52 protein-coding genes, 3 tRNA genes, 2 other RNA genes and 6 pseudogenes (1 of these 63 running past the window's edge) are annotated in these 57,671 nt (G+C 33.1%); 35 read left to right on the forward strand and 28 right to left on the reverse strand.

The genetic code is table 11. The features are described from left to right. Positions 1–193: 193 nt before the first annotated feature. The 3 genes from AAE962_RS02435 to AAE962_RS02445 all read right to left on the reverse strand — a co-directional run bounded on the left by AAE962_RS02435 (position 194) and on the right by AAE962_RS02445 (position 3,954). The gene (locus tag AAE962_RS02435) at positions 194–1,381 is read right to left on the reverse strand and encodes a phosphoglycerate kinase (protein ID WP_343289571.1); all 1,188 of its coding nucleotides are present in this window, start codon (positions 1,379–1,381) and stop codon (positions 194–196) included. A gap of 88 nt (positions 1,382–1,469) precedes the next feature. Then, positions 1,470–2,747, reverse strand: coding sequence for a serine hydroxymethyltransferase (gene glyA, locus AAE962_RS02440; protein WP_343289434.1), 1,278 nt, complete (start codon positions 2,745–2,747; stop codon positions 1,470–1,472). Next, positions 2,719–3,954 (reverse strand): MFS transporter, encoded by a 1,236-nt coding sequence (locus AAE962_RS02445; protein WP_343289435.1) that lies wholly within the window; start codon positions 3,952–3,954, stop codon positions 2,719–2,721. Before AAE962_RS02445 ends, glyA begins: the two co-directional genes overlap by 29 nt. A gap of 386 nt (positions 3,955–4,340) precedes the next feature. Here AAE962_RS02445 and AAE962_RS02450 point away from each other — a divergent pair, with 386 nt between their 5' ends. Then, a complete protein-coding gene (locus AAE962_RS02450) occupies positions 4,341–4,853 on the forward strand; it encodes a hypothetical protein (RefSeq protein WP_343289436.1) in 513 nt (170 codons plus the stop codon). 16 nt (positions 4,854–4,869) lie between these two features. Here AAE962_RS02450 and AAE962_RS02455 read toward each other — a convergent pair whose 3' ends face one another. The 3 genes from AAE962_RS02455 to hemE all read right to left on the reverse strand — a co-directional run bounded on the left by AAE962_RS02455 (position 4,870) and on the right by hemE (position 7,868). Then, a complete protein-coding gene (locus tag AAE962_RS02455; protein ID WP_343289437.1) occupies positions 4,870–5,187 on the reverse strand; it encodes a multidrug efflux SMR transporter in 318 nt (105 codons plus the stop codon). Between the two features lie 48 nt (positions 5,188–5,235). Then, positions 5,236–6,429: a pyridoxal phosphate-dependent aminotransferase gene (locus AAE962_RS02460; protein WP_343289438.1), complete on the reverse strand. Its 1,194-nt coding sequence runs from the start codon at positions 6,427–6,429 to the stop codon at positions 5,236–5,238. 422 nt (positions 6,430–6,851) lie between these two features. Further along, on the reverse strand, positions 6,852–7,868 hold the full coding sequence (gene hemE, locus AAE962_RS02465) for a uroporphyrinogen decarboxylase (RefSeq protein ID WP_343289439.1): 1,017 nt from the start codon (positions 7,866–7,868) through the stop codon (positions 6,852–6,854). 402 nt (positions 7,869–8,270) lie between these two features. On the opposite strand from hemE, the gene AAE962_RS02470 reads away from it, so the two are divergent. Then, positions 8,271–9,089 (forward strand): transporter associated domain-containing protein, encoded by an 819-nt coding sequence (locus AAE962_RS02470; protein WP_343289440.1) that lies wholly within the window; start codon positions 8,271–8,273, stop codon positions 9,087–9,089. 328 nt (positions 9,090–9,417) lie between these two features. Here AAE962_RS02470 and AAE962_RS02475 read toward each other — a convergent pair whose 3' ends face one another. Further along, the gene (locus AAE962_RS02475) at positions 9,418–9,798 is read right to left on the reverse strand and encodes a histidine phosphotransferase family protein (protein WP_343289572.1); all 381 of its coding nucleotides are present in this window, start codon (positions 9,796–9,798) and stop codon (positions 9,418–9,420) included. Then, a pseudogene (locus AAE962_RS02480) lies at positions 9,772–10,044 on the reverse strand (hypothetical protein); the annotation flags it as partial. The gene AAE962_RS02475 and the pseudogene AAE962_RS02480, both read right to left, overlap by 27 nt. 137 nt (positions 10,045–10,181) lie before the next feature. Here AAE962_RS02480 and purM point away from each other — a divergent pair. After that, positions 10,182–11,219, forward strand: a complete 1,038-nt coding sequence (gene purM / locus AAE962_RS02485) for a phosphoribosylformylglycinamidine cyclo-ligase (protein WP_343289441.1) — start codon at positions 10,182–10,184, stop codon at positions 11,217–11,219. A gap of 11 nt (positions 11,220–11,230) precedes the next feature. Here purM and purC read toward each other — a convergent pair whose 3' ends face one another. Beyond that, positions 11,231–11,938, reverse strand: coding sequence for a phosphoribosylaminoimidazolesuccinocarboxamide synthase (purC, locus tag AAE962_RS02490; RefSeq protein ID WP_343289442.1), 708 nt, complete (start codon positions 11,936–11,938; stop codon positions 11,231–11,233). Positions 11,939–12,012: 74 nt separating this feature from the next. Between purC and trmD the strand changes: the two genes are divergently transcribed. The 5 genes from trmD to AAE962_RS02515 all read left to right on the forward strand — a co-directional run bounded on the left by trmD (position 12,013) and on the right by AAE962_RS02515 (position 16,769). After that, a complete protein-coding gene (gene trmD, locus AAE962_RS02495; protein WP_343289443.1) occupies positions 12,013–12,711 on the forward strand; it encodes a tRNA (guanosine(37)-N1)-methyltransferase TrmD in 699 nt (232 codons plus the stop codon). Next, complete coding sequence (gene rplS / locus AAE962_RS02500) at positions 12,708–13,085, forward strand: 50S ribosomal protein L19 (RefSeq protein WP_343289444.1); 378 nt, start codon at positions 12,708–12,710, stop codon at positions 13,083–13,085. Before trmD ends, rplS begins: the two co-directional genes overlap by 4 nt. Positions 13,086–13,338: 253 nt before the next feature. Then, positions 13,339–14,592, forward strand: a complete 1,254-nt coding sequence (locus tag AAE962_RS02505) for a PstA family ABC transporter permease (RefSeq protein WP_343289445.1) — start codon at positions 13,339–13,341, stop codon at positions 14,590–14,592. Beyond that, positions 14,589–15,386, forward strand: coding sequence for a phosphoribosylformylglycinamidine synthase subunit PurQ (locus tag AAE962_RS02510; RefSeq protein ID WP_343289446.1), 798 nt, complete (start codon positions 14,589–14,591; stop codon positions 15,384–15,386). The genes AAE962_RS02505 and AAE962_RS02510 overlap by 4 nt, the downstream gene beginning before the upstream one ends. 285 nt (positions 15,387–15,671) lie before the next feature. Further along, complete coding sequence (locus AAE962_RS02515; protein WP_343289447.1) at positions 15,672–16,769, forward strand: ankyrin repeat domain-containing protein; 1,098 nt, start codon at positions 15,672–15,674, stop codon at positions 16,767–16,769. 142 nt (positions 16,770–16,911) lie between these two features. Here AAE962_RS02515 and pdxH read toward each other — a convergent pair whose 3' ends face one another. Genes pdxH through AAE962_RS02530 form a run of 3 tightly spaced genes read right to left on the reverse strand, consistent with a single transcriptional unit; the run spans position 16,912 to position 18,436 of the window. Next, complete coding sequence (gene pdxH / locus AAE962_RS02520) at positions 16,912–17,505, reverse strand: pyridoxamine 5'-phosphate oxidase (RefSeq protein WP_343289448.1); 594 nt, start codon at positions 17,503–17,505, stop codon at positions 16,912–16,914. A 15-nt stretch (positions 17,506–17,520) separates the two neighbouring features. Continuing rightward, entirely contained in the window at positions 17,521–18,336 is an 816-nt protein-coding gene (gene mutM / locus AAE962_RS02525) for a bifunctional DNA-formamidopyrimidine glycosylase/DNA-(apurinic or apyrimidinic site) lyase (protein WP_343289449.1), read from the reverse strand. Continuing rightward, positions 18,302–18,436: a hypothetical protein gene (locus AAE962_RS02530; protein WP_255324779.1), complete on the reverse strand. Its 135-nt coding sequence runs from the start codon at positions 18,434–18,436 to the stop codon at positions 18,302–18,304. Before AAE962_RS02530 ends, mutM begins: the two co-directional genes overlap by 35 nt. Positions 18,437–18,464: 28 nt before the next feature. Here AAE962_RS02530 and AAE962_RS02535 point away from each other — a divergent pair. Together AAE962_RS02535 and AAE962_RS02540 are read left to right on the forward strand one after the other, a co-directional pair. Then, positions 18,465–18,537, forward strand: a tRNA-Thr gene (locus AAE962_RS02535). 66 nt (positions 18,538–18,603) lie between these two features. Beyond that, complete coding sequence (locus tag AAE962_RS02540; protein WP_241653867.1) at positions 18,604–18,768, forward strand: hypothetical protein; 165 nt, start codon at positions 18,604–18,606, stop codon at positions 18,766–18,768. A gap of 608 nt (positions 18,769–19,376) precedes the next feature. Here the strand turns inward: AAE962_RS02540 and AAE962_RS02545 are convergent. Together AAE962_RS02545 and AAE962_RS02550 are read right to left on the reverse strand one after the other, a co-directional pair. Then, positions 19,377–20,894, reverse strand: a complete 1,518-nt coding sequence (locus AAE962_RS02545; protein ID WP_343289450.1) for an acyl-CoA carboxylase subunit beta — start codon at positions 20,892–20,894, stop codon at positions 19,377–19,379. Positions 20,895–21,083: 189 nt separating this feature from the next. After that, positions 21,084–21,968: a hypothetical protein gene (locus AAE962_RS02550; RefSeq protein WP_343289451.1), complete on the reverse strand. Its 885-nt coding sequence runs from the start codon at positions 21,966–21,968 to the stop codon at positions 21,084–21,086. Positions 21,969–22,243: 275 nt separating this feature from the next. Here AAE962_RS02550 and der point away from each other — a divergent pair, with 275 nt between their 5' ends. The 4 genes from der (at position 22,244) to lpdA (ending at position 27,368) form a co-directional block, all read left to right on the forward strand. Then, entirely contained in the window at positions 22,244–23,569 is a 1,326-nt protein-coding gene (gene der / locus AAE962_RS02555) for a ribosome biogenesis GTPase Der (protein ID WP_343289452.1), read from the forward strand. A gap of 129 nt (positions 23,570–23,698) precedes the next feature. Next, positions 23,699–24,700 (forward strand): hypothetical protein, encoded by a 1,002-nt coding sequence (locus tag AAE962_RS02560; protein WP_343289453.1) that lies wholly within the window; start codon positions 23,699–23,701, stop codon positions 24,698–24,700. 125 nt (positions 24,701–24,825) lie between these two features. Further along, a complete protein-coding gene (locus AAE962_RS02565; RefSeq protein ID WP_343289454.1) occupies positions 24,826–25,305 on the forward strand; it encodes a disulfide bond formation protein B in 480 nt (159 codons plus the stop codon). Positions 25,306–25,982: 677 nt separating this feature from the next. Next, positions 25,983–27,368, forward strand: a complete 1,386-nt coding sequence (gene lpdA / locus AAE962_RS02570) for a dihydrolipoyl dehydrogenase (protein WP_343289455.1) — start codon at positions 25,983–25,985, stop codon at positions 27,366–27,368. Position 27,369: 1 nt separating this feature from the next. On the opposite strand, the pseudogene AAE962_RS02575 reads toward lpdA, so the two are convergent. Further along, positions 27,370–27,740, reverse strand: a pseudogene (locus AAE962_RS02575) (hypothetical protein). Positions 27,741–27,813: 73 nt separating this feature from the next. Between AAE962_RS02575 and AAE962_RS02580 the strand changes: the two are divergent. Beyond that, positions 27,814–28,836 carry a UDP-N-acetylglucosamine--N-acetylmuramyl-(pentapeptide) pyrophosphoryl-undecaprenol N-acetylglucosamine transferase gene (locus tag AAE962_RS02580; protein WP_343289456.1) on the forward strand — a complete coding sequence of 341 codons (1,023 nt, stop codon included), beginning with the start codon at positions 27,814–27,816 and terminating at the stop codon, positions 28,834–28,836. Here AAE962_RS02580 and gshB read toward each other — a convergent pair. Beyond that, complete coding sequence (gshB, locus tag AAE962_RS02585; protein ID WP_343289457.1) at positions 28,821–29,747, reverse strand: glutathione synthase; 927 nt, start codon at positions 29,745–29,747, stop codon at positions 28,821–28,823. The two genes, AAE962_RS02580 and gshB, sit on opposite strands and share 16 nt — an antisense overlap. 63 nt (positions 29,748–29,810) lie before the next feature. Here gshB and bcp point away from each other — a divergent pair, with 63 nt between their 5' ends. Beyond that, a complete protein-coding gene (gene bcp / locus AAE962_RS02590) occupies positions 29,811–30,278 on the forward strand; it encodes a thioredoxin-dependent thiol peroxidase (RefSeq protein WP_343289458.1) in 468 nt (155 codons plus the stop codon). Between the two features lie 8 nt (positions 30,279–30,286). Further along, positions 30,287–31,366, forward strand: a complete 1,080-nt coding sequence (gene recF / locus AAE962_RS02595; RefSeq protein WP_343289459.1) for a DNA replication/repair protein RecF — start codon at positions 30,287–30,289, stop codon at positions 31,364–31,366. A gap of 15 nt (positions 31,367–31,381) precedes the next feature. Here recF and AAE962_RS02600 read toward each other — a convergent pair whose 3' ends face one another. From AAE962_RS02600 to AAE962_RS02610, 3 genes are all read right to left on the reverse strand, one after another. Further along, positions 31,382–32,542, reverse strand: a complete 1,161-nt coding sequence (locus tag AAE962_RS02600) for an aspartate kinase (RefSeq protein WP_343289460.1) — start codon at positions 32,540–32,542, stop codon at positions 31,382–31,384. Positions 32,543–32,631: 89 nt separating this feature from the next. Then, positions 32,632–34,350, reverse strand: coding sequence for a monovalent cation:proton antiporter-2 (CPA2) family protein (locus AAE962_RS02605; protein ID WP_343289461.1), 1,719 nt, complete (start codon positions 34,348–34,350; stop codon positions 32,632–32,634). A gap of 5 nt (positions 34,351–34,355) precedes the next feature. Continuing rightward, positions 34,356–34,928 carry a thioredoxin family protein gene (locus AAE962_RS02610; protein ID WP_343289462.1) on the reverse strand — a complete coding sequence of 191 codons (573 nt, stop codon included), beginning with the start codon at positions 34,926–34,928 and terminating at the stop codon, positions 34,356–34,358. A gap of 102 nt (positions 34,929–35,030) precedes the next feature. On the opposite strand from AAE962_RS02610, the gene tmk reads away from it, so the two are divergent. Together tmk and AAE962_RS02620 are read left to right on the forward strand one after the other, a co-directional pair. Further along, the gene (gene tmk, locus AAE962_RS02615) at positions 35,031–35,624 is read left to right on the forward strand and encodes a dTMP kinase (RefSeq protein WP_343289463.1); all 594 of its coding nucleotides are present in this window, start codon (positions 35,031–35,033) and stop codon (positions 35,622–35,624) included. 511 nt (positions 35,625–36,135) lie between these two features. After that, positions 36,136–36,882 carry a transposase gene (locus AAE962_RS02620; protein WP_343288737.1) on the forward strand — a complete coding sequence of 249 codons (747 nt, stop codon included), beginning with the start codon at positions 36,136–36,138 and terminating at the stop codon, positions 36,880–36,882. A gap of 944 nt (positions 36,883–37,826) precedes the next feature. Here the strand turns inward: AAE962_RS02620 and AAE962_RS02625 are convergent. Beyond that, positions 37,827–37,903 (reverse strand) — tRNA-Met (locus AAE962_RS02625). A gap of 73 nt (positions 37,904–37,976) precedes the next feature. On the opposite strand from AAE962_RS02625, the gene AAE962_RS02630 reads away from it, so the two are divergent. The 3 genes from AAE962_RS02630 to AAE962_RS02640 are packed head-to-tail and all read left to right on the forward strand — an operon-like array spanning position 37,977 to position 42,802. After that, positions 37,977–40,007: a ComEC/Rec2 family competence protein gene (locus AAE962_RS02630; RefSeq protein WP_343289464.1), complete on the forward strand. Its 2,031-nt coding sequence runs from the start codon at positions 37,977–37,979 to the stop codon at positions 40,005–40,007. Between the two features lie 41 nt (positions 40,008–40,048). Continuing rightward, the gene (locus AAE962_RS02635; RefSeq protein WP_343289465.1) at positions 40,049–41,857 is read left to right on the forward strand and encodes a hypothetical protein; all 1,809 of its coding nucleotides are present in this window, start codon (positions 40,049–40,051) and stop codon (positions 41,855–41,857) included. Positions 41,858–41,890: 33 nt separating this feature from the next. Further along, entirely contained in the window at positions 41,891–42,802 is a 912-nt protein-coding gene (locus tag AAE962_RS02640; protein ID WP_264336505.1) for an RluA family pseudouridine synthase, read from the forward strand. 6 nt (positions 42,803–42,808) lie between these two features. On the opposite strand, the gene AAE962_RS02645 is transcribed toward AAE962_RS02640, so the two are convergent. Continuing rightward, positions 42,809–43,156 carry a diacylglycerol kinase gene (locus tag AAE962_RS02645; RefSeq protein WP_343289466.1) on the reverse strand — a complete coding sequence of 116 codons (348 nt, stop codon included), beginning with the start codon at positions 43,154–43,156 and terminating at the stop codon, positions 42,809–42,811. Positions 43,157–43,426: 270 nt separating this feature from the next. After that, positions 43,427–44,619: pseudogene (locus tag AAE962_RS02650) on the reverse strand (IS4 family transposase). Positions 44,620–44,845: 226 nt separating this feature from the next. On the opposite strand from AAE962_RS02650, the pseudogene AAE962_RS02655 reads away from it, so the two are divergent. Next, positions 44,846–45,143 (forward strand): annotated as a pseudogene (locus AAE962_RS02655) (IS982 family transposase); the annotation flags it as partial. A gap of 161 nt (positions 45,144–45,304) precedes the next feature. Here the strand turns inward: AAE962_RS02655 and tldD are convergent. Next, positions 45,305–46,723 (reverse strand): annotated as a pseudogene (tldD, locus tag AAE962_RS02660) (metalloprotease TldD). A gap of 62 nt (positions 46,724–46,785) precedes the next feature. Here tldD and AAE962_RS02665 point away from each other — a divergent pair. The 3 genes from AAE962_RS02665 (at position 46,786) to AAE962_RS02675 (ending at position 48,143) form a co-directional block, all read left to right on the forward strand. Beyond that, positions 46,786–46,870, forward strand: a tRNA-Leu gene (locus AAE962_RS02665). A 61-nt stretch (positions 46,871–46,931) separates the two neighbouring features. Beyond that, positions 46,932–47,405 (forward strand): hypothetical protein, encoded by a 474-nt coding sequence (locus AAE962_RS02670; protein ID WP_343289467.1) that lies wholly within the window; start codon positions 46,932–46,934, stop codon positions 47,403–47,405. A 351-nt stretch (positions 47,406–47,756) separates the two neighbouring features. Further along, on the forward strand, positions 47,757–48,143 hold the full coding sequence (locus AAE962_RS02675; protein ID WP_343289468.1) for a hypothetical protein: 387 nt from the start codon (positions 47,757–47,759) through the stop codon (positions 48,141–48,143). Positions 48,144–48,148: 5 nt separating this feature from the next. Here the strand turns inward: AAE962_RS02675 and AAE962_RS02680 are convergent, their stop codons facing one another. Next, positions 48,149–49,459: a folylpolyglutamate synthase/dihydrofolate synthase family protein gene (locus AAE962_RS02680; RefSeq protein ID WP_343289469.1), complete on the reverse strand. Its 1,311-nt coding sequence runs from the start codon at positions 49,457–49,459 to the stop codon at positions 48,149–48,151. Beyond that, positions 49,456–50,040, reverse strand: coding sequence for an ABC transporter substrate-binding protein (locus AAE962_RS02685; protein ID WP_343289470.1), 585 nt, complete (start codon positions 50,038–50,040; stop codon positions 49,456–49,458). The genes AAE962_RS02680 and AAE962_RS02685 overlap by 4 nt, the downstream gene beginning before the upstream one ends. Before the next feature lie 117 nt (positions 50,041–50,157). On the opposite strand from AAE962_RS02685, the gene ssrS reads away from it, so the two are divergent. The 3 genes from ssrS to AAE962_RS02700 all read left to right on the forward strand — a co-directional run bounded on the left by ssrS (position 50,158) and on the right by AAE962_RS02700 (position 51,544). Beyond that, positions 50,158–50,319: non-coding RNA, 6S RNA (gene ssrS, locus AAE962_RS02690), on the forward strand. Positions 50,320–50,336: 17 nt separating this feature from the next. Then, the gene (locus AAE962_RS02695) at positions 50,337–50,798 is read left to right on the forward strand and encodes a type II toxin-antitoxin system RatA family toxin (protein WP_343289471.1); all 462 of its coding nucleotides are present in this window, start codon (positions 50,337–50,339) and stop codon (positions 50,796–50,798) included. A 53-nt stretch (positions 50,799–50,851) separates the two neighbouring features. Next, complete coding sequence (locus AAE962_RS02700) at positions 50,852–51,544, forward strand: thioredoxin domain-containing protein (protein WP_343289472.1); 693 nt, start codon at positions 50,852–50,854, stop codon at positions 51,542–51,544. A gap of 28 nt (positions 51,545–51,572) precedes the next feature. Here the strand turns inward: AAE962_RS02700 and AAE962_RS02705 are convergent, their stop codons facing one another. Then, positions 51,573–51,851 (reverse strand): DUF2671 domain-containing protein, encoded by a 279-nt coding sequence (locus AAE962_RS02705; RefSeq protein ID WP_007302334.1) that lies wholly within the window; start codon positions 51,849–51,851, stop codon positions 51,573–51,575. A 252-nt stretch (positions 51,852–52,103) separates the two neighbouring features. Between AAE962_RS02705 and AAE962_RS02710 the strand changes: the two genes are divergently transcribed. After that, positions 52,104–52,781, forward strand: coding sequence for an O-methyltransferase (locus tag AAE962_RS02710; protein ID WP_343289473.1), 678 nt, complete (start codon positions 52,104–52,106; stop codon positions 52,779–52,781). On the opposite strand, the gene AAE962_RS02715 is transcribed toward AAE962_RS02710, so the two are convergent. Together AAE962_RS02715 and AAE962_RS06730 are read right to left on the reverse strand one after the other, a co-directional pair. Beyond that, positions 52,753–53,406, reverse strand: coding sequence for a glutathione S-transferase family protein (locus AAE962_RS02715; RefSeq protein WP_006013494.1), 654 nt, complete (start codon positions 53,404–53,406; stop codon positions 52,753–52,755). The genes AAE962_RS02710 and AAE962_RS02715 overlap by 29 nt on opposite strands. 203 nt (positions 53,407–53,609) lie before the next feature. After that, positions 53,610–53,723: pseudogene (locus AAE962_RS06730) on the reverse strand (WPE palindromic element domain-containing protein); the annotation flags it as partial. Between the two features lie 118 nt (positions 53,724–53,841). Here AAE962_RS06730 and ffs point away from each other — a divergent pair. From ffs to AAE962_RS02745, 5 genes are all read left to right on the forward strand, one after another. Continuing rightward, an RNA gene (ffs, locus tag AAE962_RS02725) (signal recognition particle sRNA small type) lies at positions 53,842–53,940 on the forward strand. Between the two features lie 16 nt (positions 53,941–53,956). Then, positions 53,957–55,540, forward strand: a complete 1,584-nt coding sequence (gene dnaX / locus AAE962_RS02730; protein ID WP_343289474.1) for a DNA polymerase III subunit gamma/tau — start codon at positions 53,957–53,959, stop codon at positions 55,538–55,540. Between the two features lie 21 nt (positions 55,541–55,561). Then, positions 55,562–55,876, forward strand: coding sequence for a YbaB/EbfC family nucleoid-associated protein (locus tag AAE962_RS02735; RefSeq protein ID WP_343289573.1), 315 nt, complete (start codon positions 55,562–55,564; stop codon positions 55,874–55,876). Between the two features lie 335 nt (positions 55,877–56,211). Continuing rightward, on the forward strand, positions 56,212–56,886 hold the full coding sequence (locus tag AAE962_RS02740) for an acyloxyacyl hydrolase (RefSeq protein ID WP_343289475.1): 675 nt from the start codon (positions 56,212–56,214) through the stop codon (positions 56,884–56,886). A gap of 282 nt (positions 56,887–57,168) precedes the next feature. Continuing rightward, positions 57,169–57,671, forward strand: partial view of an RNA polymerase factor sigma-32 gene (locus tag AAE962_RS02745; protein ID WP_343289476.1) — the 5' portion only. 391 nt of this gene lie beyond the right edge of the window; the window shows 503 of its 894 coding nt (coding positions 1–503); it begins with the start codon at positions 57,169–57,171; its stop codon lies off the right edge, out of view.

Consider the following 57,671-nt stretch of genomic DNA (forward strand, 5'->3'; position numbering starts at 1 on the left):
GTCTGGATCTGAAGAATCTGTTTTGAAAAACGGCTCAAAACTAATTCGTTAATTTGTACCATCAAGATAGTGCTCCTTAATGTAAAAAACAAATCCTATTACTGGTATTATCAAGCACAAGATTAACTTAGCTATTTTCTACATAATCATATTCATAAAGAAGCTAGGGTATAAGCAACAACTTAAAAAAGTTTTAATCTAATGTTGATCGCAGTCCTGGCATCTCATCATCACTTAGCCAACTTAAAAACGCTCCACCACCAGTTGAAATATATGTAAAATCTTTATCGGCAAGACCTGCAGCATTTACTGCAGATAGGCTATCTCCTCCCCCTATTACACTGGTTAATTTTCCTTCGTGTGTCAAATCACTTACTACTCTCATCACCTCTACTGTACCATTTGCAAAAGCTGAATGTTCAAAAACACCAATAGGTCCGTTCCACAGCAGAGTTTTACTGCTTGCTATTATACCGCTTATTGTGCTTAAAGTTTGAGGTCCGATATCTAAAATTATATCACCGTCCAAAATGGATTCTGTTTTTCTTAAAACGCCAGTGCTATAATCAGAATTTACTGCAACCAAAACGTCTTCTGGCACAACTATTTTGCAATTGTTTTTATTTGCCGTCTCAACAATATCGTGCATAAGATCATCAACGCCATTTTGAAAAAAAGACTTGCCTATATTAACTTTATTAAATAACAAAAAATTATTAGCAATTGCGCCGCCCAGAATAAGGTAATCAACCTTTTCTGCTAGCTTTATAAGCATTTTTATTTTAGTTGATATTTTAGCTCCACCAACTATCGCAGTAATAGATTTAGCGTCAAACGATATAGCTTGCTCAAGATACTTTATCTCATCTTGCAAGCAAAATCCTGCATAAGAAGGTAAAAGTTCCGTAATGCGTGAAATAGAAGCGTGAGCTCTGTGAGAGCAAGAAAACGCATCATTTATATATATATCTGCTAGAGATGCTAATTGTTTAGCAAAATTTGAATCATTCTGCTCTTCTTCTTTATAAAACCTCAGATTCTCTAGTAATATTATATCTCCTCCATCCATCGCATTTATTGCTCTTTGTACTCTCTCACCAATACAATCATCAATAAATTTCACTTCTTTTCTTAGAAGCCGCGATAAAGTTTCAACTACGTTTTTTAGTGATAGGTTACTGTCTTTTGCTTTTGGACGCCCAAAATGTGAGATAATAATAACTTTTGCACCTGCATTTGCTAAATATTGAATGGTAGGTAGAGCTCTCAAAATACGAGTGGTATCACAAATTCTTTCATTTTTTATAGGAACATTGAAGTCGACCCTGAGTAGAACATTTTTATTGTGAAAATCACAACTCTCTATGCTAGGTACATTTATCATAAAATTAAAGAGCTATAAAGTTACTATATAATAGTTTAACCCAAAGCAAAGTATACAAATGAAGATATCTTAAATGCCAAATAAATTAATAAATAGGAAAATTACTACAAATACTTTCAACTTTATTTTTTACTGCTCTTTCAATATAAGGGCTATTTCCATCAATTAATCCCTGAATTACTTCATTTATTAGATTAGCTAATTCTCTAAAATCTTCTTTCTCAAGTCCTCGAGTTGTCTCAGAAGCAGTACCAAAACGGAGCCCTGAGGTAATGGTCGGTTTTTCTGTGTCAAATGGCAAAGAATTTTTATTACAGGTAATTCCAGATCTTTCAAGGCTATTCACAACGTCTTTTCCAGTCAATTTCCGTGATCTTAAATCAACTAGCACTATATGAGAGTCAGTGCCGCCAGTTATAATGTCAAGTCCATGTTCTTGCAGCGCTTGAGCTAACACTTTTGCATTCTCCACAACTTTTTTACTATAAATTTTAAACTCCGGCTCTAATGCTTCCTTAAATGCAACAGCTTTTGCAGCTATCACATGCATAAGGGGCCCACCTTGCAACCCTGGAAAAACCGCAGACCTAATTTTTTTATGTAATGCTTCATCATTTGTCATTACCACTCCGCCACGAGGACCTCGTAGAGTCTTGTGAGTTGTTGAAGTTATAACATGCGCATATTTGGCAGGTGATGGGTAACAACCTGCAGCAATAAGCCCTGAATAGTGAGCAATATCTGCAAGCAGATATGCACCAACTTTATTCGCAATTTCACGAAAGCGCTCGAAATCTATTTCTCTTGGATAAGCAGAAGCACCAGCAATGATTAGCTTCGGTTTATGCTCCAGCGCTAGCCTTTCCAACTCATCCATATCAATCAGGTAAGTGTCTCTATTAACTGTATACTGAATCGACTTAAACCACTTACCAGAAAGGTTTGGTGCTGCACCATGAGTTAAATGTCCACCACAATTCAGTGACAATCCAAGTATTGTATCACCCGGAGCAAGTAGTGAAGCAAACACTGCTTGATTTGCCTGAGAACCAGAATGGGGTTGAACATTTGCAAATTTAACACCAAACAGCTTACAAAGCCTTTCTATAGCCAGATTTTCAACTTCATCTACATACTCACAGCCACAGTAATATCTTTTACCAGGATAACCTTCTGCATATTTATTAGTCAGAAAAGAACCCTGTGCTTCCATCACTGCTTTACTTGCAAAATTCTCCGATGCAATCAATTGCAAATGCGATCTTTGACGCTGCAGTTCCTTCTCTATAGAGAGATAAACTTCATTATCAAAAGACTTCAGACTACTTTTAGAGTCACAAATCCTTTCTGAAACACTTGTCATAAGAACTTTTCTTTAACCACATAAATCCAAAAACAGCTAAAAGCAAACATACAGGAATAATTGATATTGCTTTTACTAGTAACTCAGTACCATACACAGGATTTCCTTGTACTACCATTCCATTCCAACATAAATCTATTATTTTTGCAATTCCTGTATGAAAAAAATAGCCAAAAACCATAACTATCATGTTTGATATGGCTGTGGCTAATCCTACCAAGTTACTGTTCACATAACTTATTGCTTTGTAAATAGTAATTACCTGATACCCAGACGCAAAGCCGATAACAAGAAGTGCAGGTAGTGCAATATATAAACCACCAGCTTGCGTGAAAAGTAAGAGGAAGCTAGCAATCATAGCAAAAGAACACGCAATAATTACTTCATAATGTTTGTATGGATATTTCTCGAGCAAGTAAGCTAAAAAGAATGATCCAGTTCCCATACCTATAAACATAAGGGAAGAAAGCGAAGATGCCAGATCCCCGGTCATTTGATATGATTCACATAAGAACGCTTTTGCCCAACCATCAGCAAAACCTTCTAATGGTCCAACCATTAAGCCACCAAAAAAGCTGATTAGAATGATATGTTTGTTGAAAAGCACAGTTTTTAAATCTTGAAATATATTGTCACTTGTACTTTCCTCTGAACTACTGCTTGGTGTTATTAAAAGCAACAGCAGAGCAAGCAAACAACCAAACGCTGAGAAAGTGTATATAACATAATTCCAACCAAACTTATTGAGCAAGAAGTCTAGAGGTAATCCACCATAAATAGCTCCTAGTAACCCTATTACTATAGACAAGCTAGCCATTCTTGCTGATTTTTCTTGTGAAAAATACATACTTGCAACTTTGAAGAGCCCAATTGCTGAAGCAGATGATCCAATTCCGACAATAACTCTACCAAGTATTGAGTAATACCACTCATCAAAGCATATTAGTGGTAATGTCCCAGCAAACGTTAAGACAATACACACAGGCAAAACAAACTTTAGCCCAAATCTATCAAGGGCAAGACCAACAGGTATGTGAGCAAGCGTATAGCCTATATAATATAGCCCACCAAATTGACCAACATCTGTAATACTTATGTTAAATTTCGTTATTAATTCAGGAGCGATTATATTTGGAATTACACGCAATATATACTGGTATGCATAAAATAGTGATGCTAGCAACCATATGAAAAAGTTTCTCTGCAATGCTAATATTAGCTAAAAACAGGATTATATGTATTTTATCAGCAAGGAGCAATACTTTTGTAGATAGCTACTCTAATCCGAGTATCTTTCTAAAAGAGACCTTTTAGCATATCTATAACTGGTTCATGGATAAGGTATATGAAAAAAATTATACCACAGATGATAAGGATTTTTATAATTTTACCCTTGTTCATCTTAAGCTTTATTTTTTTTACTATAAGTTTTAGTTTTGTTACAAAATTCATTTTACTTACGCTTTTATTTCGTGATAACAATTATATTTTAAATAATATAATTTTCAATGAAATTCAGTATCAGAAACGCTGCAGTTAACTAAATATTAACCTTTTCGTGTGTAAAATATAATATAAAAGCAAGGTGAGTGAATGAATATAAACACAGCAGACAACACACTACAAAACTACACAACAAAATACATTGAACAAACATTTACCGCACACACAGGAAATAGATACGACAAGTTGTATAGGGAACTCTTAAGCAGCGTAGAAGAAATAATAAATCTTACTATAAACGAAGCAAAACAATATGATAAAAGCCTAGAAGAATTACATAACGATTCAAGATTTCACGATAAGAAATTCATTAAAGCTGTTGCTAAACACCAGGTATTAGAATTTCTGAATACTCATCCAAAGAAGAAAGAGATCGTTGCAGAATTTAACGATGAACATCACATCAACGAAAGCGATTCAAAAGTTTTAGAGGAAGGAAAAGATTTAGTGAATAAAATAAATGATATTAACTTAATCCAACAAAATGAGAAAAATGAAACATTGAACATTAGAAAGGTACTTGCTAAATCAATAGGAATACCCTATTCAAGAACCGAAAAATCCAAAGCAACTTTAGTAGAAAGTCCTGAAATGGTAAAATAGACGTACTTAATTTTTTTTAATTGGAAAATACTTTTAATCCTATGATACCCAGCACTACCAAAGCAAGGGAAAATAAACGCCCAAAATTTACTGGGTCATTAAAAAACATTATTCCTATTATCGCTGCACCTATAGAACCTATACCAGTCCAAACTGCATAAGATGTACCAAGGGGAATAGACTTCATTGCTAACGATAGACAGTAAAGACTCACAGAACCGCTAACTAAAATAATTATTACAGGTATAACACGAGTAAAGCCATTGCTATATTTCAGTGCTGTGGTCCATATTATTTCAACCAAACCAGCTAATAGCAAATACACCCAAGCCATAAATTAACTTCATCTTATTGAAATATTATACATAAGAATGTCAAAAAGTTAACTTAGCATTTCACATGCTTTAGTAATACTATCACATCCAATTTTTAATTGTTCCTGAGAGGTTGCATAAGAAATTCTGATAAAATTTTTCAGACCAAATGCAATTCCTGGAACAACAGCAACTAAATGATCTTCTAATAAATATTCGGCGAAATCAAGATCACTATTTATTACTTTACCACTTTTCGTGCTTTTACCCAATAAACCTTCACAGGAGACAAACAAATAGAATGCACCTTGTGGAATAGATGATGACAAGCCTGAAGCAGAATTTATCTTTTCCACCATAAAATCTCTACGACTCTTAAAAATCCTTGTTCTTTCTTTCAAAAAACTATGGTCACCGTTTAATGCTTCAACTGCTGCTGCTTGTGCTATCGAATTTGGATTAGAAGTACTTTGAGACTGCAGTGTAGAAATAGCTTTTACTATATCACTCCTACCTGCAATATAGCCTATTCTCCAGCCCGTCATTGCATAGGCTTTTGATACTCCATTGACCACAAAAACTCTATTATAAAGTTTTGGCTCAACCTGAGCAATGGTAAAAAACTTTTCGTCGTACACTATGTGCTCATAAATATCATCTGTAACAACATTCACATGTGGATGTTTAAGCAATACTTGCGCTATGCTTTTCAATTCATCATATGTATAGACAATTCCTGCTGGATTATTTGGTGAGTTGAGAATTAACCACTTAGTTTTCTCAGTTATATTGCTTTCCAGTAACTCCGGTGTCAGCTTAAAGTTTTGTTTGCACTCTACAACAACTGGCAGTCCGCCAAAAAGATTTACCATATCAACATACGAAACCCAATAAGGAGCTGGTATTATAGCCTCATCTCCATGGTTAATTGTTGTCATAAATAAGTTGAATAACACCTGCTTAGCGCCTGTACCAACACAGATTTGATTAAGCGTGTACTCGAGGTTATTATCCTTTCTTAACTTATTGATTATTGCTTCTTTCAATTCACGCGTTCCATCAACAGCGGTATATTTAGTTTTGCCTTCATTTATCGATTGAATAGCTGTCTTTTTTATATGATCTGGAGTGTCAAAATCCGGCTCTCCCGCAGCTAAAACGCAAATTTTCTTTCCTTCGCTTTTTAGTCTGTTTGCCTTATCGGTCACAGCAATTGTAGGCGACGGTTTTATCAGAGACATCCTCTTTGCAAGGTCTGACATAATCTCACTAAAGTTAAATAAAAATGATAAACTATACACAACAAAAAAGCTAGAAGTTTTATTATTTTACATAAAGGTTGGTATTTTTGTATTCTTAAATATAGATATTAAAAAGCTTAATAAATTGAAAAAGGCAAATAAAACCCTGTATAGCGAGTTTTAATAATGTAAATTGGCACTGTAATAATGTGCTAACGCTTAAAATAAGAGCGATTTGGCTGAATGTAGAAAAAATAAAAAAGACATGAGGCCGCTATAATTTTTTGTAATTTGCCAATAAATATTTGAGTTTTTTTTACTGAATTTTGTCGTTGATCCCAAAAACAAGGATGAATACTCTTATCGTTATAGTAAGGAAGAGAATGAGGTTTGTCAAGTAAGGTTTTCATTCCACCCTAATAAAGGCTTTTCATACAAGAGTTTTAGTAGTTTCTTACTAGGTCAACTAATTCAGCAATATTTTCAACCGGAGTATCAGGAAGCACTCCATGTCCAAGATTAAATATAAAAGGTAACCCTCTAAAACAATCTATTATACGCTTTGCTTCTTCAATTGCTTCTGACTTATTGTAGGCCAAAAGACTAGGATTAAGGTTACCCTGTAGAGGAATTTTTAGATTTGCTTTTGCCCATTCTATTGGAACATTATAATCTATACTTACTGCAGATACGCCTGTTTGTTCGCAGTAAGCCTTATAAAAACTTCCAGCAGACCTTGGGAATCCTATTATTGGAAAATTGGGAAATCTACTCCTTATTGCTGAAACAATTTCCTTTGTTGGCTTGATGACGTATCTTTCAAACAGTTCTCCCTGCAATATACCAGCATTGCTGTCGAATAACTGAATGACATCTGCTCCAAACTCTATCTGTTTGATTAGATAAATAATTGTCGCTTCTGTTATTTTTTTAATTACTTCTTCTAGTTCTAGGGAACAGAAATGTAATACTTTAGAAAAAGTTTTACTACTACCACCCTCTATGATGTAGGAAGCTACCGTCCACGGACCTCCAGCAAAGCCTATAAGGGACTTTTCCTCTGATAATTGTCTTCTTACTTTCCTGATGGCATTTAAGATTGGAAAGGTTTTAGTTTCAAATTCTTGTGAATTTTTTAACTCCTCAGAGCTTTTCACAGGTTTTATTATTGGACCCACACCGCGAACAAAATTCACATCACAACCTAAAACGTCAGCTATTATTAAAATGTCTGAAAAAATTATGGCTGCGTCCATATCAAATCTTTTTATTGGCTGTAGCGTCAGCTCTACCACTAAATCTATGCTATAGCATATCTCCATGAAATTAATCGTTTTTTCTACGGCTTTGCGATACTCAGGAAGAGATCTACCAGCCTGGCGCATTAACCAAATAGGTACTTTTTCATTTGGTTTATTCTGCTTAATAATTCTTACTATCTCTGTTTTGTTGCTTTCCAATCTATTTTATCTACTTCTTTCTATACTAAAGTATAGTAGTAACAATAGTTATATCAATAAATTGTTATTAACTTAAAATTCAGTAAAAATTAGTGTTACTTAACTTGTGGATAAATATGTTAATAACTTCTATATACTATTGATTTTGCCTTATAATTTATGTGTATAAGTAAGATATTTATAATGTTAGTAATTTTCTTTTACGGAAAATACTTTACTATCATGTATTGTTACACAATTATGTATATGTCGTTGAGAAAGTTGTTGATCAATTGTTAGTATTTTATATTAACAAATAATTCACAAATTAATTTGACATTATTCACATGCTTATTAAACATTTAATAACAGTTTTCTTGATAGATCTGATCTAAAGACATTTTCACCATTAAATGGAATAAATTGAATAATAAGAGAACCTTATTAGAAAAAATATTATACATAACTTTTCTCTTCCTCTTCAATAAAACTTCTTTGTTAAAAAAGTGTGCGACTGAGGCATTAATGGGTGATCTGTCAGATCTTGACATACTTAATAGTCTATTAAAATTCCGTGATTGTAGTATCATGGATATAATGACTCCACGTAAGGAAATATGCTCAGTAGACATTAAATCAAGTAAGGATGAGTTAATAAAGAAGGTGAAAAACACTTGCTACACTAAAATACCAACTTATATAAATGACTTTGACAACGTAACAGGCTTTTTTTACGTAAAAGATGTTATTTTCAATAGGAATAAAAATTTTAACCTGGAAGATATTAAACAAAATATACTGTTTGTTCCAGCTTCGATGAAAACAACAGATCTTTTTGTTATGATGAAATCTTCTAAATTATATTTATCTATTGTGTTGGATGAACATGGTGGAACTGATGGTTTAATTTCAATGACTGATCTTATAGAAGAATTAATACCAAACATTGATAACGGGAATGAGGTAAATTCAGAATACACCATTACTGAATTATCTCAAAGTAAGTTTGAAATGTCGGCAAGGACCCTTATAAAGGATATAGAAGAAAGTCTAAAAATAGAGTTGCGTGACTATGAAGAAGATTACGCCACACTTAGTGGTTTGATTCTTTCAATTGCTGGTAAAATACCTTCTGTGGGTGAAGTCATAAGTTATAAAAATGGTATAAAATTTATCATCAAGGATGCAAATGAACGATATATTAACAAAATAATACTAGACTTAAGTGATTACAAAAATTAAATTTAATTTTTTTGGTAATAAGGTACTTTATCTTGGAAGTGAGAGATTGCAGTAGCCAGATGTGCAACTTAAATACGCGCTTAAGAGATTTCTTAATATGCAAAAATTTGTAGTTCTATACATTACTGTTTGATAATTAAAGGTAGGAATAGTTTTATTGGTACAAAGTTATAAAAATTAGTTGTTTAAGTATTTTTAGCAATCTGTAACTTTCAAAAAGAAATTAACTACAGATTTTATGTCTAGGTTACTACACAAAATTTTTCCTTTCCTTATCCAAGATTCAAATTTATAGTATCGAGTACTTTTCATGAAATATGAAGCCATCTCAAGTTATAGTTAAGCCTATATTCAGTGAATTACTTTCACAAGTGCAATTGATTTTAGTGTTATACTGTTCTAACAGTAAAGAAGTCATATAGATAATAATGTCTTTTGTATCCAAAGGAATATCATTTTTTTTTGTTAACTTGCTCACTAATGATGTGCTTATTGATCTATGTTCATTTTCTACTTTTATAGTTAGTAGTGTTTTATCTTCTGTTTTAGCCAGCAAAATAGACACTAATTCAATTTGTGCTACTGCACTGACTATAGTTATCACCATATTGGAGATTATCTTATTTATTCTTTCAATTAAGTCTTCTGTAGGGCATTCACTTACTCTCCACTGAAGCTTTACTTTTTTTTTTAATAAATAATTTTCTATATTGGATTTAGTCTTAACAAAGCTGCAATTATCTGATGAATGAGAATACGCTTGCTTCATAACTTTATATTTATATATTAAATCATCGGAGCTTTCTTTAAGTAATGACAATGCTTCGTTTTGCATATTAGGGTTGTTTTCTTCAAGCTCTTCCAATCCACCCAATATTCCTTGCATAGAACTAGCAAAATCATGAAGAATTCGTCCTGATAGGCATTCTGTTATTAACATTATGTTTTTATTCATTGGATAAAAGTATAAATGATTTAATTTAACCCTATATTGGTAGGCACGTAGTAGTCAATTTAAGAGAAAGTTTCGTTGCGCTTTTTGTGTCAAAGCATTAATGTAGTATTAATAATTATAAGATTTATGAAGGCGTTATGAATACTTATGCTAAATCTGGAATAGACCTTAAACTATATAATGAACTAATAAAAAAAGTTAAACCTATTATTGAAAAGACTAAAGGAGAAGAAGTAATTAGTGAAGTAGGATCATTTTCCGCATTGTTTGACTTTTCTTCGCTGAGTAAGAAATACGACCATCCAGTACTTGTTTCCTCAACTGATGGAGTGGGCACAAAACTATTAATAGCTCAAGAGGTGAATAAGCATGATACTATAGGTATAGACTTAGTTGCAATGTGTGTAAATGACTTACTTGCACAAGGAGCAACACCTTTATTTTTTCTTGATTACTTTGCAACAGGCGTTTTAAACAAAAACGTTTTATTGTATGTAATCCATGGCATTGCAGAAGGGTGCAAGGAATCTAAAATAGCATTAGTTGGTGGAGAAACTGCAGAAATGCCTGGAATGTATGGTAACAATCACTATGACCTTGCAGGGTTTGTGGTTGGTGTTGTTGATCGAAAGCAAATTCTTCCAAATTGTAGTATAATGAAAGCAGGTGACTGTGTAGTTGGTTTAGAATCAAATGGAATTCACTCAAATGGATTTTCTTTGGTGCGCCATATTTTTGAAAGCTTAGGTATAAATTATAATGATATATCTCCATGGAATAATAAATCTTGGGGTGAAATATTACTTAAGCCAACAAAGATATATGTTGATTCTTTGTTGCCTATTATGCCAAAGGTAAAAGGCATTGCGCATATAACAGGTGGCGGGTTAATAGACAATATTACAAGAATTCTCTCAGGAAATTTATTTGTAGACATAAATATTAATTCTTGGAAATGGCCAGATATATTTTTATGGATGAAAGAAGAAGGAAAAATAGAAAAGAGAGAAATGTTAAAAACATTTAATTGCGGCATAGGTATAGTACTGATTGTAGATCCCGATAATATGAAGGATGTGGAAAGGCATTTCCAAAAGCGTGGAGAAAAAATTGAGATTATTGGAAAACTTGATGAGGCATGTAACCCTCCACTTGATAGAGTAGTATTTAGTTAGTCTAACTTTACTTATAGTCTTTTTGCAACTTCTGAGTATGCTTCCTTTAAGTTTCCTAGATTTAAACGGAAAACATCTTTGTCTAGTTTTTTATGCGTATTTTTATCCCATAGCCTACAATTATCAGGGCTGATTTCATCGGCTAAAATGATTTTAGTGCTGTTGTTTATCAATTTGCCAAATTCTAACTTGAGATCAACTAAATATATATTTGCATTTGAAAATAGGTCGACTAAGATTTTGTTGATCTTTAAAGTTGTAGTTTTAACTTCTTCCATTTCTTTATTGGATAACCAACCAAAATATAGTATGTGATTTTCATTCACCATTGGGTCAGCTAGGTCATCATTTTTGTAAAAAAACTCGATTATAGGAGATGTAAGTGCCTCACCTTCTTTGATATTAAAACGTTTGCAAAAGCTGCCAGCTGCAATGTTTCTAACCACTATCTCAAGAGGGATTATCTTGAGTTTTTTGACTAGCTGTTCTCTTTCGTTTAGAGTGTTTATAAAGTGCGTGCTAATTCCTGCTTCTTCAAGCTTTTCCATGATAAAAGCACTAACATGATTATTAATTATTCCTTTGCCCTCAATAATTTCATATTTTTCCTTGTTGAACGCTGTAACATCATCTTTAAAGTACTGTATAACAGTTGATGAGTCTTCAGTTTCAATAATGACTTTGGCTTTACCTTCGTATATCGTTTTATTCAGTGACATATTTAATTTAACTATGTATCATATCAATTTACTGTTCTTAGAGTATAGCCCCAAATAACTTAAAATAAACCTTAATGGCGTTCAATGTTACAATATTAACCATATTTCCAGAAATGTTCCCCGGATTTTTGAACTATTCTCTTGCTGGAAGAGCGTTGAAAAAAAAAATATGGAATCTTGAAATAGTAAATATTCGTTCTTTTGCTAAAGATAAACATTCAACTATAGATGATGTTCCATATGGAGGTGGAGCAGGGATGGTTATGCGCCCAGATGTGATTGGTAATGCAGTTGATAATGTGCTTTCTGCTCATAAAAATACTAGATTTATTTATATTACTCCATCTGGTACAAAATTTAATCAGAGCATTGCAAAGGAGCTAACAGAAATTCCTCATGTAACAATATTGTGTGGTCGATTTGAAGGTGTTGACCAAAGAGTAATTGATGTGTATACTCCTTATGAGTTAAGTATTGGAGATTATATACTTTCGGGAGGTGAGCCAGCTGCAATGGTGGTTCTTGATGCATGTATTAGGCTTCTTCCAGGTGTAGTAAATAATTTCGATAGCGTTGCTGAAGAAAGTTTTAGTTATAGTGGTGGTATGCTTGAATATCCTCAATATACTAGGCCTGAGCAGTGGGGTAGGTACAAAGTTCCTAAGGTTCTGTTGTCTGGCAATCACAGAAAAATAAGTGATTGGAGAAGGGAACAGTCATATGTTAGAACAAAGGAACGTCGACCTGAATTGTTGAATGGAGATGATAAATGACAAACTTACTTGAAAAATTTAACGAACAACAAATACAAAGGTTAGCCAAAGAGATGACAGCTTTTTGTCCTGGAGATGATTTAAAGGTCACTTTTAAGGTAGTTGATAGTATGGGTGAGCGTACACAGATATTTGAGGGCGTATGTATATCAAAAAGAAATCGTGGATTACACTCTTCTTTTTCAGTTAGAAAGGTAAGTCATGGAGAAAGTATAGTATCACAATTTTTTGTTTACTCTCCTGCATTAATTTCAGTACAAGTGATGAGAAAGGGAAAGGTCCGTAGAGCAAAATTATATTATCTGTGCAAGCTATTTGGGAAAGCTGCAAGGATCAAAGAACGTACTACTTATGTTAAAAAAAAATCTAAGTAGATACAATAGGGAGTGATGTCAATTGTATCATCTCAAAACTCTCTCTTATTATCCCAGTGTGTGTCGCACAACTGTACTTTGCCTCCTGCTGTGGTGTCATCCCAATGTTTGACACTGGGATCCAGATTCTCCTTTTGGTTTGTGCTTTCATGGAAAATATAAAAATTATTTGCAGGCAAAGCCTGTTAGATCTCAGTGTCAAGCACTGGAAAAAGGGGAAAGTCTTTTCAAATTCTCATGTAAAGAAAAGTAAATGGGTATAATAAAGAAAAACTTCCTTAAGTTACTTCAATCTAAGCGCGTACATGCTCGTGTAAAAAGAAAAAATAAAAAGAACAGCATTTTATGCTTTTGCTCTTTTACAGCACTGATTGTCTCAATTGGGTGTCCTATATGTATATTACTAAGTATATTAGTTAACTCTTACAGTGCTTTAACAGTAACGAAAATTTTATTGCCAGTTGAAATAAATGCTGATCTTATTTTAACTAATAATCCTGGTGATTTACGATATAAGTCCATTAGACTACTCAATAACTCTTTACATAAAGTGTTTGAAGGAATTGACTTTAAAGACAGTGACGAAATTTTAAGTCGTAACTCTTACAAGGAGCTAGAGAGGTTTTTTCTTAAGAGAGTAAAAAATAGTGGTGAATATGAGATTTGGTTTACCGCATCGAGTGTGATCAATTCACTATATAAAAATAAATGTTTGAATGATCATTATGCTAAATTACTTGATTGGTTAAAAGAGAAGGGAAGAGTAAGAAAATTTTTTAATAAGTCTCTGTTTCTTAAGTCTGATTCTCGTGAACCTGAGAATGCAGGGATTTTAGGGGCATTTATCGGTTCATTAATGACAATTATAGTATGCTTAGCGTTGGCATTGCCAATAGGAATTATGTCAGGTATCTGTCTTTATGAATTTATGCCTAGAAATAGGCTAATAACCAGTATTGTAGAAATTAGCATGAATAACCTTGCTGCAGTGCCTTCGATAATATTTGGTGTGGTAGGACTGACTCTCTACTTAGGCATATTTGGGTTACCCCGTTCTTCACCGTTTGTTGGCGGGATGACTCTTTCATTTATGATGCTGCCTAATATTATTATTGCAACAAAAAATGCCTTTACAAACGTTCCTATTGCAATAAAAGATGCAGCGTTTGCGCTAGGTGCACCTCACATCAAGGTGATATTGGATCACTCTTTACCGATTGCGTTACCACGTATAATACATGGTGCTGTGCTTGCAATTGCAAGGATTTTAGGCGAATCTTCCCCTTTACTTATGATAGGCATGGTAGCATTTATTGCTGATACACCTACATCTTTCTTCGATCCAGCAACTGTTCTACCTGTACAAATATATATATGGTCAAGTAGTCCTGAAATTGCATTCATTGAACTTGCTGCCATTGCAATTATAGCTTTGTTGTTAATGCTATTTGCTTTGAATTTAATAGCAAATTTTGTAAAAAGAAAGTTTGAGTTTTTTGATTCATGAAAGTTATTGTTTTATCCGGTTATGGCTTAAATTGTGAAAAAGAAACTGCATTTGCATTTATGGAATGCAGTAAAAAACTTGATATCAGAAATGTAGAAGTAAAAATCGTTCACATTAATGAAGTTATAAGTAATCCAGATGAACTAAAATCAAGTAATATACTTGCAATTCCAGGAGGTTTTTCTTACGGTGATGACACTGGTGCTGGCAATGCATTTGCTTTGCGTATAAAAAACAACTTGTTAGACGAATTTCAAAATTTCTTATCTCAGGATAAGCTTATTATAGGGATATGTAATGGTTGCCAGATATTAGTAAAATTAGTTCCAGAATTCTCTAATCTAGCTTTAACCTCTAATGATATAGGTAATTACCAATGTTGTTGGATTAGAGTGAGAGTTAATACGCAGAGTAGTTCTGTTTGGCTACGGGGCCTGAGTGAGCTATATCTTCCTGTTGCTCATGGAGAAGGAAGGTTTTTTATGGATCAAGATATTTTAAATCAATTGATTGAAAATAATTCCGTTGCACTGCGTTACGTTGATGAAAATGGTGACTATGCAAATTTACAATTTCCTTACAATCCAAACGGGTCTATATACGACCTGGCAGCTTTGTCAGACAAAAGTGGTAGAGTTTTAGCTTTGATGCCTCACCCAGAGAGAGGAATATTTTTTACTCAGCAGGACAACTGGCCTCTTGAAAAAGAAAAATGTAAACGTTCAGGAGTGGCTATGCCAAAATATGGTGATGGAATGCTCATATTTGAGAATGCACTAAAATATTTTGCGTAAGTATTACAATACGTTACATACAACAAGTTTTTAAGCCATAAAAAGTTACTTGATCAGGATGACAATAAATCCTTTTAAATTATTAAAACTCACTACCAAGGGGTTCTTTTGCCTTTTTTCTACTTAGTAAACTTCTCAATGTTTATAGCTAAAAAATATTTGATTCAGAATTTTTAATAAGTTGATAAGTATAGTTAGCGTGAAGAAAATTCAACAAATAGATATTCTTGCTTGAGTATTCCGCATTCTGATATAGTATACTTTTGTATATAATAGAGGGTAAATATGTTCAGTATAGGTCAATGGCTTTTAGATGAGAATATTACATTACATACATCTGCTTTTCGTGGTGAAATAAGCAAAATTAATTCATTACTTGATGTAGAAGTTGATATCAATATCAAGGATAGGGCTGGATTTACAGCCTTACATAAAGCTGCTTATTCAGGGCAGTTAGCCGTAGTAGAGTTACTAATCAGCAGAGAAGCTGATGTTCATGCAAGAACTATTGAAGGCAGTACACCTTTACACTCTGCTATTATGAGTGAAAACAAAACTACAGTAAAAGCTATAGTAGAGGAGTTGATTAAAGCAGGAGCTGATCCTGATATAAAAGACTATACTGATGGTAAAACACCTTTACATATTGCTGCTCAAAATGGACTTGTAGAAGTTGTAAAGGTGTTACTTGATACTCAAAAAATTGAGATTGATGCTAAAGACAATACATTTGGTAACATAGCTCTGCAAGCAGCCGCTCAAAATGGACACACTGAAATAGTTGAATTATTAATTAGCACGAAAAAAGTTGATGTTAATACAACAGACAAAGAGAATTTCACACCCTTGTATTCAGCTGCTCAGAATCGACATAAAGCAGTAGTTAAATTGCTTCTTAGTAATGGTGCTAAAGTCAATGGCTGTAGTACTGATAGGGATCCCTTGAGTGTAGCTGTTAACAATGGCCATAAAGAGATAGTTGAGTTATTACTTAGTGCAGAAGGAGTAGATGTCAACATTGGCAATAGGTTTGGTAATACACCTTTACATGTAGCAGCTATAAAAAGTCATGAAGAAATAGCAAGATTACTGCTGGAAAACGGTGCTGATGCTAATATTAAAAACCATTCAGGAGATACTCCTTTACAATCAGCTGCTAAGAGCAATAAAAATAGTGGCTGGTATAATGATAGCCCAAATCTACAAGCATTCCAGACATTCCTTGGGTTAACTGATCCGAATGCATTACGTTCATTTCGGCAATTTCTTGGACAAAGAAGAGTTATGGAGCTTTTGGTAAAACGTATTAAAGATACCAGACCTAGTTCATCAGTAGATGAAATTTACTTATCGAAAATTAATATCTCTGCACCTAGTAAGTAATCTGAAAATCTGCACAGTGGAGCGCATCAGGTTAAGAAAAATTTGATGAGGAAAAAAGAAGTAGTTTATTAAAGAGAGTTTATAATGAAAAGACAAGTTCCTTAACTTTACGATAAAATGCTGAAAGCGCATATCTTTAAAATTAAGGATATAGCTGCTCTATTTTCCAATTGCTTTTCTCAACAAAAGTATATCTAAATCTAGTGTGTCTCCTATATTCGCTTTCTTGCCAAAATTCAATTATCTTTGGGATTACACAAAATCCCACCCAAAAGTCAGGACGAGAAACTTGTGTATTGTGAAATTCTTTCTCTTTCAATTCTATAGCCTGCTCAAAATCTTGCCAATTTTTCAGAACTCTTGATTGTTTTGAGCACCACGCGCTAATTTGACTATTACGTGCTCGAGAAGAGAAATATTCGTCAGCCTTTTTGCCGCTTAGAAGCCTAACTTCTCCTTCAATTCGTACTTGTCTAGAAAATTCTGTCCAATGAAATACGAGTGCAGCTTTGGGGTTCTCAGTCAATTCTTTTCCTTTTCTACTGTTTACGTTAGTAAAGAACACAAAACCTTCTTTACTATATTCCTTTAGTAATACCACTCTTGCAGATGGAATGCAGTCTTTGCTACACGTTGCTAGTGTCATTGCAGTTGACTCTTTACACGGAAAATTAAGTACTTCTTGATACCACTTTGAAAACAAATCAAAAGGATCTTTTTCAGGTAAGAGTGTCATATGCAAAAATAAAATTTAATTCTGACATGCATTGCAAAAATAAGTGCTACGACCATTCTGTCGTATAAGTGTTATGATATTGTTGCAGATTCTGCAAGGTTTTTGCACTTTACCATATACGTAAAAGTTATTTTGAAAGTATCCAGCAGATCCAGATGGTTGTGCATAATCTTTCAGTGTTGAACCACCAGCAGCAATTGCATCACTCAGAGTATTTTTTATTTCGATAGCAAGTTTTTCGCACTCTATATATGTTAAATCTTGTGCTAGCCTAAGTGGTGATATGCGAGCTCTAAATAAGCTCTCAGAAGCATATATGTTACCTACGCCAACTATTAGCTTATTATTCATTAATACTGATTTGATATTTGCTTTTCTGCTCTTTAGCAACTTCTGTAAATAATTTCCGTTAAATTCATCTGTGAGGAGTTCTATTCCTAGGTTATTAAAAAAATTTAGTTCTTGCTCTCTGTTTAAAACAATCACTAATCCAAACCTTCTTGGGTCATTAAAGATTAGTGAAGTGTTGTCAGAAAATAAGAATATCACATGATCATGTTTGTTCTGTGCTTGATTGTCTTCAGCATATACAAGCTTTCCGCTCATGCCAAGGTGTATGATTACAGCCATACTAGCATCTATATTCGAGATTATATATTTACCTCTACGCTTGATATCATTTATAACTTTGCCCTTTAGCAAATCATCAATATTCTTTGTTATTGGTACACGCAAATTACAATTATTAACTGTCACATTGCTTATTTTCTTATTTTTGATTTTATCAAATAAGAAGTTAGAGATTACTTCCACTTCTGGGAGTTCTGGCATCTTGTCTACTCTGTTGCTGTTTTTTTCTTTTTAGAATATTTTGCTTTAAAGCTTTTGCCAATCTTTTTCTCTCTTCTTCTTTTTCCTTATTTTTTTTCATGTTATTCATTATCATAATACGTGAACTTGCCGTTGTAGCTCAGGTGGTAGAGTACGTCATTGGTAATGACGAGGTCCCAAGTTCGAATCTTGGTAACGGCACACTGAATTATATTCATGTTATTGTAGACGTAAAGTAATTAATAAGGTTTAAGGTAGGAGCAATAAATGGTAGAAAATGTAGTTATAGATTTATCGCACTGGAAGCAGGATATAGATTTTAAGTTAGCGAAAGAAGATGGGATATTAGTCTTAAAAGACAGGAAAAACAACTTATTGGATAAGTATAGCCCTTCCCATAATACAAAGACAACTTTTGTATATCTTTGTTAGTAGTTAGTATCTTATTTATATACTCTCACTTGAAGTCTTTTTCACAATTACTGATGAGTATCTTTACTTAAAATCAACTACAAAGTTAAAAGAACAAGGTTATAGAGGTTTTCTATATTCTTATCAATAGCGCTGTTACCACAGTAATAACACTAATAATAACTATAAGTTTCTTTGAATGATAGTTGAATTTTGATTGAAATTTTGAGGCTATAAAAACCGCAGGTACCAGTTGGTTTTTATTAGCTAAAGTAAAGGTCAAGTATCTGGAATTCTGAACATAAAATCCCCCTGTGAAAAAAAAGATTAGAAAAAAATGCAGTGCACATACGACAGAAATTAAGTATGTGTGTATGCACCCACATACGCTGAAGAGGATACGCTACATTTTTTTATGAGTTTAATAAAAAAGTCTGCAGACAAAGATAAATTTTTGAGCTCTAAAAGTATCTCTAATTGTCATTATAATCATACTTAAAATATGCGGAAGTAATTTTTAGCTAAAATAAGAATACATTGTAGAAAAAAGAACCCAAAAGTTAGCGTTATTGGTAATCCAACTTGTTGTAACGGCACTGTAGACCTTACAATAAAGACTGAGAGGAAAGTTACAAAGGAAGATTATCATGCTTCTTCCATATTCTTTCTACTTTCTTGTTTTTAAGTAGTTCTAGTGCTTTGTGAAGGTGATACCTTGTTTTACTTGGCACTATTATATCATCAATATATCCATGCGATGCAGCAAAAAATGGATTAGCAAATTTCTCTTTATATTCTTTGATTAACGTTTGCTGGTCTTTTTCATGCCTAAATATAATTTCAACTGCACTTTCAGGGCCCATTACAGCTATCTCAGCGGTTGGCCAAGCATAATTTATATCACCTTTTAAATGTTTTGAGTTCATAACAATATATGCACCACCATACGCTTTTCTAGTGATAAGGCTAATTTTCGGCACGGTCGATTCAGCGTAAGCGTAAAGCAGTTTCGCTCCGTGTTGTATTATATTATTGTATTCTTGATTTGTACCTGGCAGGAAACCTGGAACATCAATAAGTGTGATGATGGGAATGTTAAATGCGTCACAAAATCTTACAAACCTCGCAGCTTTTCTTGAAGAGTCAATATCTAAGCATCCTGCAAGGTGCATAGGTTGATTTGCAACAACACCAATAGTATTTCCTACAATTCTGCCAAAGCCAATTATGATGTTACGAGCAAAATCGGGTTTTAGTTCAAAAAATTTCCTTTCATCACACACCTTTTCAATAAGTTCATATATATCATAAGGAGTGTTAGGATTGGTAGGGACTAGAGTGTTCAAAGATTCATCAACATCATCAATTAAGTCACAGATTGTTACAGGTTTTGTCAACTCTTGATTGTTTGCTGGCAAAAAGGTAAGGAATTCACGGATTTTCAGCAGCATTTCAACATCGTTATTGAACGCAAAATCTGCTACTCCTGTTTTGCTTGTATGAATTTTTGCTCCACCGAGATCTTCGTGGCTTACGTTCTCGTATGTAACTTTTTTCACTACATCTGGTCCGGTTATAAACATGTATGAGCTATTTTTTACCATGAAAGTAAAGTCAGTTAGCGCTGGAGAGTAAACTGCACCGCCAGCACACGGGCCCATGATTAGAGAGATTTGTGGTATAACGCCTGATGCATTTACATTCCTTTGAAAAATTTCTCCATAACCAGCAAGGGAATTTACTCCTTCTTGAATTCTGGCTCCACCAGAATCGTTTAGTCCGATAATTGGAACCCTGGCATTAATTGCCATATCCATAATTTTGCATATTTTTTTTGCATGCGATGCGCCAAGTGATCCACCAAAGACAGTGAAATCCTGAGAATAAACAAAAACTTTTCTGCCATAAATAGTACCATGGCCAATTACAACTCCATCACCTAAAAAATCAGCATTTTGCATGCCAAAATCAGTTGCGTGATGCTTCACAAACTTATCATACTCTTGAAATGAATTTTCATCGAGCAATATACTCAGCCTTTCTCTAGCGGTTAGCTTTCCTTTTTCATGTTGCTTATTAACCCTATCAGGACCTCCTCCTTTTTCGGCTTCTAATGTTTTAGTTTCTAGTATTTGAAAGTCTTGCATATCAAGGAAAGTAATTTTTCATTAATTATACATTACTTTTTTGCAGTGTCTATTTTGACATAAACACCTTCTTAAGGTCTAACGAAATTGATGAAACTGCGCACACAGATTTATAGTCTAGAATTTGGACATTTTTAGCGCTGGGCAATTGTACACTGTTAACAGTGTACAATTGCCTTGTCTGTCAGCTTATAATGTTAGAACTTCCTGAGAATGCTGAGATGCATTAGTATCGTCTAGAGTAGAAGAAGGAGCATTGCTTTTTGTTTGCACAAAGCTTTTGGCAGCTTCGATGACCTTGCTTATACGAGGTTCTTTTTTTAGCTCTTCACAATGCTTTGAGAAGATTTCACAACTTTTATCATCCATATGTACCATTATTTTGCCAAAATCCTCAGCTTTTTCAGAGAATAAAATCATTTCAATTTTTTCATCGCCTACTTTAAAGGTCATTTTCATTTTGCCTTTCACATCGTGATATTGTCCATTTCTTATTTTTATTGTACTATCTTCTCCAACTTTTAGTATTCCCTCTAAGTTTTGAAATTCTGAATTGTTCAAAAATTTTGCAGGACTTACAATACTTTCTTCTGAGTATTTTACACAGTAAAATACATTATCTCTTTCTACTATAACTCTGTCTTTTTCACCATGATCAATACTTTCGCTTGCAATCTTCTTTAGATTTGATAAGTAGTCTTCACGTTTTTTCAATACATTTTCTGGTAAGAATTTCATAAACTCTTTGCTTACATAATTACCTTTTGAGACTAGATCATGCACTTCTGATAAAACAGTCTCTAGTTTACGTTTGCTGTCCTCATTAATGTTTGCGTCATTATTTTTGAGATGGTGAAACTTCTTTATCATGAAATCTAGTATTGGTCCATTTCCTCTACTTACATACAATGGCGCGCTAAACATGATCTTTTCTTGTTTCCAACGCTTTATAAATTTTTGAAATCCCTCTGCCATATTTTCTACAGCCACAGTTATAGGTTTATCTGATGCTATATTATATTCAAACTCTACTGTATACATATCACGCAACCCGGCAAAGATGTCGTCTGCCATCTTTTCGTTAACATGCTCATGTATTGCTAAGGTTGGTGTAAACTTTTCCCCAAATCTTTGTGAATTTTTTTTTAATACACTCTCGTGTAACTTTTGTTGTTCTAATTCTAAACTTTGTACTTGCTAGGACACGAACATAACCACCCTCCAATTTTACATAATAAATTTAAGATAAAATATCCTAATTTTAGGATAGGTATATAATCTATCAAGTCAATAGTGAAATTAAAAAATTTTGATTATAATTTACTATTTATAAAATACGCTCTTAAACTATGCTGAAAATAGTCATAATAGGCCTTCCAAATGCAGGCAAGTCAACTCTTTTTAATAGGTTGGTGAGAAGAAAAGCAGCGGTGGTTAGTGACATTCCAGGAGTAACGAGAGATAGGCGTGAAGGAATTGGAAGAATTAGTGATTTAGAGTTTAAAGTTATAGATACAGGAGGATGGAATGACCAAACCAGTTTTTCACTACAAGTTATTGAACAAATAGAGTTTTCTTTATTAAGCGCAGATGTAATTTTTTTTCTTGTTGATGCAAAAGTGCAAAACGAGCAGAACAAAGAGTTTGCAAAGTGGCTGAAGAGAAAAACGAACAAACCTGTAATACTAATAGCAAACAAATGCGAAAGTCATAAATCGGAAAATGTTGATTATTTGCAGTTCTTCAACTTCATAGGTCCGGTGTATATCTCAGCCGAACATAATCTTGGTATGATTGATCTTTATGATGTATTAGCTGGTGTTATTGAAGATTTTAACAAAAAAACTGAGCTGCCTGAAAGTGAGTCCATTAGACTGAGGATTGCAATCATCGGTCGCCCAAACGTTGGAAAATCAACTTTTTTAAACAGTTTACTTGCAGAAAATAGACTAATAGTAAGCTCAAAACCTGGTACCACGCGTGACTCTGTGGATATTTCATACGACCATAATGGGAAATTAATCACTCTCATCGATACTGCGGGAATCCGCAGAAAGGCAAATGTTGTTGATAACTTAGAGTCAAGATTTGTTGAAAAAAGTATAGAGTCAATAAAGCGCTCTCATGTAGTGATTTTAATGCTAGATTCCTTGCTTGGCATTGAGCAGCAGGATTTATCAATTGCTGAAGCTGCAATTAAAGGGGGGAAGGGAATTATCATTGTTTTAAATAAGTGGGATTTAATAGGTAAGGATGACAGAAGTAAGTTAATAAAATTTGTCAAACAACAGGAAGTGACTCGGTTATTTTTGGAAGTGCCAACTGTAACAATTTCTGCATTGAAAGGTATGCGCTGTGGTGATGTGATAGATAAGTGTCTTGAAGTGAGTGAATCCTTAAACAAGAAGATCAGCACTGCAAAACTGAATAATTGGCTAATAGATGCCGTGGAAAAACATTCTCACCCACTTATAAAAGGTAGAGCAATTAAAATGAAGTATATTGCTCAAATTGGCACCAAACCTCCAGCTTTTTCTTTGGTATGCAACGTCCCGGAAAGTGTTGATGAGAGTTATAAACGTTATTTGACTAATGGTCTTAGAAAAAACTTCTTTGTTGAAGGTGTACCAGTTAGATTACTTTTGAAAAAGAATAAAAACCCCTATGTAAAGTAGATAATCTTGTTTTACTAATAATATACTTTTTTATCTTAGTATTATTAATAAGTAAATAATATTACTTAAATAAGTAGTTAATAAATTAATATTATATAGTAAAGTATTAATTTATTTAGTACTTTTGCTATGAATTATAAAGGACAAGATTTAAGGCCTGGATCTCCACATACTTTCACGGTTGATACATCTTTAGTATTTCAGTGGCTTCCAAAAAGATATGGATACCCGATTCCAGAAAAATATTTGGAGAGATTGAGCGAATGGGCAAAAAGAGAAAATACACGTGTAGTGAAATTAGTAATAAATGGATCTGGTTTTACTCCTGAGCAACGTAAAGAGTTGGAGAATAAAATATCAAATAGAGAATTTAACCTAAACAAAAACATAGAGCTTATAGACTTTAATGAGCTGGATTTAGGAGAGTATGAATTCAGCTTTCACTTACAACCAAATAAGAAAATAGAACTATCTAAATGTCCTCTATACACTGTATCTCAATATTTTAGAGATCTATACTCTATTCCAGAAAGTAAAAGATTATCTTTTGGTGTTGAGATAGACAGTATGAGTATATTTATGTTGTTAGCACTGAAGTCTCCTATGATCTATTTTGATTTTGATATTTTACCTAAGGAGGACAAAAAACTTAGTGAGATTCAGGCTAGCCAGGGCTTTTTGGTTGCTGAAAATGACAGAAAAGGTTATGATTATGACGGTATACCAAATATTGAGAATGCTATAATTTCTGTAAGTGATGCTGGTAAAGTAAAGATTGTGGAATTCTATAATGAGATGAAGCGTAGATTTCAAAATCATTATCCTATACTTCAATCATCACCCCATAACATCTACACAATTATGGAAAATATAATATATCACACTCCTCTTGATAAAGCTCTTTCTACTTTTATGTCCGGTTATAAAAGTTTTAGCGAACATTTTAATAAATTGTTAGAAGAGAAAAGATCGCTTATACAAGAAACTTTTGGGTTTAAAACCAATGGAGGAGAAGTTGATATTCAATATGACAATAGCTGGACGAAAAACAAGGATGAATTGTATACCAAAGAAGAAATTGCAAAAATAGATAGTGTTACTAGAGTTGTAACTAGTATACAAATCAAATAAGTATCCAGTTGTTAGCATGTGTATAGAGGTTAAAAGTAGTAGAGTAGCACATAGGTACGTGGGTTACATGAAAGGTTGTCAAACAAGAGTTGACTCTTAACAGATATTGTAGTAATTCATTAACTATGTCAGATGTAAATAACAGTTCTATAATTTTTCTCTTATCAAGCGCTGTCGCTTTAATTTTTGCATATGTGCTAGAGTATTTTTTCAATATGATACCGTGTAAGTTATGTATATACGAGCGAGTAGTTTACTATGTTACAGGGCTACTTGCAGTTGCGTATATGTTCAAAGACAACAAAATCCTAATCTATGCGATGTTTTGCAGCTATCTCATTGGTGCAATAATATCTTTTTATCATGTAGGTCTTGAACTCCACTTATTTCATGATGTTTTAGGCTGTACAGAGCAAGCAAGTGGTAACGTTAGCATAGAAGAGATAAGAAATAATCTATTAAACCCTAACTACTCTCCGTCTTGTGACAGACCTCATTATATTTTTGGTGTTTCGTTAGCAACATGGAATCTTATTTATCTTATAGTAGCTCTATTCTTATCAGGTAAAATGTATTGTGGAGAAAGAAATAAGGTACAACAGTAACTGGTATAGACGCTGTACTTGTGCGTTACTTGGTGCTGTCCGTAATTTAAAAATTTAGCAAGTCATACCCACTGATTCTTGCACAGCTGTACGAACATTATGGTTCATCATGCCAGTTCCCTCTTTCTTGTCATCCGAGTAGCTGAAACTGGAAGTGCAGCTATCATCCAAATAACCTTTCATTGTTATGAAAGCAGCCTATTTCTTGTCATCCCAGTGCCCAGATACTGGGATTCAGTTTGTCCATAGTCTCACCAAAAACGTTGTATTTTAGCATAATTTTGTGCTCAATATGCTTATTTGTAGTGAAGATTTCAGCATCAAGTGCTGGCCTGAAGCTTTAGCTATAAATATTAATAAATTTACTAAGTAAAAAAAGGCAAAAGAATCCCTATATAGCTAGTTTTAATAATGTAAATTGATAATGTGCTAACAAGCGTGTTTTGGCTGAAGTAGAAAAAATTTAAAAAACATGTAGCCGCTATAATTTTTATGTAATCTGCCAATAAATATCTGAGTTTTGTTGTTAAACCCGCGGAGATTAAAAATAAGGATAAATACTCTTATTGATATAAGAAGAAAAGTGGGAAGGTTTGTCAAGACGCTTCTATGCACCTGAGCATTGATCATACGGGTTCCATCTGTTATATATAGTCTTTTTCATACGAAGAAAACTGATGAATGAGTATGATATTACAGTTATAGGCAGCGGTCCTGGTGGTTATATAGCAGCAATTAGAGCGGCGCAGTTTGGATTTAAAACTGCAATTGTTGAAAAGGAAGAAAATTTGGGTGGTATATGCTTAAATTGGGGGTGTATACCAACAAAATCGCTACTTAGAGCATCTGAAATTTATAGGTTAATAACAAGATCAGAAGAATTTGGCATAAAAGTAAAGGATGCAAGTTTTGATATACAATCAATAGTGAAATACTCAAGAAAAGTTGTTGATAAATTGTCAAGCGGTGTTGCATATTTGATGAAAAAAAATAACATCAAAGTTCATCAGGGCTTTGGTAAACTTGCAGGTAATCGTACTGTAAAAATTCTTAATGACAAAAAGGAGGAAGAAATTTCTTCCAGTCATATCGTTTTAGCAACAGGTGTTAGAGCGCGAAATCTACCTGGAATAGAGGAAGATGGAGATTTAATATGGAATGCGCAGCACTCTATGACTCCAAAGAAGTTACCAAAATCGCTACTAATCATAGGTTCTGGTGCGATAGGAATAGAATTTGCAAGTTTTTATAGTACTTTGGGAGTTGATGTAACGATTATAGAAATAAAAGACACTATTTTGCCTCTGGAAGATGAAGATATTTCAAACCTGGCACAAGAGATATTTACAAAACAAGGAATAAAAATATATACGAGCAATAGCATAAAAACTTTCACTAAAAATAAAGACTTTGTTCAAGTGCAGCTAAGTAGTGGTGAGAATAAAGAATTCGATAGAGTAATTGTTGCAGTTGGCGTTCAAGCAAATACTGAAAATATAGGTTTAGAAAATACAAAAATTAAGTTAAGTCCTTCTGGTTTCATTGAAACGAATGAGTGGTATGAAACAAGTGAATCAAGTGTGTATGCAATAGGTGATGTAGCTGGTCCACCATGTTTAGCACATAAAGCAAGTCATGAAGCTGTGATCTGTGTCGAGAAAATTGCTGGTAAAAATGCTCATAAGTTAAAAAAAGAGTGCATACCAAATTGCACTTACTCTCATCCGCAAATAGCAAGCGTTGGCGTTACTGAGGAACAGGCAATAAAAAGTGGATACGATATAAAAGTAGGAAAATTTCACTCCAACTTTAATGGTAAATCTATTGCACTAAGTGAAACTGAAGGTTTAGTGAAAACAATTATAGACAAAAAAACAGGCGAACTTCTTGGAGCTCACATGATAGGTGCAGAAGTAACAGAGTTAATTAGCAATTTCGCTCTTGCAAAGCAACTAGAGGGAACAGACTGCGACATAAAATCTACGATTTTTCCTCATCCAACTATTTCGGAAATTATACACGAATCAGTACTTGCCGCAGATGGTGAATCGTTAAATAGTTAAGCTAACTTATTGTTTTAGAGCTACAATTATCCTGATTAGGCGATTCAATTCTAATAGATTGATTACCAATATCAGATTTTTCTAACTTTTCTTTTAACCCTTCAGCGGCTTCTTTCACTTCAAGCTTTTTTGCCTGACTAAGATCCTCTGGGCTTTTTCTTTTACTATCTAAACCTTGTTGTCTATCAATATTTTTATTGAGTTGTTCTTGCTGAGGTAGATCAACAACTGAGTTAAAAAGAGCTTTTATCATGCTTTTAACAATCTTACAAGACCTCCTCTTCTGCCTTCTCTTTGCTCTTGAGGCTTATTTTTCACGTTAGATTCTTTTTTGCTGTCACTACTTTTAGGCATTTTTAACTCAACTATCATAAAGCTTAATAAAATTTTACATGCAAATTATTAAAAAATAATTGACAATCTATTATCAAATTACTACTTACAGATGACTATTATTCTAGCAACAGGTGGTACAGGTGGACACATTTTTCCAGCTATAACCTTAGCAAAAGCACTAAAGGCACAAGGGCACAATTGTATATTATTCACTAATCAAAAAATCATCAATGTAGAGGGTTATATTTTACCATTGTGCAAGCCAAGCAGCAACAAATTGAAGTTTCTCTTTTTGTTAACATATAGTTGTGTACTAACAATATATAAAATCAGAAAATTGAAACCAAAACTAGTCATTGGTTTTGGTAGCTACGCTTCTTTTCCAACTCTTCTTGCAGCAGGGATTTTTTCTATACCTATAATTTTACATGAACAAAATACAATTTTAGGGAGAGTAAATAGATTCTTTTTCAAGAGTGCAAAATTAATTGCAATTAGCTTTCCAGAGACTAAGTATGCAGAAGGTAGTAAATGCGTTTTTACAGGAAATTTTGTCGATATAGAAGCACAAGGCTATTCTAGAGATGAAACAGTTTTAAACGTGTTAATAATAGCAGGCAGTCAGGGTGCAAATTTTTTTGATGATGTAGTGAGCAGCGTAATTTGTGATCTACCTGTTGAAGTAAAAGAGAGGATTAGAGTAACGCAGCAATGTACGAAGAAAAATATAAACAAGGTCAAGAGTCTATACAAAAGTGAAGGGATTGATTGTGAGTTAAGTGAGTTTTTCGATGATATGGAGAGTAGACTGGCAAATGCTCATTTGGTAATTAGCAGAGCGGGGGCAACTTCAATAGCAGAAATTACTATTGCTGAGCGTCCTGCTGTATATATTCCTTATCCTCACTCAAAAGATAACCATCAATTTTGTAATGCAAAACATATTGAAGATTCGGGAGCAGCTGTAATGGTCGAGCAAAATAGTAACGCGAAAAAGAATCTAGGAGAGTTGCTAGTTGATTTATTGCAAAATTGTCAAAAATTGTGTGATATGGCTAATAATACTAAGAAAACAAGAATAAGGAATGGAGTTACTGAATTTATTAAGGCAATAGCTCAAGAACTTAGTTGACGAATTGCTTTTTCTTCAAATCCATCCCATAGTGCTTTTTCTAGTGATATATTATATAATTTGTTGATGTAAACTACTCCCGTGGGTGAAGTCGTGTTAATTTCGAGAAGGAAGTCATCTATAATATCAATACCAACAAATATTAGTCCTCTTTTCTTTAGCTCATGGCCAATTGTATTACATATCTTGTTATCTATATCATTCATTTCAGCAGGTTCAAAACTTGCTCCCAGCCGCATATTTGTTCTAATTTCTCCGCTAGCTTTTGGAATTCGCCTCATTGCTCCTATTGGCTTTCCATCTAGTAACAATATTCTTTTATCTTTATTTATATTTTTGCAAAATTTTTGTGCAATCACAGGACATTCATATTTTGCGATCATGAGATCCACTACTACTTGAATGCTATTTTGGTCTTGTATTCTTATTACGTCATTTCCTCCATAGCTATATAGTGGTTTCAATATGATATCTTGATAGTCGTGATAAAAATTTCTAATCATCGATATATTTTCAGTGATCAAAGTTGGAGGAATTAGCTCTGGAAATAGTGAAGTAATGAATTTTTCAGGACAATTTCTTATTTCTGTTGGATTGTTTATTACTAACGCAGTAGTCTTTTCTAAGATATAGGTTGTTGTAATGTAACGCATATCAAATGGTGGATTCTGTCTGATAAATATGATACCCATTTCATTTAGGTTGATTACTACATCCTCTTTTGAAATGAAGCTACAATCATCAACGCTGACTTTCTGAGCAAGAGCAATTGGCTGATTTAACTTGAGTGCTAAATTATTAGGTACATAAACAAAAATTTCGTACTTTCTTCTTTGCGCTTCTTTTATTAACGAAAATGTAGTATCAGCTTCAAAATTTAGACTTTCATCCATCTGAAAAGCTACTTTCATTTATCCTCCCTTCCTATTACAATATAATATAGTACCATAAAAGTGTTAATAATGGAGCAAAGTATGGAATTAACAATAGGAAATAATGCACCTAATTTTAGTTTGCCAACAGATTCTGGCGAAATTTTATCGCTGAGTGAATTTTTTGATAAAAAAAATGTAGTCCTTTATTTTTATCCTAAAGACGATACTCCGGGCTGTACAATGGAGGCAAAAGGCTTTAGAGACAAAATAGAAAATTTCTCTTCTCTTGACACAGTGATAATTGGTGTATCAAAAGATAGCGTTAAGTGCCACGCTAACTTCAAAGCAAAATATTCTTTGCCATTTTCTTTAGTTTCTGATGAAAATGCTGAAATGTTGGAAAAATATGGTGTTTGGGTAGAAAAAAGCATGTTTGGCAAAAAGTATATGGGAATAGAGCGCACTACTTTTTTAATAGATAAAAAAGGTAAAGTAGTGAAGATCTGGAAAAACGTAAAAGTTAGTGGACATGTTGATGAGGTTCTAGAAGAAGTAAGGAGAATATAAATTAAAGAATGACTACCCATTGCTATATAAAAAAACTGAAATTATATAACTTTCGTAGTCATTCAAACTTTGAACTGGATTTAGATGATAGACCAGTTGTAGTAACTGGCAAAAATGGTATTGGAAAAACTAATATACTTGAAGCAATCTCATTGCTTGCTAAAAGCAACGGAATGAAAAAAGCAAAAATCAATGAGATGCAAAATAGGCGCAGTAATGAAAGTTGGGTAGTGTATTATGATTTTTTCAATGGAGCAGAGCTTAACTCAATTGGTATAGGAAAGAATCTTAATAAGAAATTAATACAAATTGATGGGAAAACGCAGTCAAGCTACTCATCTTTGTATAGAATATCCAATGTAATATGGCTCATTCCACAAATGGACTATATTCTTCTTAATTCTCCGAGCGACAGATTAAAATTTTTAGACCGTATCGTCTCACTGTTTGAAGAAAATTACACTTATTGCTATATGAAATACAGGAAAGCTAAACATGAGCGAAGTAAACTGCTTAGAGAGAATATTTTGGACGAAAGTTGGCTCTCTAGTCTTGAAAACGTTATGGCTACCAATGCAATTGATATTTTACGTATGCGATCATCTGTTTTAAAGATATTACAAGACACAATTGATAACCATTCCTGTAAGCTTTTTCCGAAGGCAAGTTTGAAATTCAGCAGCCAGCTAACTTTGGACGATACTGTAGAATATTTTCAGAATCGTCTAAAGGAAAACAGAGAAAAAGACTCATTAACTGGTAGAGTAACCTTTTCTGTACATAATGATAATTTTTGGGTTTTTTGCCAAAAAGGGGACATGCCAATAAATCTTTGTTCTACTGGAGAGCAAAAGCTATTACTGCTTTCTATCATCTTATCTAGTGTAAAAGCAAGGTGTATTCATTACAATAAAGCACCTCTTCTTCTGCTTGACGATATAATGTCGCATCTGGATAAAGATTACAGAAAGGTGTTAATGGAGGAGGTGTTAAGCATTCAATGTCAAACTTGGATAACCGATGTAAATCAAGATAATTTCAATAACTATCTTTGCTCTTTCAAGTTTTTTGAATTATCAAGTAAATAAATTTCAAGCGTGCTGTCATACATCAAGCTCATATTCGGTATGTAAATCTCTAATTAAAGCCTCAGCGTGTTTTTTTTGAACAACTATACTGATCTTGATTTCGGACATTGTGACAGCAAGTATTTCTATCTTTTTTTCGCTTAAAACCTTGAGTGTGCGGTATATCACTTCAGTGTTAGACATAACACCAATACCAATTATTGAAATTTTAGCTATATTATTGTTTACTACATAATTTTCATTTTTGTTCAATAACTTTGTCATTAAATCAACATCAAATTTGGAAATCAAAAAGCTTGACCCATGTATCATGTCAATTTTAACGTTTGCTCCTGCTATATCTCTTAAAGTATCCAGAGTATTTGCAAAGTTAGTAAAAGTTACAAGAGCTTTGTGAGTGCTATAAGTTATTCCAGTAATTAAATATCTTTCCAGTACATCTTTTTCATGTAGTACTGTAGTGCCTTCTACTTCCTCAAAAGTGGATAACACTTGCACCTTAATATTATGCTTCATTGCAAGTTGTACTGAACGATTATGCAATATTTTAGCACCAGATGACGACATCTCCAATATTTCATTGTAAGAGATAGATTTAAGCTTGCGTGCCCTTGGAACAATTTTTGGGTCTGCTGTATATATTCCGTCAATATCAGTAAAAATTTCACAAGTCCTAATACCAAAGAATACAGCAAAGGCAATTGCTGAGATGTCAGATCCTCCTCTACCAAAAGTAGTGATTCTATCATCGTATATACCCTGAAAACCAGCAATGATTGCAGCAGTATAACCCTCAGCAAAAGATCTTTTTACATGGTCAATTTTTATCTTTTTTATTTTAGACTCAGAATAAAAATTATCCGTTAGAATTGGTAACTGCCAGGCGAGCCATGATTTAGCATTAACTCCAACAGACAGAAGAGTGATAGCTAATAACCCGCAAGAGATTTGTTCTCCTGCTGAAAGCAGGACATCATACTCTGATAACTCTTGTCTACAATTTAAATTTGAAATTTGCCTGGCTTGAAAAGCCATTTGGTCAGTGAATCCTGCAGCAGCAGATACAACAGCAATTACATTATAACCTTTTTCAATATCGTTTTTTATTAGATTTGCAACTCGATTTAAGTCAGTTAGCGAAGTACCACCAAATTTTTTTATTATTATTTTGTTCATAATTACAATAAGGTCAATTTCACCTTTCTAGAGAGTATAGTTGCTTAATTAAATGTGTTTTTCTGGTCACTAATTAAAGTGATAGAGGATTATTCATCTTTATCACTACCAAGGTCTTTTAACATACTGTAGTTGCCTTTTCTGAATTTACCTTTTAAAGATGTAACTCCACTTTCGCTAATTCCACTTAAACTTAATGCTGCTCCACCTAGCTGCAATCCAATTTCAGATGTTTCGGGAATAATTTTACTAGCCCCTAGATCTTTATAAACCTCCACATTATTCAAATCTGGCAAACGTATTATAATATTTACATGCGGAAAATTTGCTGCAACTAGAGAAACTATTTTCTTTATAGTAACTTCGTTCTTTATCGAAACCACAAGAGCTTGAGCTCTTTCTATTCCTACTGATTTTAAAATTTCATATCTTGTAGCATCTCCAAGATATATAGGAAAACTGTCATTTTTTCCTTCTTTTACTATTTTTGATTGAATATCTACAACAACATAACTTAAATGCTCTGCAGTAAGCATTTTTGTTACCATATATCCCACTCTACCAAACCCAGCAACTATTACGTGATTATAAAGGTCTTGTGTGTCTGTTTCGATTGCTTCATCGTCTAGTATTATTTTTTCAGTGCTAAATGAATTTGCTATCCAGTCTCCAATTCCCGATAAAAGAGGAGTAAAAGCCATAGTTACTGTAGTTACCATCATAAGCACTTGAGCGATTTCACTTGATAGTACATCTAATTCATCTGCTAAACGGAATAAAATAAATGCAAATTCACCGCCTTGTGCAAGCAGTAATCCAGCTTGTATTGCAGGTGCACTTCTAAATCCAAAAAATCTACACAATGTATATATAATGGACGTCTTTAAAACGATAAGGATAATTGATAATAAAGTAACGAGTGGTAACTTATTGAGTAAAAGGTCAATATCAATAGACATGCCAACAGTCATAAAGAATAAACCAAGAAATAAGTCTTTAAATGGCAATACTGCATGTTCTACCGAATTCCTGTGTTCTGTTTCTGCAACTAGTAACCCAGCAACAAATGCGCCTAATGCCATTGATAAATGAAATTGTTCAGTAATAAATGCTGATCCTAATATTATCAGAAGTGTTGTTGATATAAAGATTTCATTACTCTCCATTTTGGCAATAACCGAAAACAATGGCCTAAGTAATAACCTACCAGTTACAAATATCAACACCAATGCAATAGCTGCTTGCACTAATGAGCCTGCCAACGAGCTTATTAAGCTGTGTTCAGAATTGCCAGTAAGTAGGGGCACTAGTACTATTAGAGGTACCACTGCAAAGTCCTGCATTAGTAGCACTGCTATTGACAATCTGCCAACTTGGCTTGCTTGAGAACCCTTTTCTTGCAGAACCTGCAACACTATTGCTGTTGAAGATAATGCAAGCCCACCACCAATAACTGCTGCCATGTTTATGCTCACTCTAAAGGCGAGAGCAATGCACCATATTGCTATCATAGTAACTATAACTTGAAGAGAACCAAACCCAAACACATGCCTACGCATAGCGATAAGGCGTTCAAATGTCAATTCAAGACCTATAATGAACAATAGGAAAACTACGCCAAACTCTGCAAAGTTATCCATTACTTCAACTGAATGTATCAGATTAAATCCATGAGAACCAATCAATGCACCTGCAACAAAGTAACCAAGTACTGGGCTAATATTCATTTTCCAAAACGCTATGACTATAAACACAGCAGCAGAGAGTAAAATTATAATATCAAACAAATGCTGAGAGCCGCTGTGCATAATATTCAACCTGTAGAATTAGACCATTTTATTGAACAACCAATGCTTGATTTTTGGTCAACTGGAGGATTGCTAGTTTCTGCAATAAATTTCATGGCTTGAAATAAATCACTACTTCCTACTTCGTAATTTTGAACTTTCTCTTTTTTTGTGTTGTTAAAACGCCCGCGATAGCAGAGGGCTAGTTTGGAATTAAAGCCAAAAAAATCAGGGGTACAAACAGCACCATACTCTTTAGCTACTTCTTGGTTATTGTCAATCAAATATGGAAATGTAAACTTATTTTCCTTGGCAAAATTAATCATGTTTTCAAAGGAGTCTTCTGGGTACTCATTTACATCATTTGGCATGATTGCAACGGTGTTTACCTGATAATCTTTTTTCAACAAATTAACATCGCTTACTAGATTGCTAATAATTGATTGAACGTAAGGACAGTGATTGCATATAAACATTACAATGAGACCATTTTCCCCATAGCAGTCACTTAATGTATAATATTTGTTATCCACTCCCAGGAGATTGAAATTCTTTGCAGTAAATTCTAAATCTATCTTAGGAGTGTCTAGCGTAACCATAACTCATAGAGAATTGTATACCATAATTTATGATCTTATTGCTTAAATGTCAAATGGTTTCTATGTACACTGTTTGCATTTAGCATTGTAATTATAAAATTTATGTTCATAACCTTCGAAGGAATAGATGGTTCTGGTAAAACAACACAGTCTGAGTTACTTGCAAATTATTTCAAGCAAATTCACGGTGAAAATAATGTCGTATTGACTAGAGAACCAGGTGGTACTGATTTTGCAGAAAAAATAAGAGGATTACTACTTAAGAATAATATTGATCCTATTTCTGAACTCTTGCTGCTTATCTCGATGAGGCACGAACATATGAAAAAATTAATATTGCCAACTCTTAAAGAGGGAAAGACAGTTATTTGTGATCGATTTATCGATTCAACTATTGCGTATCAAGGGTATGGACTAGGTGTTGACTTGAGTCTAATAAGAGACTTACACAAATTAGTGGAAATTAAATATCCAGATATCACATTTATTTTAGATATTGATGTTCAAGTTGGACTCAGCAGAGCAAAGGATAAAAATAAGTATGAAGAAATGAGCATTGATTTCTATCATAAAATTCGAAAAGGATTTCAAGAAATAGCTATAAAAGAATCTAATAGATGTAATGTTATTACTGGAATTGAAAAAAAAAATGATAATCATGTACACAATGAAATTATTGATATTGCAAAGACTTAGCTATACGTATTGAACTTTTGCTAACCTAAACAGTTACTGCATTAACCTGTGGTAAAAAATTATCAATTTTAGGTGACGTTATTTCATACGAAAGACTCTCTTTTTGATTAGCTAAAAAACTTTGTATTTCATTTTTAGGTTTTTCACTTATTGTTCTATATATTCTTGCGCGATTAATTAGCTCATTTCTACTATTCTTATTGCTTACTTCAGTTATGGTAAAAAATTGATCAAAGTGATTTAACAGATCCTCGTCTTTTATCGAGGATGCAACGCTATCAATTTCTCTTACATATAAAGCAAGTTTGTGCGCTTTGCTACGATTCTCAAAACAAAAGTACTTTACAAAACTTATTTTTTGTAATATCTCTTGTCTCTGCTAGCAAAAATCCGATTCCGTCTGGCTTTGTTGCATAGCTAGTGTTGATTGAGGTTATTGTAAGGAGAAAAGCTTTTAAATATATGGTTACTAACGCATTTTGTTGTAAAATAGGCATTTTTCAAACAACTTATGCCGCAAAAAATGAGAGTAAGTAACCAAAGAGAATATAACGAGTTTCTCAAAAAAAGAGGAAATGTTTTTCATTTTGTTAATCAAGCCATAGAAAATTGGTACGAAAACAGTCCAAAAGTTGCAGGTGGTAATAACATTTATAGTAATAAAGTTGTAATTTTAATACACATAATAGTTCATCTTTTTAGAATTGGCCTGAGACAAGCTGTAGGTTTTGTAAAAGGTTATATGGTACAAATAGGCAAAAAACTTAAGGTTATAAGCTATACACAAGCTTCCAGAAGATTTAAAAAGCTTAATTTGAAGATTGATGACCATAGAACCAATAAAGATGATTTGGAAAATATTGAAATTGACGTAGATAGCACTAGAGTTAGTATCTACAGTAATAACGGTGGGCATAGTAAGCTTAATACTCGAAAAAGAAAATACAGTGGTTATGGTCAAGTAAGAAAATTACATGTTGTTTTAAACGTAAATGATAAGAAAGCAATAAGCATGAACTACACTAGTGGTGTTGCTGTGGACTATTTGCCGGTCTACGATATGTTAGAGGAAGTCAGTAATAAATATAACATTTGTTCTATTCGAGCAGATGCGGCTTATGATATAAGAAGTGTGTATAAAGAATGCAGAAAATACAATATTGTGCCTATTATTCGCCCTAGGAAGGATACTAAAATTTGTTTAGCTGATTACTTATCAGAAAGAAACAAGTATATTAGTAGAATTAGGTCATATTAGAACTATGAAGATGGTATTAATGAATGGAAGAAAAAAGTTAAGTATGGAGCACGATCTTATATTGAAGTCTTTTTCTATAGGTTAAAGCAAATATTTGGGTTTGGCTTGAAAAATAAATCAGAGATAAATCGTGAAAAAGAGCTGTTAATTAAGTGCTACTTGCTAAACAAATTTACTGATATAGGTATGGCTAAATTTAAATTATCTTCCTAAATTCACTGTCGTTTACATGCCTATCAGTGCTATGCAACAAAGCCATTCCGTCTTGGCAATGTACTCTCTTAACTGACTCAGCAGATACCTAGAACATTTTCTACTACAGATTTTTTCTCACAACCAAAAAGAAACGTATAATATCCCATAGAAAGAGTCAAGAGAAGGAATATAGCTGGAAGCAAGAATGGAGCAAGTACATTTTGCGATCCAGGAAAGATAAACCAGACAGAAGTTGCTGCTGATACAGCTAAAAATAACCCTGATATAACGAGTTTATTTTTCTTCTGTATACGTTATCAATAACCGTATTTACGCCAATAAAAGGCACATCAACCATTGCTCATACCTCACTAAAAGTAATATTAGCTTAATAATAGCATTGTTGTGATAAGAGATCAATATTATGAATATTTTAATTAATTTATAAAATCATCCAACCAAATAGAAAAAAGGCAAAAGAAGTCCAGAATAGCGAGTTTTAATAATTTAAATTGATAATGTGCTAACAAGCGCGATTTGGCTGAGTGTAGAAAAAATTTAAAAGACATGCAGCAGCTATAATTTTTGTGTAATTTGCCAATAAATATCTGAGTTTTTTTACTGAATTTTGTGATTGAGCCTGCAGGTCAAAAACAAGGATAAATACTCTTATTGATATGATAAGAGGCTGGTGAAGTTTGTCAAGTGATTCTTCTATCCGAAATCACAATGTTTGTACAGTTGAAAGATGGTTGCGGGAGTAGGATTTGAACCTACGACCTTCAGGTTATGAGCCTGACGAGCTACCGAGCTGCTCCATCCCGCGTCGTTGCTTATTTATTATTATATATGCAATAATAATAAATATAAAGAATAAAATCACACTATTACGTATATTTATGTATCTATTAACCTTTTTTGACACAATAGTAAATTATATACGTAACAATCTGTACAATAAAAAATATAACTTAATATTGTGGTTTCCTGTTTTTCAGTGTGCAGGAATTTTAACCTATTTTTCCATAAGTTTTGAACCAAGCTATATATCTATTTTTCTCTTGCTTTCACCTATACTAATTCTGATTGCAATACTGCACAAAAGGTACGCAATATTATGCATTGCTTTAATTGCAGTGCTCGTAGGATTTACAGCCAGTAAATTAAGAACAGATTCAGTTAATACTCACATTCTTGATAAGGAAAGGTATGTGAAAGACATTGTTGCTACAGTGAAGGATATTAATAACAAGGGCTCGTATGAGCAATTTTTGCTTTATGAAATAAAAAACACGAAGTTCAAGCTGGATAACATCAGAATATCAGTTAGAACCAAAGCGGAAGAAGGCATTAAAATAGGGGATCAAGTAAAATTATCAGCAAAACTCTTTCCTCCAAAAATTGCGCCTTCGGAATATGCATATGATTTTGCAAGAATAGCATATTATCAGAAAATAAGTGCAACAGGCTTTGCAACAAGCAAAATAGTCCTGTACAAAAAGGCTGAAGCAAGAAAATTTCAAGAGTATATAGAATCTTTCCGTCAATATATCTATGAAAACCTACAGCAAAATACCAAAAAGCCACACGCGGACATAATCTCTGCATTATTAATTGGCAAAAAAAACGGAATAGATCAAAAAACTATGAATGCGATACGAGATTCAGGTATAGCACATTTATTCGCTATATCTGGTTTACATTTATCGTTTGTTGCTGGTCTATTTTTTATAGTATTCCGTAATTTATTTGCAATATCTGAAACTTTGACTCTTAAATATAACACTAAAAAAATATCTGCATTCTTTACTATCTTGCCAACTACCTTTTATTTGTTGATTACCGGTATGCAAATTTCTGCTCAGCGTGCCTACATCATGGTGATCTTGGTACTTGTTGCAATAATCATAGAAAGGAAATATCGAGGATTAATAGCAATTGCGCTTGCTGCTTCGGTGATACTCATAGTGGAGCCAGAAGCAATCTTAAAGCCAGGTTTTCAAATGTCATTTTCTGCTGTTTTGGCACTAGTTGCCAGCTATCAGATCAATGCTAATAAGTTATTCAAAATAAAAATAATAAAATATTTTGTGTCGATAATGATCAGCTCAGTCATAGCAAGTTTAGCAACTGTTCCGTACACAATATACAACTTTAATTATTTTTCAATCAGCGGCATTATCACAAATTTAGTTGCTATACCAATAGTTACACTCATTATTATTCCACTTGGAATAATCTATGTTTTATTGATTCCTTTAGGTACTCAGTGGATTATAACGCCTCTCATGGAACGCCCAATTGACAGCGTTTTATATATAACAAATGTAATAGCTAATCTTCAGTATCTGGTTATTCCTATTCGCACTTTTCCTGCCTCATCAATTGTTATCATAACACTTGGGTTATTATGGCTATGCCTGTGGGAAAGAAATTGGCGTTTCTTTGGAATTTTCTTTATTGTACTGGGTATTTTCTCTAGCGCTATGTATAGAACACCTGACATTCTAGTTAGTGCTGATAATGCTGCTGTAAAAGAAGATGACAATTTGCTATATTCTCTTACTAGAAAAAACAGGAATTTTGTTGTCAAAACGTGGGCAAAGCAAAATGGGCAGAATCAAATTGTAAATCACACTAAATACCACAACTCAAACAAAAGGATAAAGTATAGTTGCATATATAGCAAAGAGAATGATAGATCAGTGTTGTTAGCTTATAAGAAAGAGGATATTATGGAAAGTTGTGATAACGTTAATCTAATAATTCAGCTAAGCAAATTCAACTATTCAGCTTGCAATACTAAAACCATCAAGTATGCTGACTTAGAGGCATATGGCACACACTCTGTTTGGCTAACAGATGGTGGCATAAAGGTTAGTAAAGTGCGTTCTAATCGTCCTTGGCATAAGCCAAAAAACTTGTTTTAAAAGTGTTATTAGTATATAATTAATTAGGTGCTAGAAAGTTTATGCCTTTAGATATAATAAATCCTTTAAGTGTTAAAGTAGATCATAATTTTGCCAAAATAGATGATGCTATTGGTTTTTTCCCTAGATTATGGCATGCAGCAAGAAAGTATTCTGTAAGTAACACTCTGCCCATAGCGGCTGTAAATACTTGGCTTCAATTTTCTTTGGCTTATGTAGCTGCAATAATAATAACTAGTAATAATTTAAGCTTTATTACAGATATTTTTAACCCAACATTCATGCCAATTTACACTTTGGTTTCTATTATTCTTTTAACAACTTTTGTAGCCTCTTCTGCTATGAGATATATGCATAAGCAGAAGATAAAAGAAGGAAAAAAGCCGATAGAGGAATTAATAAGTGATAAAATTAGAGGTGGCAAAGACAACGAGGTAAGTGAACTTGCTGAAAATGCTCTAAAAATAGAGATAAAACCAAATTTAAGTCTTATAGGTCGCAAAAAAGCAAACTTTTCAATAATTTTGCCAATTTCTGAAAATCAAAAAAAAACATTAGATGATCAAAGACAAGAGAATAAAAATAAGGCCATTTTTCTTACCATACCATATATAATTAGCACTGTAATTATAGTTGGCGCATTAATACAAAATAGATTTAGCTTTGCCAATGTTCAGGATTTGGAATGGGCCATAGTTGCACTGGCTAGTATCATTGCTATTGTTGGGATATGTATAACATTCAGCAAGCTAAAAAACAATGAGATAAACAATAATCGTAATATTATTAAAAAGTTTAACAATTTGGATATTCTCTTTCCATTCAGAAGAGGTGGGGTTGTATCGGTAATAGAAAAAAAGACAAAAGATGAGGAAGAAAATGATTCTATATCTCGATTGATAAAATTACTTGATAAGCACTTGACTGATTTTACAGATAAAATTGTTGCTTCATTTGATAAGCAGCTAGATGAAGTTAAAGATCTACTTGATAATAGCCTTCTAAAGCCTGCAAATGATGAAATTCAAGAAACACTTGTTCATCTACAAGGAATTAGAGGAGACATCAAAAAAGATTTAGATAAGTTGCGTAAGGAAATGATGGTCATTTTAAGCGAAGCTAAAGGGTTGGCAAAAAGAACAAATTCACTAAACATTGAAAGCATTTTTTCTAGTTTAGAGAATACTATTAAAATCGCTGAAGATAAGGTTGAGCGATTTGAACCAAGCAGATTTGTTGGCTTTTTTCAATCTAGAGAAGAAATAATTAGCAACGACAACGATTTTTTTTGTATGTTGAAAAAGCAAGAAGAAGAAGCGGAAAAGATAAAGAAGGAATTAGAAGAAGAACTAAAAAAAGTAAAAGATGAACTACAGGAATTAAAGAATAAACAAACAAACGAACCTACTAGCAATGAAGACAGTGCTATTCCTCCTTCTCCTCTTGAAGAACAGCGAGATGAAGAGAGAAAAGCAATAGAGAAAAATAGACTATTAAAATCAAAAAAAAGGACAAAAGAACTGGAGAAAGAAAATGCAAAATTGGAAAAAGAATTATCTGAACAAGAAAAAACAGATAAGTGGAGAGAAAAAATTAACGGCAAAGCAAGTGAGTTTTTCTTCTATTTATTAGAATCTATTAAGTTGGAAGAAAAAGATGATAAGGGAGAAAAAGTAAGTGAGGTAGCATTAAGAAATTTTGATAATAAGGTAATAATCCACTGGAAAGATGGTTCCCAAACGACTTTTGATATCCAGAAACAAGATGGTCTTCAAGCTCAACCTAACACAAAAGTTGATTTTGTGGATCCAGATGTTCGCGAAGCATTTAAAGAAGCTTATTCAAGGTAGCTACTATAGATATAGTCTTAGATATTGTTAGTAATGAAAAGGCTAGATACCTACATAGCTAAAAAGTGCAACATATCGCGCAGTAAAGCACAAAGATTGATACAAAATGAGCGGGTAACATTATTTGGCACACCGATAATTAATAATGACCACATAGTAAAACTAGGTGAAGAGTATATAGTACATCTCGTTCAACCTGACATATCCATATCAATTGAACCTAACTATAATATAAAGCTTGATATCATTTACGAAGATGAGGACATTATAGTTCTGAGTAAGCAAAGTGGATTAACAGTGCACCCAGGTGCTGGAACAAACAATGATACACTCCTGAATGCAGTGATCGCTCACCTTGGCAAAATTCCATATATAAATACAAGACCAGGAATTGTTCACAGGCTTGATAAAGATACTAGTGGACTCATGGTAATTGCAAAAAATGAACAATCCCACAGCTTCTTGTCTGAGCTGCTATCAAATCGTAAAATAAAACGGGAATACTTAGCAGTAATTTGGGGAGCATTACCTAATCTGCAAGGAACAATAAAAACCAATATTGCTCCAAAACGCAGTAATAAAGAAATGATGTGCGTTACAAAAACAACAGGCAAATTAGCAATCACTCATTACTCAGTGAAGAAAATTATAGGGCAAGCAAGCTTGGTTAAATGTACTTTAGAGACAGGTAGAACACATCAAATTCGAGTACACATGAGTTACATAGGACATTCTATAGTAGGTGATCAAGTTTACGGAAAAAATAGTAGTAAAAGTGTAAAATATGCTAAAAATTCTGACTTTATTCGCAACTTCAACAGACAGGCACTACATGCTCACACGCTGGGCTTATATCATCCCAAAAGTAAAGAATATATAGAATTTATTTCTGATTTACCACAAGATATGCAAGTCTTAATCGGTGAATTTGAAAATATATCTTAATAACATTCATATCAATATTATCATCCATGTTATCAAGAAGTTAATTAATGAGAGAAAAACTGCTGCATTACCTAGATCTTTCACTTTTTTTGGAAGTATATGTTGTTCACTGGAAATACGCTCAATTGTTGTTTCAAAAGCAGTGTTGATAATTTCTACAATTAACACCAAAAATAGGCTACTTACCATTATTGCACGTTCTAAATTACTTACATCTAAAACAAATAAAGCTGAAACACATACTATAAAAAGCAGTAACTCCTGTCTAAATGCAACTTCTGATATAAAAGCTGATTTTATTCCTTCACAAGAATATTGAATTGACTTTACTAGACGAATAATACTTTTCTTCATTATCAATTTTGGAAACTCAATGAATTATACTTATTTCACTCAGGTAAAAAATGCATGAAAGCACCTTTCAGTAATGATTACTTGCAAAGCAGTCTATAAGTACAAAGATTTTTATAGTCAAAATCTAGCATATTGTTTGAACCTGGAGAATTAATACAAATCCTTTCAACAAACGCTTAAGAAAGTTATATATCGATACTGACACAAAAATTCTTTAATTAAATTTCTCTTACCTTAGCTGGGAATATTCAAAAAAGCATAAGAATCAAGTTAAGAGATTGCGAGCAAATTTAGGGAAGTTAAAGTAGATACTCTAGTTTTTCTGTACTTGTCTTTTAATGAAAATCATGAACAAGTTATTGCAATCTTTTTAAGAAAAATTTTCAAACTATTAACTCTATTCTTTAGTGCTAAAAATAACTCTCTAATCCGCCTTTTTAGCTCAATAAATGCCTTTGTTAAACTGAGTTCTGTATTCTTTTTTAATTTTGTACAACTCATGAAATATGAGAATTGCACATAATTTAGCATATAATTCACACAATACTCTGTGTGGCTTCCCTTTTAAGTCTTATGTAGCTCTTGTATAGTTTAAAAAACAACTAAATTTGCCACCTTACTCTGTAATACTTGCTCAGCACTAATTTTATCCTCTGGAATATTAGTTTTGACCAGTTCAACAATTTCTGATTACTTTTGGAAGATCATGTGATTTTGCCAATTTATTAGCTTTTCTTCTTCTGGCTAGAGACTGCTCTTCAGTTAATTTATGATATATCATTCTTACTCTAATCTTTGCTTCTTTTCCCAACAACACCTTCATTTCTAAAAATAGCTTGTCTCCTAAACATTCCAATAATTCCATTTTTTGATTTGTTTCTATAGCATATACATTGGTATCAACGACTTATAAAATAAGCTCCCGTTCCATTGATTTGTTTAAAAGAACTTGAACCAAGGTCAGATATTAGCAACTTCTCCCTATAACCTTCTTACTCCCTCCGTTATGTTAAGTTGATCCAATGTCTGATTTAGGTAATCAAAAACTAATTTTAACTTTATTCCACACTTAGTGTTACTCTCATAACCTTTGTCCATAACCTTTATATAGATTTTCCATGCTGTTAGGCAAAGCTACTATCCAATGCTTTTAAATTGCTGCAAGATTCTACAATCAATTTGCAGGGTATTTTAAATAAAGCCATTGTACATTCTTTTCATAAATTCTACTGCTTCTTTAGTAAACCTGAAATCTAAACCCTGTTTCGTTATTATCACAGATTCTTCATTTAATAATTGGCACATTGTATCTATGATTCAGTTTGTAACCCCTATATTACCCAAAATTATAGCTTTTATGAATCATCAATTACTCAATTTTCTTTTCCTTTTCTGTTTCAATTATTTGCCATTTCATTGAAAAATTTGTTGAGGTAATTTGATAAGCAATTTATTTTATTCATCATTAGTTCTCTCACTAAAATATATCCGAGAGAATTTTATATCTTCTTATCCTATCTTCTTCATACCTTTATTTCCTTAACTTGACCCTTATGCTTTTTTAAATGTTCCCGAATTGTGGTGGTTGCCATCCTTCTCCACATATGTCGTCATTACCAAACGTTCAATTTTTAATTTATCTAAAAGAGGGTAAACTCCAGTATTTTAGACATAATAGGAGGTTACCCATTGAATAAGAATGTAACAGAATTATTCTGTTTTGTAGATGATGATTGTAAAATGATAGACAAAAATTTTGCAGGTAGATTATTATCCAATGGTAAAAAACCTACAATAGTGCCAGAAATAACGCATTCCGAAATTATAACAATAATTTTGTTATATCAGCAATCTAAACTTTAAATCATTTTACATACGTTACTTACAGTTGCTGCATAAGTCAGACTTTTCCAGACTACCTTCTTATGATAGATTTATTGCGCTAAAACCTCGAGTTTTATGGTATTTAGCAATAAAGATCACCTATTGAATTCTATGATATTATTTTTTGTGAGATTGTTATACACGTTATGGCAAGAAAGGCAGAGAGATTTGTTAAGTAGTTTTTGCATCTATATGGGCTACTTGGATAATGGTTACAATGTTTGTACAATTGTACAGCATGAGCTGAGTTCGCTTAGCACTTATCTACATTTCAGTTCCACCAACAGTTATTGCATCGACCTTAAGTGTTGGCTGACCAACTCCAACAGGCACATTTTGCCCGTCTTTTGAGCACGTACCAACACCAGGATCTAACTTTAGATCATTACCAATCATTGATACTTTTTTTAGCACTGTTGGCCCATAACCAATTAGTGTTGCTCCTTTCACTGGATGTGTAATTTTACCATTTTCTATTAGGTAAGCTTCTGAAGATGAGAAAACAAATTTTCCTGATGTTATATCAACTTGTCCACCACCAAAATTTACTGCATATAGGCCTCTTTTTACACTGGATATTATTTCTTCTGGTGCATATTTTCCTGCCAACATATAGGTGTTTGTCATGCGTGGCATAGTAACTTCTTTGTAACTTTCTCTTCTACCATTACCAGTTGGATTTACACCCATAAGTTTAGCGTTCATATGATCTTGCATATATCCTTTTAGAATTCCATCTTCTATAAGCACATTATAGCCAGGTAAAGTACCCTAATCGTCTATGCTAATAGAACCACGCAAATTAGGTAGAGTTCCATTATCAACTACAGTAATGTTACTGGCTGCCACCTGTTTGCCCATAGAATTTGAAAATGCCGAGATTTCTTTACGGTTAAAATCACCCTCAAATCCATGACCTACAGCTTCATGCAATAATATCCCTGGCCAACCTGAACCTAAAACAACTGTCATCTCTCCAGCCGGATCTGGAATTGCCTCAAGATTTACTAGCGCTTGCTCTAACGCTTGGTTTGCAACTTCTTTCCACTTCTTCTCAGAAACAAATTTACTATAAGAGTCTCTTCCACCATGCCCTGCAGAACCTATCTCAGCTCGGCCATTTTTCTCTACGATGACTAGTACATTAAAACGTACCAAAGGCCTAATATCGCTTAACCTGTGATCATCTTTTATTATTTGTACAACTTGCCATTCTCCATTTAGAGTTATTTTTACCTGCTTCACGCAATTATTCTTCGACCTTACATACTCATTAACCTCATTAAGTAGTTTAATCTTTGAGCTCAGGTCCATTTCATTTATGGGATTAATCGTTGAATACAGGCTTTTTGCCTCCTCATTTAAGTTTACTGAATTCGTTTTGCTTAAAGATGCTGAACTTTTTACCATGGAAGCAGCTTTACTAATTTCTTTTTCGCTAATCTCAGAAGAGCAAACAAAAGACGTACTATCTTCACAAAAAGACCTTAGACCAAATCCTCTTCTGATATTTAAATCCATATGTTTTAATATATTATCATCAAAAACTAGGGATTCTGATTGGCAAAACTCTAAAAATAGCTCACCACCATCACTATTGCTCAAAGCGTTGTTGACTATTTTATATACATTATTAATATTAACATTGTTCTGAGCAAAAAATATTTGATCTAGATTTGGCATTACCTTTAAGTTAAAAACTATTTGAGTATATTATTTTATTTTAACATAGTAAATCACAAAAAGCCCGGGTGGCGGAATTGGTAGACGCGCTAGCTTCAGGTGCTAGTAACTTTTCAAGTTGTGGAAGTTCAAGTCTTCTCCCGGGCACTCTGTATTGATTTTCAAGTCAATTAATGTTATGATATAATATGTATTTACTGTTAAGTTTATGAGTTATGAGAAAGAGGGGCTTATTTACAGAAAAAAAATACGAACTTATTCAAAACGCTTAGTTACTGCACTATCTATTGCTTCTTTGAGTTGGTACATAGCAGCATTAGCCCTAAATATTTCTTCCTTAATCTTGTATTTTACTATTGTCAGCACTATGCTAAGTGCACTTTCGCTTGCTTTAAATATATGGTCATTAACTGATCATTTTAGGCAGTGTGGCCTTAATAAGCAACTCGATACCTCTTGGCAAGAGAAATTAATGAAGATCTGCCTCGACATTGCATCTAACGTTTCATTTTTAATAGGAGGAATTACATCTATATTACCTCTTGAATTTCCTATTATCCCCTTTATTTCGGTTGCTTTTTTTATTCTAGGTTGTACCTTTATGGCAACCAATTTCATTAGAACTATGATTAGTCAGCCGCAAATAGATGAAACCAAAACCTCAAAGTTAGTGATCATTTGAACGTTCAATCTGCAATAGCTGCCTAATTATTACATGTTAATAACTTAGCTTATTTAACTTGACAAATTACGCCATCTCCCTTACTATGATAGCAAGAGTATTTACCCTTGTTTTTAATCTCCGCGGATTTAACAGCAAAATTTAGTAAAAAATTCAAGTATTTATTGGCAAATTACATAAAAATTATAGCGGCTGCATGTCTTTTTTATTTTTTCTACATTCAGCCAAATCGCGCTTGTTAGTACATTATCAATTTAAATTATTAAAACTCGCTATACGGGGGTTCTTTTGTCTTTTTTTACTTAGTAAATTTCTTAATATTTGTAGCTAAAGTAATTTTAGAGAGCCAGCGTGGGACACACAACCGCACTAACGTTTATTTTTGAAGGTACTATTTATATAGATGAAATGTTCAAAAGTAAAGCATTTAAATATCTAATTCTTACTTCCCAAATTTCAAATTATCTTCCTCCTATTTTATTAATAGCAGGTTTGGTGTTACAGTACCAATCTAGTTGCGTAGACAGTAAAGTACTCATTGGATTTGCTATAGTACTAGGTTGTACTTTATTATTACACTTAGCAAGTGAGATCTACGAGAGAAAAGTTGTAAATCTTGTAAAAACTGAAGGAAGAGGTGATGAACAAAATGTACCTATAGGAGCATTAACCGAAAAGCCAAGCAGAATTGTAAATCCCGATAGTGTTCACGCTCATGGAAGAGAGCAAGTTGTGTAGTGCATTTATTGTTCTTGGATTAATTGATAGCTATTCTCCATACTCAAATCTCTGGCTAAAAATAGCGAGCCACAGATTAGTATGGTTTTGACGTTTTGTATAGAAGCTTTTAGTATGTGATTTGATATAGCATCTCTGATTGATTCACATTCGATAGCATTGATTCCTATATTATGAGCTCCTTCTCTAATTAAATCTGTACTTGTTGCTTTAGGTTCAGATTTAACACAAATCGCGCATAGTAGTTTGATATATGGCTTTAAGTGCTCTAAGAACTCTGCGACGTTTCTGTTACGAGTAACACCAAAGATCATATAGATACCTTCAGCAAAATTGTCTCTTACCCACTTAGCTAACACTCTGGCAACATCATTGTTGTGCGCGCCATCTAGAAATAATTGCCAATCTTTTGGTAATAAAGAAATTAAATTACCTTCTTTTATAGACTCTAGCCGCGCAGGCCAATAAGTGCGCTGTAAACCTGAAGCAATGTCCTCTTCTCCAATATTAAATCCATACTTCCCACTTAAAATGCTACATGCTGCAATTGCGTTTCCTGCATTGATTATTTGATGATATCCTTTTAAAGATGGCAAAGAAAATTCTATTGATTGAATAGTCGATTGAAAGACTATTCTGTTATTCTGTTTTTCGCAATTCCACTCAAATCCTCCTCTATATAAGGGAGATTTTTTGTTTATTGCGTGTTGTTCTAGCATGTTCATTATAGATTTTTCTTGTGGTGCTATTACGCAAGGAACATTAGGTTTCATTATTCCAGCCTTTTCACCTGCTATGGTTTCTACGGTAGGACCAAGATATTCTGTATGGTCAAGTGCAATGGAAGTGATGATCGTTAGAATCGGATTATCTATAACATTTGTTGCATCAAGCCTTCCACCCAGACCCACTTCAACTAAAGTAATATCATCTTTATGACGAGAAAAAGCTAAGAAGGCTGCAGTCGTTGCGGCTTCAAATAGAGTGATGGGTTGTTCTGTGACTGCTATACGGCATTCTTCCAGTGAGTTATGTAATTCACTATCATCGATATCATTGCCTGCAACAACTATTCTCTCATTAAAATTCACTAAATGTGGAGAAGTGTACGTATGAACTTTATACCCTGCTGCTTGCATTATATATCTTATAAAGGATAGTGTTGATCCTTTGCCATTAGTGCCAGCTATGTGAATTATTGGCGGTATTTTTTTCTCGGGATTACCAAGTTTATTTAGAAAACTTTTTATGCTATCAAGAGAAAAATCCTTTGGCCTACTGCCAATCGGCTTAGGCCAATGAGGCATGTATATCATAAATTATTGTTACGTTTTAATTCATCTATTACACTTGCCATGCCATTCGTGTCGATCTTTTCACTAAATTGAGAACGTTGATTAATAGAAATACTTATTCCACTCATTACAACATCGTTTATTAAGAAAGAACCGTCACTTTTAGTAACTTTAAAGTCAATATTTGTAAATTCCTCATCACCATAAGAAAATCTTGTTCCTATCAGACAAGTTTCATCGTCAACTGCTTTTGTACTCATTATGATCATTTCACTATTATTTATGTATTTATACAAAATTTTAGCGCACAAGCGCGCGAGATATACTTCATATTCTTTTAGAAACTCTTCTTTTTCTTTCTGAGTAGATAAATTCCAATATTTCCCTATGACAAATCGAGATATTCCTTTGAGGTCAACATTATTCTGAATAATTTTCAGAAGTTCTTCTTGTACATGTTCTAGATTTTTTCTATTCCCTTTCATAGACGTGTTGTCTACTTGCTGCTTCATGGCAAGCACAAAAGTTTTGTGCCCTATACAATTCGCGTAAGCACTTGAGGAGATTACAATAAAAATGGTTAAGAACTTAATAAGATTCATAAGATATATTTATTAGCTATGATACTTAAAATGCAAAATTTAACAAAGGCAAAATAATGATCGCTAGTTTTAATATATCTATAGACATACTCTATATAAATAATCTATAATTAATTTAGGGGTCTGTGCTATGCGTTATGAGTTAAGTTAAATTTCCCGAGCGATAATTTCTGATCAAGGGAATTGCCTCTGTTAATTTCATTGAAATTAGTACGTGATGCCCACCTTAACTTTAGGTCTCAGGAATCTACTAAGACTGACGGTAGATATGGATCCCTTTTCCATTATTTAGGTTTATGTTACACCAATATAAAGAACAAGGTGTTTTTTTCTGTCCATCTCATGAGATATTTCAAGTTGTAATTGACGTTGAGAAGTATCCTGATTTTGTTCCTTGGTGCAAAGCTGTTTATATAAAAGAAAAAACTGATAGCCAAATGATTGTGGACCTCCTTGCAGCTTTTCATGGCATTAAAGGAAGTTACACATCAGAAGTGACCTTTCTTTCTCCAAATGGAGCAAATAAAAGTTGGATAAAAGCTGTGTCGTCAAATGGAATATTTAAACATTTATACAACGAATGGAAATTCACTCCTATAGATGAAAGTAAAACTATGGTAGAGTTCTATATAAAGTTTGAATTTAAATCCAATTTGTTTTCCGCCTTATTAAACTCAGTTTATAAATACACACAAAGTAAAATAATTGCTGCATTTAAAGACAGAGTAGAAAGTGTTGCCGAGAAAAAGTTATCTTGACATTATTTATATAAATGCATAAATTCTTTAATAAGTTAAGTGTTTCCATTGTAATGATTTTTAGATTATTGTTCTTACTTATTTTTATAAGTGTTAGTTCTTATGCAGCTATTGAACAAAACTTACCCAACACTCAAAAAACTGATGAAATAACATCAAAAGAACTACTGTCACTACTGCCTGATGATAAATTATTAGGTGATCCAAAAGCACCAATTTTAATGATAGAATATGCTTCGCTCACTTGTTATCACTGTTCTCTTTTTTATAAGAAAGTTTTTCCTAAAATCAAAGAAAAGTACATAGATACAGGTAAGATGTTATACATATTCCGTCATTTTCCTCTAGATTACAGAGGATTAAAAGCTGCAATGCTAAGTTATTGCTATGAAAAAGAAGAAGACTATTTTAATTTTAACAAAGCTGTGTTTAATGCAATAGACTCGTGGAACTACTCTAATTTTAGTGATTTAACTATACTACAAAAAATTGCTGCACTAAGCAATTTGAAGCAAGATGTATTTAACCAATGCATTAATGATAAAAAGATGATGGACAAAATTATAAATGATAAATCACTTGCAATTAATAAACTTGATATCACAGCTACTCCTGTATTCATCATCAAGCTTAACGATGAAAAATCATATGTAGAGAATGGTAAAATCAAACATGAAGGGTATAGAGAGCTGGAATACTTCACTAATGTAATAGATGAGTTATATGGAAAAGCTATAGTGAAGTAATAACACTGTAGCTTACCATATAAAAACCCTATGCTGAATCATTATTTTTTGATACTGTTTGTTGCTTTTTACGCTCAAACTCTCTTTTTTTACTGTGCCAAGCATAATAATACATAGCAATTTTATTCTCTATTAATACTATAGTTCCATCATAAAATTGGACCATATCCATAACTTTTTTCTGAGCTTCGTTAAAGCGTTCTTTGTACTTCTCGCGATAAGCTGGGTTGTGCAGTAATTTCACTCCTTCATTATTATTAGACTTCTTGCTTAACGTTTCAACTTCGTTAGCAATGTTATAAGACATATAAACCCCTCTAATTGATTATAAAAATTACATTTTATAAGAGAGATGTAAATAAACGATCCCTTAATTCTAGTATAACAATTGGTTATTATACTAGTTAACTATAGTAAAATATATAATAATCTTTGTCACTTAAAATTTTACTTTATAAAATAACAACTTAAAATAAAAAATTTTATTATTCTTAACCCTATTGTTATATTTATAAATCTTATATAGATTAAACCTCCTTAGTTTATATTATAAAACTTAATGCGTCATAACTTTAGCAGAAAATCGTTGTACATAAGAAGCTTATTTGCAAAAGAGTATAAAGAAATAGAAGAACATTGTACTCTTGATAAGAAACAACGTATTCAAATCACTCCTGAAGAAGGAAAATTATTAAATTTATTTATCAAAATCCATAAAGTTAAAAGCATAGTTGAAATTGGCACGTTATATGGTTATTCGTCAATTTGTATGGTAAAAGCTTTACCGAAAGATGGTCATATATATACAATAGAAAATAATCCTCAACACTCAAGAATAGCAAAAAAAAATTTTAGTGCTTTTAATCTAAGTGATAAAATTACTCTAATAGAAGGTGATGCACTAGAAAAAATTAATGAATTATCAACAAAGGCACCATTTGACATGATATTCATCGATGCTGACAAAAGTAGTTATCCTAAGTATTTAGATTGGGCAGAGTCATACATTAAACAAGATGGGCTAATCGTTGCAGATAACACTCTATTATTTGATACAGTATTTTTAGAATCTCCTCCAAAAGAAGTATCAGAAAAGTCATGGCATGCTATGAGAGAGTTTAATGATAGATTGTCAGATGAAAAAAAATATTTCTCCATATTGATTCCTACTGAAGAAGGAATGACTGTAGCTTTAAAACTAACGCAAGTTAAAAATCAAGGTCAGCGTAATGTCTAGGGGGAGTTAAGCCAAAAACTCTCTCTAATAATATTTCGCGAAAACAAGGCCTTGATTTAACAATGGAGTACCATTCTTTTAAAATCTTACTTTTTTCCCATGGGAAACTATTTACGTAGTCTATTATAGAAATATGTGATGCTAAAGTAATATCGGCTAAAGTGAACTTATCGGTTGCAAGCCAAACGTTCTTGTTAATTAAGTGTTCGATGTATTCCATATGGCAAGGCAGGTTATGCTGAGCTGCATGAAGAAATCTAGAGTCAGGGCTGCGGTTAGTAATTACTTTTTCATTCATAATATACTTAGTAACTTCATTGTAAAATTTGCTATCGAACCAATTGATTAAAGCGCGTATTTTAGACTTAATAATAGTTGATGAACCAAGTAATTTGACGTCACTATTGTAAGTCTCTTCTATATATTCACAAATGGCATTACTATCCGCTATTACAAAGTTATTATCTATTAATACTGGTACTTGTCCGATTGGATTGATCTCCATGAATTCATTCCGCTTTTCCCATGGATTTTCATATACCAAATCACAACTCAGCTTTTTTTCCTTGAGAAGAGCTCTAACTTTTCGTGAAAACGGACAAAGAGGAAAATGATATAAAATCATAATATTCCTCTTTTGTTATTCCAATACCTATATGTTGTCATTCCAGTACGTGACATTGGAATCCAGCTTATTTCATTATGGACATTACTTTTAACATATATTCCTAGAATCCATTGTCCATTGTGTAATTTCCAAATATTTTTATACTTGGATCCCAGTACAACTGTACGAACATTGTAGTTTGAGAGCAATCCCCACCGGAAGGGTGTCATTTCAGTGATTGACACTGGAATCCAGTTCTTATTATACAACAGCCTAATGTATTCATTTAAAATTAAGTTTTCTGGATCCCAGTGTCTGGGCACTGGGATGACAGAAGAAGAGTATTTTAGGTAACAGCTGTTTACTCCAAAGTAATGTTGCAAAAGGTCTAACATATAAATTATAAGACTAATATAGAATATACCTTGCTAAAAAAAAAAAAGAGTATAACCTTTTATAAGGTATGCAGGCAAAAATTCTGTAACTTGGTCAGGTCAGAAATGAAGCAACCATATCAGAATCTTTTTGGGTTGCATACCTATTTGTACTATTTGTTTTATTCTAGGCTATGAACATAGCATTAAAATATCGTCCTAGTAGCTTTAAAGATTTAGTAGGTCAAGATATATTGGTGCGTATACTAGAAAATGCTTTTACTCTCAACAAAATTCCACAATCTATACTGCTTTCTGGTAGCAGTGGAATTGGTAAAACCACCACTGCAAGAATAATAGCTTTATGTTTGAACTGCTCATTGGGGCCAACTTTTGAACCTTGTGGATCATGTACAAGTTGTCTGGCAATAAAAAATTCAAGCCATCCAGATGTAGTTGAAATCGATGCGGCAAGTCACACTAGTGTTGAGGATGTTAGAGCGATCTTGGGAGATATTTGCTATTTACCAATAAGTTCTAAATTTAAAGTTTACATTATAGATGAAGTACACATGTTATCCAGTAATGCATTTAATGCATTACTTAAAACTCTAGAAGAACCACCATCTAGCGTAAAGTTTATTCTGGCAACTACAGAAATAAAAAAGATACCAATAACTATTATTGCACGTTGTCAAAGGTTTGACTTACATAACATTCCTTCAGCTAAGATAATGGAGCGTTTAAATGATATTGCACAAAAAGAAAATTATTTTTTTGAAAAAGAAGCGTCGGAATTAATTGCTCACCACTGCAATCATTCAATGCGTAACGCTTTATTTTTGATGAATCAAGCAGTGCTATATAGCAAAGATGGTACAATATCCACTCAAAGTGTTAAAGACATACTTGGTCTAGTAGATAGAAACGTTATATTTGATCTACTGGAAGCAGTATTAGATAGTGATTTACAGAAGGCTTTGTTAGTATTCGACAATGTGGTAAAAACAGCAAATCCGCTCAATATTTTTGAAGATCTACTGCAAACAATCCAGTTAATATGCCGTTTTTTAATTACAAAAGAGATTGATACAGAATATGAGAAGAGCAGAGTAAAAGATTTGAGTACAAAAAAGTCTTTAATATTTTTTTCGAGATTGTGGAAGGTGCTGCTTAAGGGTATTCAAGATATAAAGGTTTCAACATGCAATGAAATTGCCGCTGAAATGATATTAATTAGCCTTTGTTATCTTTCTGATTTGCCTTCTCCGGAACAGGTGATCAAAAAAATTCTTTCACAGAATGTAGAGCAAGGAAATAGACAGGGCAGACCTGTTGCACCTTCTCCCCCTGTCATCCAAGTAGCTGACTACTCGGATCCAAAAAAATATGTGGAAAAACCCCACTCTGTCATCCCAGTGCGTGACACTGGGATCCATGTGAAAAATAAACAACAAAATTACGATTTTGATAAGATTTTGCAACTATTAAGGCGGAGTAACCAAATTTATCTTTACAAACAACTGTGTAGTAATCTAAAATTAATAGATTGTAAATTTGGGTATTTAAAATTAAAAGCTGTATCTAACTTGAACAGTAATTTTTGTAATGACTTGAAAAGTTACTTAAATCAAGCCACTAATCAGGAGTGGGTTATTATAGTTGATACGAGTTATATGAATAGGGAAGTGAGTAATTTAAATTATGCACCTGTAGTTAAGGATATATTAAATACGTTTAAAGGTGCAAAGGTAGTTAATATAGAAAATAAGGAGTAGGTTGTGGATTTCAGTCAAATAATGAAGCAAGCGCAAGAAATGCAAAAAAAGCTTGCGGAAGCCCAAAAAAAATATATTGGAAAAGAGTTTCAAGGTATTTCTGGTGGTGGCAAAGTTTCTGTATTAGTGGAAGTTATAAAAATAGGTGGCTATAAAGCTAAAAAGGTAAACATAGACTTAGAGCTTATGAGAAATGAAGAAAAAGACATAGTAGAAGATTTAGTGACAGCAGCGTTTAATGATGCCATTAAAAAATCAGAAGAAGATATGGCAAATGCAACCTCTGATCTTGCAGGTATGATGGGGTTACCACCTGGATTTAAACTTCCTTTTTAAATTTACTACTGAAGTTTGTCTTAATGCAGTAAATAAGTGTTTTCCTTTTATACTAGTACTTCCATGAAGTACATTCATATTACTGCATGAATATGCAGCAATTCACAATGCTGAATGCAGATCAGAAGATAAAAAGACATTAGTGAAATAGGTGTCAGAAGATCAAGAGTAAAAAAAGTAGAGTAACTCTATTTATTAATTAATAAAATCTTTGTATTTTCCTAAAAGTTAGTTAAGATACAGAAGGTTTTGTGTTATTAAGTTAGCACTTGACTTAACTTTAGTTATTATTTAGACTGCTAAAGTGGAATTTTAATTTTTTAACGAGGGCAATTATGCATTATAAAAAGTTTTTTTCGGCAGCTGCTTTAGTGACGTTGCTAAGCCTATCAAACTCTGCTTTTTCATCAGACCCTATTGGTCCAATAAGTGATGAAGAAACTAGCTATTATGTTCGTTTGCAATATAATGGTGAAATTTTACCTTTTAAAACAAAGATTACTGGCATTACACATAAATCAGGTAAAGATAAGGATAGTCCCTTAAAAGCATCTTTTCTAGCTGGTGGTGGTGCATTTGGTTATAAAATGGATGATATCAGAGTTGATGTTGAAGGACTCTACTCACAATTGAGTAAAGACGGAGATGTAGCTGGTGATTCAGCAATTGCAGAAAGTTTAACAGCATTTTCAGGATTAGTTAACGTTTATTACGACGTAGCAATTGAAGACATGCCTGTCACTCCATATATTGGTGTTGGTGTTGGCGCAGCATATGTAAGCAACCCTTTAGCGACAAAAGTTACTGATGATAAAGCCTCTGGATTTGCTTTTGCTTATCAAGCAAAAGCTGGTGTTAGTTATGATGTAACCCCAGAAATCAAGCTTTATGCTGGTGCTCGTTATTTTGGTTCTTATGGTGCTAATTTTAAGATAGCTAAAGATGATGCCAGAATCAAAGTTCTTTACAGCACTGTTGGTGCAGAAGCTGGAGTAGCGTTTAATTTCTAGTCTATCTTTGTCTTATTATCCCAGTGGGTTTTTCTTGTCATTCAAGTAGCATGACACTGGGATCTAGAAAAAAGAAATGTGAATTCCAGTGTTTGAGCACTGGAATAACACACTATTTATTTAATGTAGTTTTTATCGTTACACGCTGGCAATTTTAATTCTACATTTAGGTAGCTGTTGTTAAGATCTCAACTAGATATAAAGCTATGCTTTTTTGATTAAAGCTTGAATTTTTCACTGAAAATCCATATATTATATACATGGAGTTTTAATTAAGTTATTATGTTGACCCCAGTAGCGAATTTATCTGTTAATAGTAGCACTAATCTCATGCAATATATTGCTGAAGTGCGAAAATTTCCTATGCTTTCCCAAGAAGAGGAAGTGCGATTAGCAAAAAATTGGCAAGAATACCAGGATATTTCTTCTGCTCACAGGTTGATTACTAGCCATTTGAATTTGGTAGTAAAAATTGCAATGAAATTTAAGAATTACGGTCTATTGTTGATGGACCTGGTCATGGAAGGAAATATGGGTTTAATGCATGCAGTGAAAAAGTTCAATCCTGACTTGGGATTTCGTTTTTCAACTTATGCAGTATGGTGGATTGAAGCTTCAATGAAAGACTTTATATTAAAATCTTGGTCACTTGTAAAAATAGGTACAACGCAAGCACAAAGGAGATTGTTTTTTAGTTTACGTAAAATAAAAAAAAGAATTTTACAATACACAAACAGAGAAACTTTGAGTAAAGAAGAAATAAAAGCAATATCAAACGAGCTTTC

The sequence above is a fragment of the Wolbachia endosymbiont of Encarsia formosa genome (assembly GCF_039540065.1).
GTDB lineage: Bacteria > Pseudomonadota > Alphaproteobacteria > Rickettsiales > Anaplasmataceae > Wolbachia.

Bases quoted from the DNA above. Each gene is read 5' to 3' on its own strand.
- glyA (WP_343289434.1), bottom strand. From the start codon at position 2,747: ATGACAAGTGTTTCAGAAAGGATTTGTGACTCTAAAAGTAGTCTGAAG.
- AAE962_RS02450 (WP_343289436.1), top strand. From the start codon at position 4,341: ATGAATATAAACACAGCAGACAACACACTACAAAACTACACAACAAAA.
- AAE962_RS02455 (WP_343289437.1), bottom strand. From the start codon at position 5,187: ATGGCTTGGGTGTATTTGCTATTAGCTGGTTTGGTTGAAATAATATGG.
- AAE962_RS02460 (WP_343289438.1), bottom strand. From the start codon at position 6,429: ATGTCAGACCTTGCAAAGAGGATGTCTCTGATAAAACCGTCGCCTACA.
- purM (WP_343289441.1), top strand. From the start codon at position 10,182: ATGAATACTTATGCTAAATCTGGAATAGACCTTAAACTATATAATGAA.
- purC (WP_343289442.1), bottom strand. From the start codon at position 11,938: ATGTCACTGAATAAAACGATATACGAAGGTAAAGCCAAAGTCATTATT.
- trmD (WP_343289443.1), top strand. From the start codon at position 12,013: ATGGCGTTCAATGTTACAATATTAACCATATTTCCAGAAATGTTCCCC.
- rplS (WP_343289444.1), top strand. From the start codon at position 12,708: ATGACAAACTTACTTGAAAAATTTAACGAACAACAAATACAAAGGTTA.
- AAE962_RS02505 (WP_343289445.1), top strand. From the start codon at position 13,339: ATGGGTATAATAAAGAAAAACTTCCTTAAGTTACTTCAATCTAAGCGC.
- AAE962_RS02510 (WP_343289446.1), top strand. From the start codon at position 14,589: ATGAAAGTTATTGTTTTATCCGGTTATGGCTTAAATTGTGAAAAAGAA.
- AAE962_RS02515 (WP_343289447.1), top strand. From the start codon at position 15,672: ATGTTCAGTATAGGTCAATGGCTTTTAGATGAGAATATTACATTACAT.
- pdxH (WP_343289448.1), bottom strand. From the start codon at position 17,505: ATGACACTCTTACCTGAAAAAGATCCTTTTGATTTGTTTTCAAAGTGG.
- mutM (WP_343289449.1), bottom strand. From the start codon at position 18,336: ATGCCAGAACTCCCAGAAGTGGAAGTAATCTCTAACTTCTTATTTGAT.
- AAE962_RS02530 (WP_255324779.1), bottom strand. From the start codon at position 18,436: ATGAAAAAAAATAAGGAAAAAGAAGAAGAGAGAAAAAGATTGGCAAAA.
- AAE962_RS02540 (WP_241653867.1), top strand. From the start codon at position 18,604: ATGGTAGAAAATGTAGTTATAGATTTATCGCACTGGAAGCAGGATATA.
- AAE962_RS02545 (WP_343289450.1), bottom strand. From the start codon at position 20,894: ATGCAAGACTTTCAAATACTAGAAACTAAAACATTAGAAGCCGAAAAA.
- AAE962_RS02550 (WP_343289451.1), bottom strand. From the start codon at position 21,968: ATGGCAGACGACATCTTTGCCGGGTTGCGTGATATGTATACAGTAGAG.
- der (WP_343289452.1), top strand. From the start codon at position 22,244: ATGCTGAAAATAGTCATAATAGGCCTTCCAAATGCAGGCAAGTCAACT.
- AAE962_RS02560 (WP_343289453.1), top strand. From the start codon at position 23,699: ATGAATTATAAAGGACAAGATTTAAGGCCTGGATCTCCACATACTTTC.
- AAE962_RS02565 (WP_343289454.1), top strand. From the start codon at position 24,826: ATGTCAGATGTAAATAACAGTTCTATAATTTTTCTCTTATCAAGCGCT.
- lpdA (WP_343289455.1), top strand. From the start codon at position 25,983: ATGAATGAGTATGATATTACAGTTATAGGCAGCGGTCCTGGTGGTTAT.
- AAE962_RS02580 (WP_343289456.1), top strand. From the start codon at position 27,814: ATGACTATTATTCTAGCAACAGGTGGTACAGGTGGACACATTTTTCCA.
- gshB (WP_343289457.1), bottom strand. From the start codon at position 29,747: ATGAAAGTAGCTTTTCAGATGGATGAAAGTCTAAATTTTGAAGCTGAT.
- bcp (WP_343289458.1), top strand. From the start codon at position 29,811: ATGGAATTAACAATAGGAAATAATGCACCTAATTTTAGTTTGCCAACA.
- recF (WP_343289459.1), top strand. From the start codon at position 30,287: ATGACTACCCATTGCTATATAAAAAAACTGAAATTATATAACTTTCGT.
- AAE962_RS02600 (WP_343289460.1), bottom strand. From the start codon at position 32,542: ATGAACAAAATAATAATAAAAAAATTTGGTGGTACTTCGCTAACTGAC.
- AAE962_RS02605 (WP_343289461.1), bottom strand. From the start codon at position 34,350: ATGCACAGCGGCTCTCAGCATTTGTTTGATATTATAATTTTACTCTCT.
- AAE962_RS02610 (WP_343289462.1), bottom strand. From the start codon at position 34,928: ATGGTTACGCTAGACACTCCTAAGATAGATTTAGAATTTACTGCAAAG.
- tmk (WP_343289463.1), top strand. From the start codon at position 35,031: ATGTTCATAACCTTCGAAGGAATAGATGGTTCTGGTAAAACAACACAG.
- AAE962_RS02620 (WP_343288737.1), top strand. From the start codon at position 36,136: ATGCCGCAAAAAATGAGAGTAAGTAACCAAAGAGAATATAACGAGTTT.
- AAE962_RS02630 (WP_343289464.1), top strand. From the start codon at position 37,977: ATGTATCTATTAACCTTTTTTGACACAATAGTAAATTATATACGTAAC.
- AAE962_RS02635 (WP_343289465.1), top strand. From the start codon at position 40,049: ATGCCTTTAGATATAATAAATCCTTTAAGTGTTAAAGTAGATCATAAT.
- AAE962_RS02640 (WP_264336505.1), top strand. From the start codon at position 41,891: ATGAAAAGGCTAGATACCTACATAGCTAAAAAGTGCAACATATCGCGC.
- AAE962_RS02645 (WP_343289466.1), bottom strand. From the start codon at position 43,156: ATGAAGAAAAGTATTATTCGTCTAGTAAAGTCAATTCAATATTCTTGT.
- AAE962_RS02670 (WP_343289467.1), top strand. From the start codon at position 46,932: ATGAGTTATGAGAAAGAGGGGCTTATTTACAGAAAAAAAATACGAACT.
- AAE962_RS02680 (WP_343289469.1), bottom strand. From the start codon at position 49,459: ATGATATACATGCCTCATTGGCCTAAGCCGATTGGCAGTAGGCCAAAG.
- AAE962_RS02685 (WP_343289470.1), bottom strand. From the start codon at position 50,040: ATGAATCTTATTAAGTTCTTAACCATTTTTATTGTAATCTCCTCAAGT.
- AAE962_RS02695 (WP_343289471.1), top strand. From the start codon at position 50,337: ATGTTACACCAATATAAAGAACAAGGTGTTTTTTTCTGTCCATCTCAT.
- AAE962_RS02700 (WP_343289472.1), top strand. From the start codon at position 50,852: ATGATTTTTAGATTATTGTTCTTACTTATTTTTATAAGTGTTAGTTCT.
- AAE962_RS02705 (WP_007302334.1), bottom strand. From the start codon at position 51,851: ATGTCTTATAACATTGCTAACGAAGTTGAAACGTTAAGCAAGAAGTCT.
- AAE962_RS02710 (WP_343289473.1), top strand. From the start codon at position 52,104: ATGCGTCATAACTTTAGCAGAAAATCGTTGTACATAAGAAGCTTATTT.
- AAE962_RS02715 (WP_006013494.1), bottom strand. From the start codon at position 53,406: ATGATTTTATATCATTTTCCTCTTTGTCCGTTTTCACGAAAAGTTAGA.
- dnaX (WP_343289474.1), top strand. From the start codon at position 53,957: ATGAACATAGCATTAAAATATCGTCCTAGTAGCTTTAAAGATTTAGTA.
- AAE962_RS02735 (WP_343289573.1), top strand. From the start codon at position 55,562: ATGAAGCAAGCGCAAGAAATGCAAAAAAAGCTTGCGGAAGCCCAAAAA.
- AAE962_RS02740 (WP_343289475.1), top strand. From the start codon at position 56,212: ATGCATTATAAAAAGTTTTTTTCGGCAGCTGCTTTAGTGACGTTGCTA.